This is a genomic window from Pseudomonas sp. PDM13 (assembly GCF_025685765.1).
Taxonomy (GTDB): domain Bacteria; phylum Pseudomonadota; class Gammaproteobacteria; order Pseudomonadales; family Pseudomonadaceae; genus Metapseudomonas; species Metapseudomonas solani.
Genome location: NZ_JAOTQU010000023.1, coordinates 55,946 through 112,159, shown reverse-complemented (window position 1 = coordinate 112,159; position 56,214 = coordinate 55,946). Strand labels below are relative to the sequence as shown.

Annotated in this window: 49 protein-coding genes and 2 pseudogenes (1 of these 51 running past the window's edge); 35 read left to right on the top strand and 16 right to left on the bottom strand. The window is 67.3% G+C overall.

The window, feature by feature from the left end:
* The 8 genes from OEJ36_RS22540 to OEJ36_RS22505 all read left to right on the top strand — a co-directional run.
* A protein-coding gene (locus OEJ36_RS22540; RefSeq protein ID WP_263403437.1) for a DNA polymerase III subunit delta' crosses the window boundary here: on the top strand, positions 1–329 show its final stretch. The gene continues 658 nt to the left of window position 1, outside the view; the window shows 329 of its 987 coding nt (coding positions 659–987); its start codon lies off the left edge, out of view; the stop codon is at positions 327–329.
* 35 nt (positions 330–364) lie between these two features.
* Positions 365–721 (top strand): PilZ domain-containing protein, encoded by a 357-nt coding sequence (locus tag OEJ36_RS22535; protein WP_021217603.1) that lies wholly within the window; start codon positions 365–367, stop codon positions 719–721.
* A 65-nt stretch (positions 722–786) separates the two neighbouring features.
* Positions 787–1,572, top strand: coding sequence for a TatD family hydrolase (locus OEJ36_RS22530; RefSeq protein ID WP_263403436.1), 786 nt, complete (start codon positions 787–789; stop codon positions 1,570–1,572).
* Between the two features lie 557 nt (positions 1,573–2,129).
* Positions 2,130–2,768, top strand: coding sequence for a TetR/AcrR family transcriptional regulator (locus OEJ36_RS22525; protein ID WP_021217601.1), 639 nt, complete (start codon positions 2,130–2,132; stop codon positions 2,766–2,768).
* 86 nt (positions 2,769–2,854) lie between these two features.
* Positions 2,855–3,823 (top strand): GTP 3',8-cyclase MoaA, encoded by a 969-nt coding sequence (locus OEJ36_RS22520; protein ID WP_021217600.1) that lies wholly within the window; start codon positions 2,855–2,857, stop codon positions 3,821–3,823.
* Positions 3,824–3,848: 25 nt separating this feature from the next.
* Positions 3,849–4,742 carry a radical SAM protein gene (locus tag OEJ36_RS22515; protein ID WP_263403435.1) on the top strand — a complete coding sequence of 298 codons (894 nt, stop codon included), beginning with the start codon at positions 3,849–3,851 and terminating at the stop codon, positions 4,740–4,742.
* Between the two features lie 65 nt (positions 4,743–4,807).
* A complete protein-coding gene (locus OEJ36_RS22510) occupies positions 4,808–5,410 on the top strand; it encodes a DUF4823 domain-containing protein (RefSeq protein ID WP_263403434.1) in 603 nt (200 codons plus the stop codon).
* Between the two features lie 10 nt (positions 5,411–5,420).
* Positions 5,421–5,981, top strand: coding sequence for a DUF1285 domain-containing protein (locus OEJ36_RS22505; protein ID WP_263403433.1), 561 nt, complete (start codon positions 5,421–5,423; stop codon positions 5,979–5,981).
* A 58-nt stretch (positions 5,982–6,039) separates the two neighbouring features.
* On the opposite strand, the gene OEJ36_RS22500 is transcribed toward OEJ36_RS22505, so the two are convergent.
* Positions 6,040–7,704 carry an electron transfer flavoprotein-ubiquinone oxidoreductase gene (locus tag OEJ36_RS22500; protein ID WP_021217592.1) on the bottom strand — a complete coding sequence of 555 codons (1,665 nt, stop codon included), beginning with the start codon at positions 7,702–7,704 and terminating at the stop codon, positions 6,040–6,042.
* 324 nt (positions 7,705–8,028) lie between these two features.
* Between OEJ36_RS22500 and OEJ36_RS22495 the strand changes: the two genes are divergently transcribed.
* Together OEJ36_RS22495 and OEJ36_RS22490 are read left to right on the top strand one after the other, a co-directional pair.
* Positions 8,029–8,778, top strand: a complete 750-nt coding sequence (locus OEJ36_RS22495; RefSeq protein WP_031287067.1) for an electron transfer flavoprotein subunit beta/FixA family protein — start codon at positions 8,029–8,031, stop codon at positions 8,776–8,778.
* Positions 8,779–9,708 (top strand): electron transfer flavoprotein subunit alpha/FixB family protein, encoded by a 930-nt coding sequence (locus OEJ36_RS22490; protein WP_021217590.1) that lies wholly within the window; start codon positions 8,779–8,781, stop codon positions 9,706–9,708.
* A gap of 61 nt (positions 9,709–9,769) precedes the next feature.
* Here OEJ36_RS22490 and OEJ36_RS22485 read toward each other — a convergent pair whose 3' ends face one another.
* Positions 9,770–10,693, bottom strand: coding sequence for an alpha/beta fold hydrolase (locus OEJ36_RS22485; RefSeq protein WP_263403432.1), 924 nt, complete (start codon positions 10,691–10,693; stop codon positions 9,770–9,772).
* Positions 10,694–10,807: 114 nt separating this feature from the next.
* Here OEJ36_RS22485 and OEJ36_RS22480 point away from each other — a divergent pair, with 114 nt between their 5' ends.
* The 10 genes from OEJ36_RS22480 (at position 10,808) to OEJ36_RS22435 (ending at position 21,324) form a co-directional block, all read left to right on the top strand.
* A complete protein-coding gene (locus OEJ36_RS22480) occupies positions 10,808–11,629 on the top strand; it encodes a substrate-binding periplasmic protein (protein WP_263403431.1) in 822 nt (273 codons plus the stop codon).
* 12 nt (positions 11,630–11,641) lie between these two features.
* Positions 11,642–11,998, top strand: a complete 357-nt coding sequence (locus OEJ36_RS22475) for a DUF4398 domain-containing protein (RefSeq protein ID WP_374981886.1) — start codon at positions 11,642–11,644, stop codon at positions 11,996–11,998.
* On the top strand, positions 11,995–12,804 hold the full coding sequence (locus OEJ36_RS22470) for an OmpA family protein (protein ID WP_263403430.1): 810 nt from the start codon (positions 11,995–11,997) through the stop codon (positions 12,802–12,804). Before OEJ36_RS22475 ends, OEJ36_RS22470 begins: the two co-directional genes overlap by 4 nt.
* Positions 12,805–13,013: 209 nt before the next feature.
* Positions 13,014–14,453: a PLP-dependent aminotransferase family protein gene (locus tag OEJ36_RS22465; protein ID WP_021217585.1), complete on the top strand. Its 1,440-nt coding sequence runs from the start codon at positions 13,014–13,016 to the stop codon at positions 14,451–14,453.
* 222 nt (positions 14,454–14,675) lie between these two features.
* Positions 14,676–16,454: a vWA domain-containing protein gene (locus tag OEJ36_RS22460; RefSeq protein ID WP_263403429.1), complete on the top strand. Its 1,779-nt coding sequence runs from the start codon at positions 14,676–14,678 to the stop codon at positions 16,452–16,454.
* Between the two features lies 1 nt (position 16,455).
* On the top strand, positions 16,456–17,046 hold the full coding sequence (locus OEJ36_RS22455) for an RNA polymerase sigma factor (RefSeq protein WP_021217583.1): 591 nt from the start codon (positions 16,456–16,458) through the stop codon (positions 17,044–17,046).
* Positions 17,043–17,846 (top strand): hypothetical protein, encoded by an 804-nt coding sequence (locus OEJ36_RS22450; RefSeq protein WP_263403428.1) that lies wholly within the window; start codon positions 17,043–17,045, stop codon positions 17,844–17,846. The genes OEJ36_RS22455 and OEJ36_RS22450 overlap by 4 nt, the downstream gene beginning before the upstream one ends.
* A 56-nt stretch (positions 17,847–17,902) precedes the next feature.
* Positions 17,903–20,341 carry a hypothetical protein gene (locus OEJ36_RS22445; protein ID WP_263403427.1) on the top strand — a complete coding sequence of 813 codons (2,439 nt, stop codon included), beginning with the start codon at positions 17,903–17,905 and terminating at the stop codon, positions 20,339–20,341.
* Positions 20,338–20,676: a hypothetical protein gene (locus OEJ36_RS22440; RefSeq protein ID WP_263403426.1), complete on the top strand. Its 339-nt coding sequence runs from the start codon at positions 20,338–20,340 to the stop codon at positions 20,674–20,676. Before OEJ36_RS22445 ends, OEJ36_RS22440 begins: the two co-directional genes overlap by 4 nt.
* A gap of 87 nt (positions 20,677–20,763) precedes the next feature.
* Positions 20,764–21,324 carry a hypothetical protein gene (locus OEJ36_RS22435; RefSeq protein WP_263403425.1) on the top strand — a complete coding sequence of 187 codons (561 nt, stop codon included), beginning with the start codon at positions 20,764–20,766 and terminating at the stop codon, positions 21,322–21,324.
* Between the two features lie 160 nt (positions 21,325–21,484).
* Here the strand turns inward: OEJ36_RS22435 and OEJ36_RS22430 are convergent, their stop codons facing one another.
* The 8 genes from OEJ36_RS22430 to OEJ36_RS22395 form a co-directional block, all read right to left on the bottom strand.
* Complete coding sequence (locus tag OEJ36_RS22430) at positions 21,485–23,311, bottom strand: long-chain-acyl-CoA synthetase (protein WP_263403424.1); 1,827 nt, start codon at positions 23,309–23,311, stop codon at positions 21,485–21,487.
* A gap of 189 nt (positions 23,312–23,500) precedes the next feature.
* The gene (locus OEJ36_RS22425) at positions 23,501–24,325 is read right to left on the bottom strand and encodes an SDR family oxidoreductase (protein WP_043245881.1); all 825 of its coding nucleotides are present in this window, start codon (positions 24,323–24,325) and stop codon (positions 23,501–23,503) included.
* Between the two features lie 65 nt (positions 24,326–24,390).
* On the bottom strand, positions 24,391–26,379 hold the full coding sequence (gene atuF / locus OEJ36_RS22420; protein ID WP_263403423.1) for a geranyl-CoA carboxylase subunit apha: 1,989 nt from the start codon (positions 26,377–26,379) through the stop codon (positions 24,391–24,393).
* A 34-nt stretch (positions 26,380–26,413) separates the two neighbouring features.
* Positions 26,414–27,211, bottom strand: a complete 798-nt coding sequence (gene atuE / locus OEJ36_RS22415; RefSeq protein WP_263403422.1) for an isohexenylglutaconyl-CoA hydratase — start codon at positions 27,209–27,211, stop codon at positions 26,414–26,416.
* A gap of 66 nt (positions 27,212–27,277) precedes the next feature.
* Positions 27,278–28,438 (bottom strand): citronellyl-CoA dehydrogenase, encoded by a 1,161-nt coding sequence (gene atuD, locus OEJ36_RS22410; protein ID WP_263403421.1) that lies wholly within the window; start codon positions 28,436–28,438, stop codon positions 27,278–27,280.
* 61 nt (positions 28,439–28,499) lie between these two features.
* Entirely contained in the window at positions 28,500–30,116 is a 1,617-nt protein-coding gene (gene atuC, locus OEJ36_RS22405; protein ID WP_263403420.1) for a geranyl-CoA carboxylase subunit beta, read from the bottom strand.
* A 3-nt stretch (positions 30,117–30,119) separates the two neighbouring features.
* Complete coding sequence (locus OEJ36_RS22400) at positions 30,120–30,998, bottom strand: SDR family oxidoreductase (protein WP_263403419.1); 879 nt, start codon at positions 30,996–30,998, stop codon at positions 30,120–30,122.
* 7 nt (positions 30,999–31,005) lie between these two features.
* Complete coding sequence (locus OEJ36_RS22395; RefSeq protein ID WP_263403418.1) at positions 31,006–32,799, bottom strand: acyclic terpene utilization AtuA family protein; 1,794 nt, start codon at positions 32,797–32,799, stop codon at positions 31,006–31,008.
* A gap of 208 nt (positions 32,800–33,007) precedes the next feature.
* Between OEJ36_RS22395 and OEJ36_RS22390 the strand changes: the two genes are divergently transcribed.
* The 3 genes from OEJ36_RS22390 to OEJ36_RS22380 all read left to right on the top strand — a co-directional run bounded on the left by OEJ36_RS22390 (position 33,008) and on the right by OEJ36_RS22380 (position 35,376).
* Entirely contained in the window at positions 33,008–33,631 is a 624-nt protein-coding gene (locus OEJ36_RS22390; RefSeq protein ID WP_184489342.1) for a TetR/AcrR family transcriptional regulator, read from the top strand.
* Positions 33,632–33,685: 54 nt separating this feature from the next.
* Positions 33,686–34,480, top strand: a complete 795-nt coding sequence (locus OEJ36_RS22385; RefSeq protein ID WP_263403417.1) for a transporter substrate-binding domain-containing protein — start codon at positions 33,686–33,688, stop codon at positions 34,478–34,480.
* An 86-nt stretch (positions 34,481–34,566) separates the two neighbouring features.
* The gene (locus OEJ36_RS22380; RefSeq protein ID WP_263403416.1) at positions 34,567–35,376 is read left to right on the top strand and encodes a substrate-binding periplasmic protein; all 810 of its coding nucleotides are present in this window, start codon (positions 34,567–34,569) and stop codon (positions 35,374–35,376) included.
* Here the strand turns inward: OEJ36_RS22380 and OEJ36_RS22375 are convergent.
* The 5 genes from OEJ36_RS22375 to eat all read right to left on the bottom strand — a co-directional run bounded on the left by OEJ36_RS22375 (position 35,327) and on the right by eat (position 40,642).
* Complete coding sequence (locus OEJ36_RS22375; RefSeq protein ID WP_263403415.1) at positions 35,327–36,085, bottom strand: CPBP family intramembrane glutamic endopeptidase; 759 nt, start codon at positions 36,083–36,085, stop codon at positions 35,327–35,329. The two genes, OEJ36_RS22380 and OEJ36_RS22375, sit on opposite strands and share 50 nt — an antisense overlap.
* 50 nt (positions 36,086–36,135) lie before the next feature.
* Positions 36,136–36,303 carry a DUF2897 family protein gene (locus OEJ36_RS22370; RefSeq protein ID WP_021222856.1) on the bottom strand — a complete coding sequence of 56 codons (168 nt, stop codon included), beginning with the start codon at positions 36,301–36,303 and terminating at the stop codon, positions 36,136–36,138.
* 740 nt (positions 36,304–37,043) lie between these two features.
* Positions 37,044–37,799, bottom strand: coding sequence for an ethanolamine ammonia-lyase subunit EutC (gene eutC / locus OEJ36_RS22365; RefSeq protein WP_263403414.1), 756 nt, complete (start codon positions 37,797–37,799; stop codon positions 37,044–37,046).
* Entirely contained in the window at positions 37,799–39,190 is a 1,392-nt protein-coding gene (locus tag OEJ36_RS22360; protein WP_263403413.1) for an ethanolamine ammonia-lyase subunit EutB, read from the bottom strand. The genes eutC and OEJ36_RS22360 overlap by 1 nt, the downstream gene beginning before the upstream one ends.
* Positions 39,191–39,271: 81 nt before the next feature.
* Positions 39,272–40,642 (bottom strand): ethanolamine permease, encoded by a 1,371-nt coding sequence (eat, locus tag OEJ36_RS22355; protein ID WP_263403412.1) that lies wholly within the window; start codon positions 40,640–40,642, stop codon positions 39,272–39,274.
* A 524-nt stretch (positions 40,643–41,166) separates the two neighbouring features.
* On the opposite strand from eat, the gene OEJ36_RS22350 reads away from it, so the two are divergent.
* The 7 genes from OEJ36_RS22350 (at position 41,167) to glsB (ending at position 50,143) form a co-directional block, all read left to right on the top strand.
* Entirely contained in the window at positions 41,167–41,256 is a 90-nt protein-coding gene (locus tag OEJ36_RS22350; protein WP_021220384.1) for a K(+)-transporting ATPase subunit F, read from the top strand.
* A gap of 8 nt (positions 41,257–41,264) precedes the next feature.
* Positions 41,265–42,965: a potassium-transporting ATPase subunit KdpA gene (gene kdpA / locus OEJ36_RS22345; RefSeq protein WP_263403411.1), complete on the top strand. Its 1,701-nt coding sequence runs from the start codon at positions 41,265–41,267 to the stop codon at positions 42,963–42,965.
* 11 nt (positions 42,966–42,976) lie between these two features.
* On the top strand, positions 42,977–45,034 hold the full coding sequence (gene kdpB, locus OEJ36_RS22340; protein ID WP_263403410.1) for a potassium-transporting ATPase subunit KdpB: 2,058 nt from the start codon (positions 42,977–42,979) through the stop codon (positions 45,032–45,034).
* A gap of 49 nt (positions 45,035–45,083) precedes the next feature.
* Positions 45,084–45,635 carry a potassium-transporting ATPase subunit KdpC gene (kdpC, locus tag OEJ36_RS22335; protein WP_263403409.1) on the top strand — a complete coding sequence of 184 codons (552 nt, stop codon included), beginning with the start codon at positions 45,084–45,086 and terminating at the stop codon, positions 45,633–45,635.
* Positions 45,632–48,280: a sensor histidine kinase gene (locus OEJ36_RS22330; RefSeq protein WP_263403408.1), complete on the top strand. Its 2,649-nt coding sequence runs from the start codon at positions 45,632–45,634 to the stop codon at positions 48,278–48,280. Before kdpC ends, OEJ36_RS22330 begins: the two co-directional genes overlap by 4 nt.
* Positions 48,281–48,397: 117 nt before the next feature.
* A complete protein-coding gene (locus OEJ36_RS22325; RefSeq protein WP_263403407.1) occupies positions 48,398–49,090 on the top strand; it encodes a response regulator in 693 nt (230 codons plus the stop codon).
* Positions 49,091–49,234: 144 nt separating this feature from the next.
* A complete protein-coding gene (gene glsB, locus OEJ36_RS22320) occupies positions 49,235–50,143 on the top strand; it encodes a glutaminase B (protein WP_263403406.1) in 909 nt (302 codons plus the stop codon).
* 1 nt (position 50,144) lies between these two features.
* Here the strand turns inward: glsB and OEJ36_RS22315 are convergent, their stop codons facing one another.
* Positions 50,145–51,167 carry a patatin-like phospholipase family protein gene (locus OEJ36_RS22315; RefSeq protein WP_263403405.1) on the bottom strand — a complete coding sequence of 341 codons (1,023 nt, stop codon included), beginning with the start codon at positions 51,165–51,167 and terminating at the stop codon, positions 50,145–50,147.
* Positions 51,168–51,368: 201 nt separating this feature from the next.
* Here OEJ36_RS22315 and OEJ36_RS22310 point away from each other — a divergent pair, with 201 nt between their 5' ends.
* The 5 genes and pseudogenes from OEJ36_RS22310 to OEJ36_RS30715 all read left to right on the top strand — a co-directional run.
* A complete protein-coding gene (locus OEJ36_RS22310; RefSeq protein WP_021220375.1) occupies positions 51,369–51,647 on the top strand; it encodes a hypothetical protein in 279 nt (92 codons plus the stop codon).
* Positions 51,648–51,936: 289 nt separating this feature from the next.
* The gene (locus tag OEJ36_RS22305) at positions 51,937–53,370 is read left to right on the top strand and encodes an MFS transporter (protein ID WP_263403404.1); all 1,434 of its coding nucleotides are present in this window, start codon (positions 51,937–51,939) and stop codon (positions 53,368–53,370) included.
* 78 nt (positions 53,371–53,448) lie between these two features.
* On the top strand, positions 53,449–54,057 hold the full coding sequence (locus OEJ36_RS22300) for a flavin reductase family protein (protein WP_263403403.1): 609 nt from the start codon (positions 53,449–53,451) through the stop codon (positions 54,055–54,057).
* Between the two features lie 191 nt (positions 54,058–54,248).
* Positions 54,249–55,310 (top strand): annotated as a pseudogene (locus OEJ36_RS30720) (HAMP domain-containing protein); the annotation flags it as partial.
* Between the two features lie 393 nt (positions 55,311–55,703).
* Positions 55,704–56,213 (top strand): annotated as a pseudogene (locus OEJ36_RS30715) (methyl-accepting chemotaxis protein); the annotation flags it as partial.
* Position 56,214: the final 1 nt, after the last annotated feature.

The following is a 56,214-nucleotide window of genomic DNA, read 5'->3' as shown; positions in this document are numbered from 1 at the left end:
AGAAACTGATCAAGCAGCAGGTGGGGGCGAGCGCACTGGCCGAAGGCTGGAACGCAGTGCCGCTCATCCTGCTGTTCGACTGGTTCTGCGACTGGGCGCAACTGATGCTGCGCTACCAGCTGACCCATGACGAGCAAGGCCTGGGCCTGGCCGATATGCGCAAGGTGGTCCAGTACCTCGCCGACAAGGCGCCCCAGCACAAGGTGCTGGCGTTCCAGGACTGGTTGCTGCAACAGCGGCAGAAGGTGCTCGGCAAGGCCAACCTCAACCGTGTCTTGCTTCTCGAAGCCTTGCTGGTGCAGTGGGCAAGCCTGCCCGGACCGGGCTAGAATCCACCGCTGAGCCAGCTAGCCAGGAAAGCCGCATGAGCCTGCCACCCAATCTGGGCCCGCGTAACGGGATTCTGTCCTTGACCATCAAGGACAAGTCCGTGCTGTATGCCGCCTATATGCCCTTCATCAAGAACGGCGGCCTGTTCATCCCGACGAACAAGAGCTACAAGCTCGGCGACGAAGTGTTCATGCTCCTCAACCTCATGGACGAGCAGGAAAAAATCCCGGTGGCCGGCAAGGTCGTCTGGATTACCCCCAAGGGGGCACAAGGCAACCGTGCCGCCGGTATCGGCGTACAGTTCAACGATGGCGACACCGGAGCTCGCAACAAGATCGAGACCTACCTCGCCGGCGCCCTCAAGTCGGACCGCCCGACCCACACCATGTAAAAGGGCTCCCGCCCGCCGCGTCGACTCCGGTCGGCGCCTCCCCTGACGTTCAAGTGATCCGAAACATGCTGGTCGATTCCCACTGTCACCTCGATCGCCTCGATCTTGCCGCCCATGGCGGTTCCCTCGATGCGGCGCTGGATGCTGCACGCGCCCGTGGCGTCGGGCATTTCCTCTGCATCGGCGTGAGCGCCGACAACGCCGCTGCGGTCAAGGACCTGGCCAGTCGCTACGCCGATGTGCACTGCTCGGTCGGCGTCCACCCGCTCGACCTCGCTCCCGGTGAAGCGCCTGCACTGGATTGGCTGCTGGGCGAGCTGGACCACCCCCGCGTCGCCGCCATCGGTGAAACCGGCCTCGATTACCACTACGAGCCCGAATCCGCCGAACTGCAGCAGCAGGCCTTCCGCCTTCATCTGGAAGCTGCACACATCACCGGCAAGCCCGTGATCGTGCACACCCGCGAGGCCCGCGCCGATACCCTGGCGCTGCTGCGCGAGGCGGCGCTGCCCCAGGCGGGCGTGCTGCATTGCTTCACCGAGGATTGGGATATGGCCAAGGCGGCGCTGGATATCGGCTTCTACATCTCGCTTTCCGGCATCGTCACCTTCCGCAATGCCGAGGCGCTGCGCGACGTGGCGCGGCAGGTGCCTGCCGACCGTCTGCTGGTGGAAACCGATTCGCCCTACCTCGCGCCCATCCCCCATCGCGGCAAGCCCAACCTGCCGCAGTACGTGCGTGAGGTCGCCGAGTTCCTGGCGCAACTGAGGGGTGTGGAGTTCGAGCGCTTCGCCGAGCAGACCACCGAGAACTTCCAGCGCCTGTTCCCCCTGGCGCGCCTGGCGGGCTAAAACTCGCGGGCAAAAAAAACCCGGGTTCTGGGGGATGAATCCGGGTCAAGACCATTAGGAGTAAAACAAAGGTACGCGATCCTCGGTACCTCGACTGACGGGGCACTTGGGGGGAGATGCCGCACGCCAGTCATTTGAGTATTGGCCAATATCCCCCTGCGTCCAGATGCCGCTGCTCGTTTTTTAAACAGATTTGGAATACGCGGAAGGCGGCTGAGTCCTCAAGCGTCTGCTTGCAGGGTTGGCACCTGGGTGTGACGGCTCCTCCTGTTCCTGACCGGGCTGCGCTCAATGGTCGCACCCCGGATTGCCGGGGAGGCCTTCGTTCTCTTTGCGTAAGCGGGGAGGAGGAGAGGCCTGAAAGCCCACTGCCTGATGGCTCGGCGTTCATCGGCGTAACCGCTGAAACCCTTCTGGTTCGCGGTTTACGGCCGTTCAGGTGGGGTGCTGAAACATGCAGAACCCATCTGGCAATAGGCTCATAGTCGGATGATCCGTGCATTTTGGCGCTAGTTAGGCATAATACCCGGCTTGATTTTTGACCCTACAGTCCCTTTATGCAGAAAGAACCCCGTAAAGTCCGTGAGTTTCGCCGCCGCGAGCAGGAAATCCTCGACACCGCTCTGAAACTGTTCCTCGAGCAGGGTGAAGACAGCGTCACCGTCGAGATGATCGCCGACGCGGTGGGTATCGGCAAAGGCACCATCTACAAGCACTTCAAGTCCAAGGCGGAGATCTACCTGCGCCTGATGCTCGACTACGAGCGCGACCTGAACGAGCTGCTGCATTCCGCGGACGTGGACCGTGACAAGGAAGCGCTGTCGCGCGCCTACTTCGAGTTCCGCATGCGCGACCCGCAGCGCTACCGCCTGTTCGACCGCCTGGAAGAGAAGGTGGTGAAGAACAGCCAGGTGCCCGAGATGGTCGAGCAGCTGCACAAGATCCGTGCTTCCAACTTCGAGCGCCTGACCCAGCTGATCAAGGGCCGCATCGCCGAAGGCAAGCTGGAAGACGTGCCGCCCTATTTCCACTACTGCGCGGCCTGGGCCCTGGTGCATGGCGCTGTCGCGCTCTACCACTCGCCCTTCTGGAGCAACGTCCTGGAAGATCAGGAAGGCTTCTTCCAGTTCCTCATGGACATCGGCGTGCGCATGGGCAACAAGCGCAAGCGCGAGAATGACGCGCCATCGGGCTGAGTGATCCTTCTGGTCCCGGCTGCTAAGCCATGGGACAGGATGGGGCGCAGCGATATACTGCGCCCTGTCCCCCGTCGGAGCGCCCCATGATCGTCGACCGCCAAGGCAGGCGCTTCCGCAACCTGCGCATCAGCCTTACCGCCGCCTGCAACTACGCCTGCACCTACTGTGTGCCGGATGGCAAGCGCCTGGTCGCGGCGCAGGACGAACTCTCCGCCGAGGCCATGGTGCGCGGTGTCTCCTACCTGATGGAAGCCGCCGGCATCGAGCGTTTGCGCATCACCGGTGGCGAGCCGCTGGTGAGCCCCAAGCTCGACCACTTCCTTCGGGGCGTCAGCTGCCTCGGTCTCGACGACATCAGCCTCACCACCAATGGCCAGCTGCTCTCGCGCAAGCTGCCGTTGCTGGTGGATTGCGGCATCCGCCGTATCAACGTTTCCCTGGACACCCTCGACGCGGACGCCTTCCGTGGCATCGCCCGTGGCGGCGACCTGAAGACCGTGCTGCAGGGGCTGGCCGATGCGAAGGCGGCGGGGCTGAAGATCAAGCTCAACATGGTGCCCCTGCGCGGGCAGAACCTCGATCAGGTCCTGCCGCTGCTGGAGTACTGCCTGGAAAACGGTTTCGAGCTGCGTTTCATCGAGCTGATGCGCATGGGGCACCTGGCCCGCGATGGCGTCGGCTTCCAGCAACAGTTCATCGGGCTCGACGAACTGCTCGCCCTGATCGGCGAACGCCACGAATTCGTCCAGGCCGAGGCGCCGGTGGATGCCACGGCGCTGCGCTACCAGATCCCCGGCCTCGGCCACTTCGGCATCATCGCCAACGAAAGCGTGCCGTTCTGCCGCACCTGTTCGCGCCTGCGCCTGTCCTCCACCGGCTGGCTGCATGGCTGCCTGTCGTCAAGCAACCGCCATTACGTCGGCGACCTGCTGGAGAAGCCGCGCCACCAGGCCCTGCCCGGGTTGCAGCGGCTGCTGGTGAAGGCCCTGGCGGACAAGCAGGACATTGCCTTCTCCGGCGGTGTCACCGTTATGAAGATCATCGGCGGCTGAATGCCGCCACCAACGGATTCCCCGAATGACCGCGTCCTTTCCCATCGACTACATCGAGCCGGTGTTCCGCCCGCCGAGCGAAGCCCATTCGCTGATCCTGCCGGTGACCAATGGCTGTTCCTGGAACAGTTGCACCTTCTGCGAGATGTATACGCAGCCGCAGAAGAAGTTCCGCGCCCGCGACGAGGCCCAGGTGCTGGAGGAGATCCGCCGCTGCGGCGAGCAACTGATCGCCCAGCGCGTGTTCCTCGCCGATGGCGATGCCCTGGTGCTGCCGACCCGCAGGCTGCTGACCATCCTCCGCGCCATCGCCGAACACATGCCGGAAGTGGAGCGGGTCTCCAGCTATTGCCTGCCGCGCAACCTGCGCAAGAAGTCGGTGGATGAGCTGAAGGAGCTGGCGGACGCCGGGCTGCGCATGGCTTATGTCGGCGCCGAGTCGGGTGACGACGAGGTTCTGGCGCGGGTGAACAAGGGCGAGACCTTCGAATCCACCCTGAGCGCCCTGGAAAAGCTCGGCGAGGCCGGCATCACCCGCTCGGTGATGATCCTCAATGGCTTGGGTGGGCGAGTACTCAGCGCCCAGCACGCCGATAACTCGGCGCGGTTGATGAACGCCGCACAACCTGAATTCCTCTCCACCCTCGTGGTCAGTTTTCCCACGGGAGAAGCGCGTTTCCGCCAGGGATTCGACGGTTACGAGCCGCTCGGCCAGGCCGAGCTGTTCCTTGAGGTGGAGCGCCTGCTGCGGGGGCTGGAGCTGAAGGACACGGTGTTCCGCAGCGATCACGCCTCCAACTACCTGGTGCTCAAGGGCAACCTGGGCGCCGACAAGGCGCGCATGCTGGCCCAGGTCCGCCAGGCCATCGAGCGCCCCGAGCAGGCGCGGCTGCGCCAGGAATGGCAACGCGGCCTGTGATGGCGCGGAAGCTGCATCGTTGCGCCAAGTGCCGGTTTTTCGTCGCCGGCCGTGGAGGATCGAGAATGCGTAGTTTGATGCTGTTGCTGGCGCTGATGGCCCTCGGGGGCTGCATGAAGGTCAGCGACATGACCCTGGGCGCCCGCGAGCAGATGAGCGATGCCGGGCTGCTGGACCACAGCGAGACCTATCGCTCCATGTCCTGGCGGCTGCAGCCGGATTCGTTCATCTACATCGCCCAGAGCAGTTTCGCCCCGCAGGGCGGGACGCGTACCAAGCCCAACGTCGTGGCCGAGGAGGCCTTCAAGGGCTTCGTCGAATACTTCCCGCTGGTGCGTCGTGCAAATCAGCCGGTGAGCCTCGAGCAGGCCATGAGCGAGGCCCGTTCGCTGGGCGCCAACTACCTGCTCTACAGCCGTTTCGCCGATGCCGATGACCGTATCGGTACGGTGGAGGAGTGGGAGGATCAGGAGGCGGTGGATCGGCTCGGTGTCGATAACGGCGTCATCCAGCTGATGCTGATCGAAACCGGTAACCGCTATCTGGTGGACACGGCACGGATCACCCACCGGGGTGGCCTGTTTACCTTTCATGACCAGAAGCCCGAAGACCTGATCGGGCCGCCGTTGAGACAATACGCGCGCAGCCTCATGGGGCTGGGCCGCTGAGGAGGATGTGATGAACGACCCGGGCAAGGCCGGCGACCTGCTGGCGCAGATCCCCAAGGAGAAGGGGCTGCCACCGGTGCACCTGTGGAACCCCGATTTCTGTGGCGACATCGACATGCGCATCGCCCGCGACGGCACCTGGTTCTACCTGGGCACGCCCATCGGGCGCAAGCCGATGGTCAAGCTGTTCTCCACCATCATCCGTCGCGATGGTGACGACTATTTCCTGGTCACCCCGGTGGAGAAGGTCGGCATCACGGTCGATGACGCGCCTTTCGTGGCGGTGAGCGTCGAGGTGAGCGGGGAGGGCGAGGAGCAACTGCTGCGCTTCGTCACCAATGTGGAGGACGAGGTGGAGGCGGGCGCCGAGCACCCGATCCGCGTCGAGACCGACCCGGTGACCCAGGAGCCGGCGCCCTATGTGCATGTGCGCACCAACCTGGAAGCGCTGATCCATCGCAATGTCTTCTACCAGATGGTGGAGCTGGCCGTGGTACGCGAGATCGACGGCCGCAACTGGCTGGGCGTGTGGTCCGGCGGGCAGTTCTTCCCCATTGGCGAGGAGCCCTGACAGGGTCTTTTCGCAGGCAACAAAAAAGGCCCCGAGGGGCCTTTTTCGTTTGTCGCGTTTACATGTTGGGGTAGTTCGGGCCACCGGTGCCTTCCGGCGCCACCCAGGTGATGTTCTGGGCCGGGTCCTTGATGTCGCAGGTCTTGCAGTGGACGCAGTTCTGCGCGTTGATCTGGAAGCGCTTCTCGCCGTCTTCCTGGGTCACGATCTCGTACACGCCAGCCGGGCAGTAACGCTGCGCGGGCTCGTCATAGAGCGGCAGGTTCTGGGCAACCGGAATGCTCGGGTCGGTGAGCTTCAGGTGGCAGGGTTGTTCCTCTTCATGGTTGGTGTTGGAGAGGAATACCGAGCTCAGCTTGTCGAAGCTGAGTTTGCCGTCGGGTTTCGGGTAGTTGATCTTCGGCGCTTCGCTGGCCTTCTTCAGGCAGGCGTAGTCCGGCACGGTGTCGTGCAGGGTAAAGGGGATCTTGCCGCCGAAGATGTTCTGGTCGAGCCAGTTCAGGCCGCCACCGATGACCGGGCCGAACTTGTGCAGGGCCGGGCCGAAGTTACGGCTGCGGAACAGCTCGTCGTACAGCCAACTGGCCTTGAACGCCTCGACGTAGGTGGTCAGCTCGTCGCCGCCTTCCTTGCCGCCCAGTACCGCTTCGGCCACGGCGTCAGCCGCCAGCATGCCGGACTTCATGGCGGTGTGGCTGCCCTTGATCTTGGCGAAGTTCAGGGTGCCCAGGTCGCAGCCGATCAGGGCGCCGCCCTTGAAGACCATCTTCGGCAGCGAGTTCAGGCCGCCCTTGCAGATGGCGCGGGCGCCGTAGGCGACGCGCTTGCCGCCTTCCAGGTACTGCTTGATCACCGGGTGGTGCTTGTAGCGCTGGAATTCGTCGAAGGGCGACAGGTGCGGGTTGGAGTAGGACAGGTCGATGATCAGGCCGACCACCACCTGGTTGTTCTCCAGGTGATAAAGGAAGGAGCCACCGGTGTTGTCGGTGCCCATGACCGACAGCGGCCAGCCGGCGGTGTGCACCACCAGGCCCTGCTCGTGCTTGGCCGGGTCGATGTCCCAGATTTCCTTGATGCCGATGCCGTAGTGCTGGGCGTCGGCGTCGGAGTCCAGGTTGTACTTCTTGATCAGCTGCTTGCCGATGTGGCCACGGCAGCCTTCGGCGAACAGGGTGTACTTGCCACGCAGTTCCATGCCGGGAGTGTAGTAGCCTTCCTTCGGATGGCCTTCGCGATCCACGCCGAGGTCGCCGGTGATGATGCCGCGGACCACGCCGTTCTCGTCGATCAGGGCTTCCTGGGCGGCGAAGCCCGGGTAGATTTCCACGCCCAGGCCTTCGGCCTGCTGGGCCAGCCAGCGGCACAGGTTGCCCAGGGAGATGATGTAGTTGCCCTCGTTGTGCATGGTTTTCGGCACAAAGAGGTCAGGAACCTTGATGGCGCCTTCGGCATCTTTCAACATATAGATGTCGTCGCGCTTGACCGGAGTGTTCAGCGGGGCGCCAAGCTCTTTCCAGTCAGGGAACAGTTCATTCAGAGCGCGCGGCTCGAACACGGCACCCGAGAGAATGTGGGCACCGACTTCGGAGCCTTTCTCGACCACGCATACGCTGATCTCCTGACCAGCTTCGGCGGCCTTTTGCTTCAGTCGGCACGCAGCGGACAGGCCCGCAGGGCCGGCACCGACGATGACGACGTCGAATTCCATGTATTCGCGTTCCACAGTCATTCTCCTCAAGGCTCTCTTCGATATTTTATAAGGGAGGGCTAGGCTCGATCCCTGGCCAGAGCTGGCGCATTATATCCACACCCTTTGGCGGGTCCAATACAAACGTTTGTTTGAATTTTGTAGAAGCCTGATAGGATAAGGCTCTGCGGCTTATGGCGGGGTATTTTCCCGTATTGACCCGATTATGCGTTACGGTCAAGATACGGGCGGTTTTGCGCTCGCCGTATGGGCTGACCGTCGGTTCCGGCCGACGAGCATCACCCGCCAGAGGCTCGTCCTTGGCGACATTCTTATTCACCGGAGAGTAACGAGGAATCCATGAAGGTTCTTGTAGCTGTCAAACGAGTGGTCGACTACAACGTCAAGGTTCGCGTCAAGGCGGACAACTCCGGCGTCGACCTCGCCAACGTCAAGATGTCGATGAACCCCTTCTGCGAAATCGCCGTGGAAGAAGCCGTCCGTCTGAAGGAAAAGGGCGTGGCGACTGAGATCGTCGTCGTCACCATCGGCCCGGCCACTGCTCAAGAGCAGCTGCGTACCGCCCTGGCTCTTGGTGCCGATCGTGCCATCCTGGTCGAGAGCGCAGAAGAGCTCAGCTCCCTGGCCGTGGCCAAGCTGCTCAAAGCCGTTACCGACAAGGAACAGCCCCAGCTGGTGATCCTTGGCAAACAGGCCATCGACAGCGACAACAACCAGACCGGCCAGATGCTCGGCGCCCTCACCGGCTACGCCCAGGGCACCTTCGCCTCCAAGGTCGAAGTTGCTGGCGACAAGGTCAACGTCACCCGTGAGATCGACGGCGGCCTGCAGACCGTAGCCCTGAACCTGCCGGCTATCGTCACCACCGACCTGCGCCTGAACGAGCCGCGCTATGCGTCGCTGCCGAACATCATGAAGGCCAAGAAAAAGCCGCTGGACGTGGTCACCCCGGACGCCCTGGGCGTTTCCACCGCCTCCACCGTCAAGACCCTGAAAGTCGAAGCGCCTGCTGCCCGCAGCGCCGGCATCAAGGTCAAGTCCGTGGCTGAACTGGTCGAGAAACTGAAGAACGAGGCGAAGGTAATCTAAATGACTATCCTGGTTATCGCTGAACACACCAATGCCGCCCTGGCCGCTGCCACGCTGAATACCGTTGCCGCTGCCCAGAAGATCGGTGGCGACATCCACGTCCTGGTCGCTGGTGCCGGTGTCGGCGCTGCTGCCGAAGCCGCTGCCAAGGTCGCTGGCGTTTCCAAGGTCCTGGTTGCCGACAACGCCGCCTTCGCTCATCAGCTGCCGGAAAACGTCGCGCCGCTGATCGCCGAATTGGGCAAGGGCTACAGCCACATCCTGGCTCCCGCCACCACCAACGGCAAAAACTTCCTGCCGCGCGTTGCCGCCCAGCTGGACGTTGACCAGATCTCCGAGATCATCGCGGTCGAAAGCGCCGATACCTTCAAGCGCCCGATCTACGCCGGTAACGCCATCGCCACCGTGCAGTCCTCGGCTTCGGTCAAGGTCATCACCGTGCGTACCACTGGTTTCGACCCGGTTGCCGCTGAAGGCGGTTCCGCTGCCATCGAAGCCGTCGGTGCCGGTAGCGACGCTGGCAAGTCCGCCTTCGTGGGTGAAGAACTGGCCAAGTCCGACCGTCCGGAACTGACCGCTGCCAAGATCGTCGTTTCCGGCGGCCGTGGCATGCAGAACGGTGACAACTTCAAGCACCTGTACGCCCTGGCCGACAAGCTGGGCGCTGCCGTCGGTGCTTCCCGCGCCGCTGTCGACGCCGGCTTCGTGCCGAACGACATGCAGGTTGGCCAGACCGGCAAGATCGTCGCTCCGCAGCTGTACATCGCGGTCGGTATCTCCGGTGCCATCCAGCACCTGGCGGGCATGAAAGACTCCAAGGTCATCGTCGCGATCAACAAGGACGAAGAAGCCCCGATTTTCCAGGTGGCTGACTACGGCCTGGTGGCTGACCTGTTCGAAGCCGTACCGGAGCTGGAAAAACTGGTCTGATCCAGTTTTCCGCACCCATGAAAAACCCGCTCATCGAGCGGGTTTTTTATTGCCTGCGAAATCACAGGGAATCGAGGAAGGCCTGGTAGTGCGCGGCGGTTTCGGCCGGGCGCTCGATCATCGGCACGTGGCCGCAATCCTTCATCACCACCACGCTGGATTTGCCCAGCAGGGGCTTCATCACCTCGATGCTCGACACATCCAGCACCCGGTCCCGGTCGCCCCACAGCAGCAGGGTCGGGGCGGTGATCTTCGGCAGCTCCGGCTCCAGCGGCACGTAGCGCTGCACCAGGTGCTGGAAGACCTGCTGGTAATGCTCGCGGTTGGCCATCGATTGCTCGGCGAGGTAGCGCTTCAGCGAGCCGGGCATCGGCGGTTTCTCGACGAAGACGAAGTCCATCAGCTGGTCGTAGTCCGCGACCGAGGCCACGATCAACGGGTTGGCATCGCCGCGCTCCAGTCGCTCGTACAGTTCGCTCTTGTGCGGGGCGGTGACACCGGCGTTGTCGAACAGCGCCAGCGAGCGCACCTGTTGCGGGTAGCGCGCGGCGTAGAGGGCGACGATGTGCCCGCCCATGGAATTGCCCACCAGGTGCACCTTGCCGGCGCCCAGGGTGGCGATGAAAGAGGCCAGTCGCTCGGCTTGGGTGCCGACGTCGTAGCTGCCGGCCGGCCTGCTGCTGTCGCCGAAGCCGGGCAGGTCCAGGGCGATCACGCGATAGCGGTCGGTGAAGTGCCGCGCCATGCGCAGCCAGTTGTCCTTGTTGGCACCGAAACCATGGACCATGACCAGGGTTTCGCCGCTGGCCGGGCCGCCTTCGTAATAGGCGATATCCAGGTCGCCGACCGTCGTGCTGTGGGCGGAAAACCCCGCCAGCTGACACTCCACGAAGCGCGCCGTGGCCATCAGGGCGGCGGGGGAGAAGTACAGGGTGGCGGCCAGCGCTGCCAGCAACGTCACAAGTCCGATAAGCAGTTTTTTCATGGCGCGTCCTTATCGCAAAAAATTATTGCAGTTCGCCTAAGCTAGCATGACGCTAGAGGGATGCAGCGCCGTGCGCGCATTGCCCAAACCAAGGTCCGGTCCAGGAAGCCCCTGATGCACATACGCCCATTCATCGCTCCGTTGTTGCTGGTCCTGGCCACGCTGTCGGGGCAGGGTCATGCGGCCGGCAAGTGCGAGCGCCTGGTCGCCACGGGCAACCCCGAGTACCCGCCGTACCTGTGGCGTGATCCGCAGAACCCCAAGCTGCTGGTCGGCGCCAATGCCGATCTGCTCAAGCGCATCGGCGAAGAGCTCGGGCTGAAGATCGACATCCTCTACACCGGCCCCTGGTCCCGCGCCCAGGACGAGGTGCGCACCGGCCGCGTCGACCTGCTCGCCGGCGCCTTCCTCACCCTGCCGCGGCTGGAAACCATGGACTACGTCCACCCGGCCTTCCTCGATACCCCCAGCGTGGTCTGGGTCAAGCGTGGCCACGGCTTCCCCTACACCCAGTGGCAAGACCTGCTCGGCCACACCGGCGGCACCCTGGTGAACAACAGCTTCGGCCAGGCCTTCGACGCCTTCGCCAAGGCCAACCTCACCCTCGAGGAAGTGCCGAGCCTCACCCAGGCCTACCAGAAGCTCGTGCTGGAGCGCACCGAGTACGTGCTCTACGAGCGCTACCCGGGCCTCGCCCTGGCCGATACGCTCGGCATGGCCGATGACCTTGAAGCCCTGGAGCCGCCGATCTCCAGCGAGGGCCTGTACCTCACGCTGTCCCACAACTCGGCCTGCAACGACCCCTGGCTGCGCGGACAACTGGCGAAAAAAATGACAGAATTGACCGCCGCAGGTGCCCCGCAAGTCTTCTTGCAGCGCAATCTCGAGCGTTGGAAGGCTCAGCAATTGCAGCCGGCCAGCGCTCCGAAACCCTAGGAAACCTCCGTGATCGAACAACGCATTCTGGCCATCGGCCTGGCTGTCCTCGCCTTGGCCGGCTGTGCCAATGACCCCGCTCCCGTGGAGCAGCTCCGCCTCACCGAACAGGCCGTGGCCCAGGCCCGGGCCGTGGGTGCCAACAGCGAGCAGCTCCCCGAAATGAAACAGGCGGAAGAAAAGCTCGCCCTGGCGCAGAAGAACATGGGGGAGCAGGACTACAAGCGCGCCCGCGTCCTCGCCGAACAGGCCGAGCTGGATGCCCGCCTGGCCGAATCCAAGGTACTGACCGCCAAGAGCAAGGCCCAGCTCGCTGACATCACTGCCCGCATCAACCGCCTGCGCAAGCAACTGGGGGAACTGCAATGAGCCCTCGTATCACCCTCGCTGGCCTGTTGCTGGGTCTCGGCCTGCTCGCCGGCTGCGCCAACCCGCAGCGTGCCGAAGACAGCCTCGACGCCGCCCGCACCCAGTTCCAGAAGGTCAAGGAAGATCCGGACGTGCTGCGCAGCGCACCGAAGGACGTGATCCGCGCCGGTGAATCCCTGGCCCGCGCCGAGCGCCTGTCCAACTACCTGGGCAACGACCAGGACGTCGAGCACTACGCCTACCTGAGCGAGCGCTACAGCGAGATCGCCAGCCAGCACAGCGAGCTGAACCTCAACCAGGAACGCGCCGCCAAGCTGCAAGTCGACCAGGAGCGCCTGCAACTGGCCCTGCGCGAGGCCAAGCTGCTCAGCGCCCAGCAGCAGGGCGACTGGATGGAAGAGCAGATGGTCGCCCTGGCCGCCACCGAAACCGACCGCGGCCTGGTGATGACCCTGGGCGACGTGCTCTTCGACACTGGCCGTGCCGAACTCAAGGCCTCGGCCAACCGCACCGTGCTCAAGCTGGTGCAGTTCCTCCAGATCAACCCGCGTCGCGTGGTGCGCATCGAGGGTTACACCGACAGCAGCGGTGTTCGCGAAGAGAACCTCGCCCTGTCCCGTGACCGTGCGCAGGCGGTGGCCGACGTCCTGAGCGACCTCGGCGTCGACGCCAAGCGCATGGAAGTGGTCGGCTACGGTGAAGCCTTCCCGGTGGCCGAAAACGCCTCGTCCCATGGCCGGGCGCAGAACCGTCGCGTCGAGATCGTGTTCTCCGACGAGAAGGGCAAGCTCGGCGACCCCCGCTGACCCCAGCTGTTCCAGGAACCCCGGCGGCTTCGGCTCCCGGGGTTTTTTATTGCCCGTACAGCTGCACCCAATAGAGAAGTCACGGCGGACTGAAGCGATACAGTCACTGGCGAAAGCGCACTGTATGGCCCACAATTTCCTGTGCTGTACCGGTGCAATTTGTTACTGCTCCGGTACTGTTTCGGTCCAGTGAACCAGGTGTCGCCGCCATGACCAATCTGTTGCTCTATCAACGCATCGCCCAGCAACTGGCCGAAGACATCCGCCGTGGTGTCTACCAGCCCGGCGAGCGCGTGCCCTCGGTGCGCAAGATGAGCTCGCAGCTCAATGTCAGCCATGCCACGGTGCTGCAGGCCTACGCCAACCTGGAGGATCAGGGGCTGATCCGCGCGCGCCCGCAGTCCGGCTTCTACGTGCACCAGACCCCGGCACTGACCGCCTCCACCCCGGATATCGCCCGGGTCGAGCGGCCGGGCCTGGTCACCCGCGCTAGCATCATCAACCAGGTGCTCACCGAGTCCCGCCGCGAGGGCGTGTTCCCCCTGGGCGCCGCCGTGCCCCATGTGGACTACCTGCCGGTCCGTGCGCTGCACCAGCAACTGGCCAAGGTCACCCGCTTCCACAGCCCGCGCGCCTTCAGCTATATGTTCAGCCCCGGCTTCGAGCCGCTGCGCCGCCAGGTGGCGATCCGCATGCGCGACGCCGGCGTGGTGGTCAACCCCACCGACGTGGTCATCACCCATGGCTGCGTGGATGCGCTGCAGATGAGCCTGCGCGTGCTGACCCGCCCCGGCGACCTGATCGCCGCCGAGTCGCCCACCTATTACGGCCTGCTGCAACTGGCGGACCTGCTCGGCCTCAAGGTCATCGAGATCCCCAGCGACCCCACCACCGGCATCAGCCTGGAGGCTCTGCAACTGGCCGCCAACCAGTGGCCGATCAAGGCCCTGGTGCTCACCTCGCGCCTCAGCAACCCCCTGGGCGGCACCATTCCCGAGGAGCGCCAGAAGCAGCTGCTGCGCCTGGCGTCGGACTTCGACATCCAGATCATCGAGGACGATATCTACGGCGAACTGATGTTCGAGCAGGGCCCCTCCAAGGCGCTCAAGGCCCACGACCGCGAAGGGCGTGTGGTGTACTGCTCCAGCTTCTCCAAGACGCTGTCCCCGGGTGTGCGCATCGGCTGGATCATCGCCGGCAAGTACCAGGAGGAAATCCAGCGCCTGCAAACCTTCAGCACCCACTCCGCGTGCAGCGTCACCCAGATGGGCGTCGCCGCCTACCTGGAGAACGGCGGCTACGACCGGCACCTGCGCTACATCCGCCAGGAGTACCGCAAGAACCTCACCGCCTTCCAGCTGGGGGTGCAGCAGTACTTCCCCGAAGGCACGCAGATGAGCCGGCCCAACGGCGGCTTCATCCTGTGGATCAGCCTGCCGGCCAAGGTCAACACCAAGGACCTGCACGTCCGCGCGCTGCAGCAGGGCATCAGCATCGCGCCGGGGCTGATCTTCAGTAACACCGAGCAGTTCAACCACTGCGTGCGGCTCAACTGCGGCATCCCGTGGAACCGCGAGGCGGAGCGCGCCATCATGACCTTGGGCATGCTCGCCAAGCAGTTGTGCCAGGAAGCCGGCAGCTACTTCTGATGCCGGCCGGCCCCGGGCTGAAGCCCGGGCTGCATCGATCGGTGATGCCCCGATTGTGGGCGCGGTTTCAACCGCGATGGCCTGGCACGGCGATCATCGCGAGTGAATTCGCCCCCAGGGTCCACGCCCCGCCCCAAAATAATTTCACTCCGCCTTAACCCGACCCGATCGGCGCCTCCGTCTACTGGTGCGTATGGACATTCCGTCCCCAGGAGACACGCCATGACCACCCCCGCCGCACTGCTCCGCCAACCCCTCGCCGCCGGTTTCGCCGCAGGCCTGCTGCTTGCCCTGGCTGCCTGCCAGGGGCATGAATCCGGCACCACGCCCGGTGCGAGCGAGACCAAGGCCAAGGTCGAAACCGCAGCCGAAGTCACCGGCTCGCTGAGCGCCAACAGCGATGACGCGCGCCTGCAGGAGCTGGCCAAGCCCGCCGCCGAGCCGAATGCCGCCTATGCCCCCGCGCCGATGGCCAAGCGCTCGGCCCCCATCGCGGTGGCGGGGTCGATGGTCATGCCCGTGGCCCCCGCGCCCATGAGCGACGCCCTGGCCGCCGGCTACCGCGACGAGGGTCGCGAGCAGTACGCGCACCTGGCCGACAACCCCATCCATGCCGTGGCCAGCGACCCGGTCTCCACCTTCAGCATCGATGTCGACACCGGCGGCTACGCCAACGTCCGTCGCTTCCTCAACGACGGGCAACTGCCGCCCAAGGACGCGGTGCGCCTGGAAGAGCTGATCAACTACTTCCCCTACGCCTACCCGCTGCCCCAGGGCGATGTGCCCTTCGGCATCGGCACCGAGCTGGCGCGTTCGCCCTGGAACCCCGAGGCGCGCCTGCTGCGCATCGCCATCAAGGCCTCCGACACCCAGGTCGAGCAGCTGCCGCCGGCCAATCTGGTGTTCCTGGTGGACGTCTCCGGCTCCATGGACCGCCGCGACGGCCTGCCCATGGTCCAGGGCACCCTCAAGCTGCTGGTGGACCAGCTGCGCGCCGAAGACCGCGTCTCCCTGGTCACCTATGCCGGGGAAGCCCGCGTGGTGCTCGAATCCACCCCCGGCAGCGACAAGGCGAAGATCCGCGCCGCCATCGACCAGCTCGCCGCCGGCGGCTCCACCGCGGGCGAATCCGGCATCCAGATGGCCTATGACGAAGCGCAGAAGGGCCTGCTGAAGAACGGCATCAACCGCATCCTGCTGGCCACCGACGGCGACTTCAACGTCGGCATCAGCGACTTCGAAAGCCTCAAGCAGCTGGCCGCCGAGAAGCGCAAGGGCGGGGTCTCGCTGACCACCCTGGGCTTCGGCACCGACAACTACAACGAACAGCTGATGGAGCAACTGGCCGATGCCGGCGACGGCAACTACGCCTACATCGACAGCCTGCGCGAGGCGCGCAAGGTGCTGGTGGACCAGCTCAGCTCGACCCTCAAGGTGGTGGCCAAGGACGTCAAGCTGCAGGTCGAGTTCAACCCCGCCCAGGTCAGCGAATACCGCCTGCTGGGCTACGAGAACCGCGTCCTCAAGCGCGAAGACTTCAGCAACGACAAGGTCGATGCCGGCGAGATCGGCGCGGGCCACACCGTTACTGCGCTCTACGAGATCGTCCCGGTCGGCGGCAAGGGTTGGCTGGAGCCGCTGCGCTACCAGCAGGCGCAGAAGGCCGATGGCAAATCCTCCGAGCTGGCCTGGCTGCGCATCCGCTACAAGGCGCCGGGCAGCGAGCAGAGCAAGCTGCTGGAACGCCCCATCGCCGCCGGTGACGTGCCGGCCCTGAAGGACGCCAGCGAAGACCTGCGCTTCGCCACGGCGGTGGCCGCCTTCGCCCAGCAGCTCAAGGGCGGGCAATACACCGGCAGCTTCTCCTTCGCCGACAGCGCCAAGCTGGCCCGGGGCGCCAAGGGTGAAGACCGCTTCGGTCTGCGCGGGGAGTTCGTGCAACTGGTCGAACTCGCACAAAGCCTGCAAAATCCAACTCCTTCACAGGCACGGATCGAGTGACTTGAGCGAACCCATCACGGATGACGACGCCGCCCTGCTGCGGCGCTACCGACACGGCGATGCCGAGGCCTTTGGCGTGCTCTACGCACGCCATCGCCTCGGCCTCTACCGTTTTCTCTGCGGGCTGTGCGGCGACGCCAGCCTGGCCGAGGAGATCTTCCAGGAAACCTGGCTGAACCTGATCCGCAGCGCCACCGAGCAGCGCGAGCAGGTGGCCTTCAAGACCTGGCTCTACCAGATCGCCCGCAACCGCCTGATCGACCATTGGCGCAAGCACGGGCGGCTGAACGGGCGTGTCGAGGAATTCGACGAGCAGGCCCATGGCGATGCCCTGCCTGGCAGCAGCGAGGACCCGGCGGAGCAGCTCAGCCTCAGCCGCGACCGCCAGCGCCTGCAGGCCGCCCTGGAAGAGCTGCCCGGCGAGCAGCGCGAGGTGTTCCTGCTGCGCGCCCATGGCGACCTCGAAGTGCACGAGATCGCCGAGATGACCCGCACGCCCGCCGAGACGGTGAAGAGCCGCCTGCGCTACGCGATGCAGAAGCTACGTCGGTTGCTGGCCGATCCGGCCGCCACCGAGGAGGTATCCACATGAACCAGGACCCACGCAAGCCGGATGGGCTGGAGCAGCAGATGCTCGCCCACTTCCGTGCCCATGAAGGGGGTGAACCGTCCGCCGAGCTGGATGCGCGCATCCTCGCCGCGGCGCGTGCCGCCGTGCGTCCCGCCACGCCGAACCTGGCTGAGCGCCTGCATGCCTGGCTGTTCGGCCCCGGTGGTCGCCAGCGCTGGTCGGTGGCCTTCGCCGGCCTGGCCTGCCTGGGCATCGGTGTCAGCCTTACCTGGCGCAACCTCGACCGCCCTGACCTCGACTACGGCAACAGCGCCCCGGCCCCGGCGGCGATGATGATGCCGGCGCCCATCGTGCCCGTCGCGCCCGCTGCTGCACCGATAGCCCGCTCCAGCGTCGCGGCCGGCGACACCGCCGTGGCCGGGAGCATGGAGAGTGCCCCGGAGCCATCCATCCAGGCCTACGCCGCTCCGGCGCCGGCCGAGGCATCGCAGATGGCCCGCGAGGCGAAGAAGATGGCGGCCTCGCGCCTGGCCGAAGAGGCCGAGCGCCAGGCTCCGGTGGATGCCCTGTCCGACCAGGCCGAAGTGCGCGAGCAGGCCGTCGAAACCATGAAGGCCGAAGCCTCCGCCCTGGCCGCCAAGCCGCGCATGGCACCGGGCAAGGCCAAGGAAGCCACCCTGGTGGAGCAACTCGAAGAGCTGTTGCAACTGCGCGAGAAGGGCGATACCCAGGCCGCCGACGCGTTGCTGGCGCGCCTGCGTGAAGCCAACCCGCAACTGGATATCGAGGCCGAGCTGGATCGGCTCGGGAAACGCCGCTGATTTGGCCCCGGCGGTGGTGAACCGCCGGGGCTGTGAGCGGCGCAAGGAGCGCGCGATTGTCCATCCCATCCACCGAGCCTGACGACAAGAGCTTCGGCCGCCTGCTGCTGGAGCTGTTGGTGCAGCTGGCGCTGACCATCCTGCCCATCGTCATCTGCGCCTGGCTGCCCCTGCCGTTGTCGGCCGCCCTGGTGGCGCTGTTCGCCCTGGTCGTGGGCCTCGCCGCGCGCCTGGGCCGCATGACCCTGGCGCGGCGCCTCAACCCGCAGCTGTCCTGCGCCATGATCGGCCTGGGCATTGGCGTCGGTCGCGCGCTACCCGGCTACTGGGGCATCTTCGCCGGCATAGTCGCCGTGTTCTGCGGCCTCGCCGCGCTGGCCGCCTGGGAGCGCCGCCTGGGTATCGCCGAGCCCAAGCCGGGTGCCAACGCCTGGGGCAGCGATGGCCCGCTGCTGACGCCCGAGGGCCAGCCGGTGCACAGCTTCAACTGGAGCGAAATCGCCATGGGCGGGCCCGCCTTCTGCGACCACCTGCTGCCCGACGGCGTGGTGCTGGAGGGGCTGGGCACCTCGCTGTGCTTCTCCAGTGACGGCCGTTACCTTGCCGCGCCCATCCCCTCGCGGGGCGAATGGGGCCTGGTGATCTTCGACCGCCAGCTGCGCCGCTTGTACCAGTGCGCCAACGGCCAGCAGTTCTGGGAGCTGGATGCCTTCGATGGCGAGGTGCTGCGCGGCCGCTACAGCCCGCTGGTGGCCAACCAGGCCCGTGAGGTGCGCCTCGATGAGTTGCTGGCCAGCGCCCAGGGCGAAGACTTCGTCGCGCTCGGCGACCTCTGGCTCAGCCCGGCCTGGGTCGAGCGCTTGCCCGTCACCCGCGACTTTCCCGCTCCCGCCGGCGTGCACCGCCTGCGTGGCCTGCCGTATCTGCCGGCCAGCTTGCGCGAGCTGGATAACCCGCTCGCCCCCCTGGCCAACCCCGCCTGCGAGCTGTGGCTCGACGACCAGCCCAGCGGCCTGTTGCTGGCGGACGGCGAAGCGGTGATCTGGCGCGACGATGGCCGTGCCCTGGTGTGCCGTGCGCGCCCGACCGCCGAGCTGGAGCGGGGGTGGAGCAACGACTGCTGGTTGTGGGAGGAGGAGGCCGGCTGGCGTCAGCTGGAGGAGCCCTGGCAGGCCCTGGAGGGCGAGCCGCGCCTCAACCTGGGCATGCCCCTGCGCCTCGACGAACAACAGCTATGGCGCACGGCGTATCTCGACTACGCCGCCACCGACCGCCTGGGTTTCGGTTATGGCCTCTACAGCATCCACAGCGACAGTGAAATCCTCGCTGGGCTCGATGAACGGGGCCGTGCCCTCGCGGGTGAGCACTCCCTGACCCGCCTGAGCCTGGGCTCGCCGCTGCAAGGGGGAGGGCGCCACGGCAGCAGCCTGCGCCTGCAGGATGCGATCAATGGCGTAGAGCCCCACCTGGACTGGCTGCGCGATGGAGCCGACGGCCGCCAGGGCGCCTTCGCCTGCCGCATTGGCGATTGGCAACTGGAAGGCGAGTGGTGCCTCGATCACCGTATCTCCGACTGCGGCCGCTACCTGGCCCTGGTGGCCTTCGCCGAAGCGCCGGCGCTGCCCCATCGCTTGGTGGTGGCGGATATCCGAGAGCGCCGGCTGCTGGTGCTGGACCCACCCTTGCTGATTGCCCGGCTGCATGACTTCCGTGAGGGCGTCGTCAGCCTCGCGCACATTCTCGGGCGCCTGCCCGAAGGGCGCGAATCCAGCCCGCTGCAGCGCTTCACCGTGGCGGCCCCGGTGGCGGGCCATGCCGCTGCCTTCGTCGCCGATGACAGTGAGCGCTTCTGCTATGGCGTGGCACGTGTAGCGCTTGCTCCCGATGCCCTGCAGCTCTTGCCGGCCTGGCGCCTGGCCGAGCGCCCGCCCGTTTCCAACGCCGTGGGAGACTTCGTCTTGCCGGCACCGGCTGGCCAGGATGCCGCCTGGCTGTTCGGCTGTGAAAGCACCTACGCCGACAACTACCTGCGGCCCCAGGAGCCTCGCCAGGGTGGCTGCCTGCTCACGGCGTCCAACTGCGCTGTCGCCAACCTCGGCCCGGCGATGATCTGGTCCGCCGATGGCCGCTACCTGGCGCTCACCACACTCAACGACTGCTACGACCCCCTGGCCGGCGCCGACCAGCTCTGGCACCTGCTGTTGCTGGACACCCACGAGCGCACGCTGCGCCAGCCCTTCAACGCCATCGGCAAGATGCCCTGCTTCGAAGGCTTCGACGCCCATGGCCTGCTGCTGCGGGTGCACGCCTATGACTACGAGGTGGAGGACGATGCCGGCGAACTGCAGCGCTTCGACCTCGCCGACCTGCTGGCGCTGCCACCCCAAGCACTGCGCCACGAAGGTCACCTCTGGCTGCCCGATGCGGAGCAGGAACGCTTCGGCCTCTGGCTGCAACAGGACACAAGACACCTCGACCCTTGGAGAACCCCATGACCGATAGCCCCTCCGCCATCCTCTCGCTGTTCACCTCCATCGGCCTGGTGCCCCTGGTGGTGGTCTGGCTGCTGGGGTGCGCCCTGGCTGCCCGCTACTGGCGCGCCCAGCCCCGCGCCGCCGGCCTGTGCCTGGCCAGCATGCTGATCCTGCTGGTGTGGCAGGGCATCAACATGGCCCTGTACGCGTTGATCCCGACCCTGGCCTTCGATATCTGGCCCGACGCGGAGCCCATGTACTTCTACGCCGCCATCAACCTGCTCGGCAGCCTGATCCACACCCTGGCCTTCGGCCTGCTGATCTGGGCGGTCTTTACCGGTCGGGAAGGGGTGTAAAGCTTTGGCAAGTTCCCGGGCTCGGGGTTGCCAGGGCGGGTGTGAGGGGCGAGCATGGCCCTTCATGCCTTGCCTTGCACACTGCCCATGACCCGTTTCCCATTCGCTTTATTGCTGTTCCTCGGCCTGCTCGCCGGCTGTGAGCAGGAAGCGCCGCCCTCGCAGAAGCCCCCCGCCAGCCCGCCACCGGTGACCCAGGCCGAGAAGCCGGCGCCTGCCGCCCCGGCCAAGGAGGCACCAGCGGCCAAGCCGGCCAGCGAGGCCCCCAAGGTGGCGAGCGAAACGCCCAAGCCCACCGCCAAGCCCGAACAGAAGCCCGCAGCCAAACCGAAGGCGGACGCCAAGCCTGTCGCCAAGGCGGCCCAGCCGGCCACCAGCCCCGCCGGCAATGCACGCAAGCCGGAAAAGACCGAACTGCCCAAGGCCAAGCTCGACCTGCGCCTGCCCAAGCACCTGGTGGACAAGCTGGAGCCCGAGATCGTGGAAGAGCGCAAGGCCGAAGAGCCCTTGCTGCCGCCGATGTTCACCGAGAAGGCGCCCACCGAAGGCCCCTTCCAGCTCAACGGCAAGCTGCTCACCAACGAGAAGGAAGACGACTACTGGCGCTCGGTGGAAGGGGCGGAACTGCAGTTCGAGTTCAAGCAGTAACGGCGCAACGGCGCTAGTCGCGGGTGGACCCCGCTTTATCGGTCCACCTTTGGTGCTTTCCGGCGGCACCTTAGGTGGATGAAAAGAGCGTCATCCACCCTACATCCGGCCCAACTCCGCGTTGCCAGCCCTGGCCAGCGAACCCGCGGCAAAGGGCGGATCAGAAGCGGTATTCCCCGCTCTGGATCGCCTGGTGCAGCAAGTTGTCCAGCGGGCGGAAGGCGGTTTCGCCGGGCAGGCGCACGAACAGCGGCTCGCTGATCTGGCCCGGGTCGAAGCCGCTCTTCTTCAGGTCGGTCTTCTTGTACTTGAAGGTGCCGGTGGTCTCGATCTCCGCCAGCAGGCGGATGAACAGCGGGGCCGCATAAGGCGGCAGCTCGCGGTCCAGATGCTCGGCCACCGCCCGGGCGTCCAGCTCGGCACCGCTGCCCAGGCGCAGCGCAGCCATGCCGCAGCGACCGTTGGTGCCGGGAATCTCCACCCCATAGACCACCGCATCCTCCACGCCGCCGAAGGCGCCCAGCACGCTTTCCACCTCGGTGGTGGAGACGTTCTCGCCCTTCCAGCGGAAAGTGTCGCCGAGGCGGTCGACGAACTGCGCGTGCTTGCAGCCGATGTCGCGCATCAGGTCGCCGGTGTTGAACCAGGCATCGCCCTTCTTGAACACGTCCCGCAGGATCACCGACTCGCTCTTGGCCGGGTCGGTGTAGCCGTCGAACGGCCACTTGGGGCTGATCTCGCTGATCAGCAGGCCCGGCTCGCCGGTGGCGACCTTCTCCAGGTAGCCCTTGTGGTCACGTACCGGGCGGTCGCTTTCCAGGTCGTAGCGCACGATGGCGTAGGTGGCCGGCGAGAAGCCCACGGTGTTGTCGAAGTTGAACACGTTGGTGAAGCCGATGTTGCCCTCGCTGGAGGCATAGAACTCGGTGATGCGCTCGATGCCGAAGCGCTCCTTGAATTCGGCCCAGATGGCCGGGCGCAGGCCGTTGCCGATCATGCAGGTAAGGCTGTTGTTGCGTTCTTCCTCGCTCGGAGCCTGGTTCAGCAGGTAGCGGCACAGTTCGCCGATGTAGCCGAAGCAGGTGGCCTGGTACTGGGCCACGTCCTTCCAGAAGCTGCTGGCGGAGAACTTGCGGCGCAGGGCGATGGCGGCGCCGCCGGCCAGCACCGAGGCCCAGCTCACGGTGACCGCGTTGTTGTGGTAGCAGGGCAGGGTCAGGTAGAAGACGTCGGTGTCCTTCAGCCCCAGGCCGGAGTGGCCGAAGCCCCCATAGGCCTTGATCCACTTGCCGTGGCTGAGGATCGACGCCTTGGGCAGCCCCGTGGTGCCCGAGGTGTAGATGTAGAAGCACGGGTCCTTGAGGCGCACCTTGGCGGTTTCCGCCGGGTTGTCGGCGCTGTGCTCGCCGGCCAGGCGCATCAGGTTGGCCCAGCCCCGTGGGGCCTGACCCGGGTCGCGGCGGGTATCGGCGTCGGCTATCCAGTAGCGGTGCCCGGCGCTGTTGCCCAGCTCCTCCTCGACTTCCTCGAAGGCATCCCGCAGCTCCTCGCCCACCACGTAGTGGCTGGCCTTGACCAGGGTCAGGCTGTGGGCCAGCACCTTGCCGCGCTGGGTGGTGTTGACCAGCGCGGCGATGGCGCCGAGCTTGGCCAGGGCCGCCAGCACCGCCAGCACTTCGATGCGGTTCTCCAGCATCACCGCCACCACCTTGCCGTGGGCCACGCCCTCGGACTTGAGCGCGTGGGCCAGGCGGTTGGCCCAGGCGTTGAACTCGGTGTAGGTCAGGCGGCGGGTCTCGTCGATCACCGCCGGGCGCTGGGGGAATTTCTGCGCGGCGCGTTCCAGCGCCCAGCCCAGGGACAGCGTTTTCTCACGGTTGCGGATGCCGGTGTAGTACAGGCCCAGCAGCATGCGCGGTACACGTGGCAGGTTGCCCGGCAGGCGGGCGAGAAAGCGGAACGGGGAAATCAGATCGGCCTGGGTCATGGCTCTCGCACTTTGTCGTTGTTGTGGGCAGGCAATGGCGCTTTCACGACTGTAGAAGCCGTTCGGGCAAAACGGTATGACCGTGGCGCGGGGAAGGGCAGGCAGATGGGCAAATAGAGGGCGCCCGTACCGGCGCGGAAACACTGCGAGGGTACGGGCGTAGCCCGGGCTTCAGCCCGGGAGGGGCGATCAGTCGAGGAACAGGTCCGGTACCAGGCTGCCGCCCTCGGGGTCGAAGCGGTAGTGCTCGAACTCGGTCTGGCCCTGCTCGCGGAGGATTTCCTCGTCGATCAGCAGGCGGCCGGTGATGCTGCGGCCGGTGCTGGAGAGGATGGCGTAGGCGGCGTCGGCCATGATCGCCGGGGTGCGCGAGCGCTTGAAGGCGTCGCGGCTGCCCAGCTCGAACTCGATGGCGGCGGTGGCGATCATGGTCTGCGGCCACAGCGAGTTGACGCTGATGCCGTACTTCTTGAACTCCTCGCTCATGCCCAGGGTGAGCATGCTCATGCCGTACTTGGTGACGGTGTAGGGGCCGTGCTGGGCGAACCATTTGGGCGCCAGGTTGAGCGGCGGCGACAGGTTGAGGATGTGCCCCGCCGCGCTCTTCTTCAGGAAGGGCAGGGCGGCCTGGCTGCAAACCATCACCGCGCGGGTGTTGATCTGGTACAGCAGGTCGAAGCGCTTGGGCTCCAGGTGCTCGACCCCCACCAGCTTGATCGCCCCGGCGTTGTTCACCAGCGCATCGATGCCACCGAAGTGCTCGGCGGCCTGGGCCATGGCGTCCCGCACGGCCGCCTCGTTGCGCACGTCCAGCTGCAGGGCGAGGGCCTTGCCACCGGCGGCCTCGACTTCCTCGGCAACGCTGAAGATGGTGCCCGGCAGCTTGGCATGGGGCTCGGCACTCTTCGCCGCGATGACGATATTGGCGCCATCGGCCGCCGCGCGCAGTGCGATCTCACGGCCGATGCCCCGGCTGGCGCCGGTGATGAACAGGGTTTTGGCAGATAGGCTCATTGCAGTGCTCCTGATTGTTGTTGTCACTGGGGCCGCGTTGCGGCCCTTGGCGAATGAATTCGCCCCTACAGCGCTTCCTCTTCAACCTCCACCAACACCTGGCGATTCTTCACCTGGTCGCCAGCGGTGACCTGCACCCGGCGGATCACGCCGTCGATGCCGGCCTTGAGTGGGTGTTCCATCTTCATCGCTTCCAGCACCACCAGCAGCTGGCCCTTGGCGACGCGTTCGCCTTCGCCCACCAGCACGTCGACGATGGCGCCGTCCATGGGGGCCTTTACCGTGCCCGAGCTGGCGGCGTTCAGGCCGCCGGCGGGTTCGTGGGTGACGTCGAGCAGTTCCAGGTTGCCGTGCTCGCCATAGAGCCACAGGCGCCCGGCGGAGTGATGGTAGGCCACGCGGCGGCGCACGCCGTCCACCTCCAGGGTGGCCCAGCCGCCATCGGCACGCAGCAGGGCGATGGCCACCTCGCTGTCACCGACGCGTGCCTGCAGGCGCGGGCGCACACCGGCTTCCAGCACGCTCAGTTCCACCGCCAGCTTCTGCTCACCGTGGCGCAGCACGAAGCGCCAGGGCGCGCTGCCGGCGCTGCGCCAGCCGGCGAGGCCGGCCTGGTGGGCACGGGATTCGGCCGAGGCCTGGTAGAGCAGGGCGGCCGCGGTGGCTAGCTCCGTGGCGCTGGGCGCATGGGCGCGCAGGCTCGGGTCGTCGCTGAAGTGTTCGCCGATGAAGGCGGTGGTGGCATGGCCGGCGGCGAACTCGGGGTGCGCCAGCAGGTTGGCGAGAAAACGCTGGTTGCCGTTGACGCCCAGCAGCACGCAATCCTCCACGGCGCGCACCAGCTTGCGCCGGGCCTCGTCGCGGGTGGCGCCCCAGGCGATGACCTTGGCCAGCATCGGGTCGTAGAAGGGCGTTACCGGCTGGCCTTCCACCAGGCCGTGGTCGATGCGGATGCCGGGCAGCTCGGACGGCTCCCAGCGCAGCACCTCGCCGGTTTGCGGAAGGAAGTTGCTGGCCGGGTCCTCGGCGTACAGGCGCACCTCCATGGCGTGCCCGTCGAGGCGGATCTCGTCCTGCGCCAGCGGCAGCGGCTGCCCCTCGGCCACGCGGATCTGCCAGGCCACCAGGTCCTGCCCGGTGATCAGCTCGGTCACCGGGTGTTCCACCTGCAGGCGGGTGTTCATCTCCAGGAAGTAGAAGTCGCCGCTGGCATCGAGGAGGAATTCCACGGTGCCGGCACCGACGTAGTTCACCGTGCGCGCGGCCTTCACCGCGGCCTCGCCCATGGCGCGGCGCAGCTCCGGGGTCATCACCGGGCAGGGCGCTTCCTCCACCACCTTCTGGTGGCGGCGCTGCACCGAGCAGTCACGCTCGCCGAGGTAGACGATGTTGCCGTGCTGGTCGCCGAAGACCTGGATCTCCACATGGCGCGGGCGGATCACCGCACGTTCGAGAATCAGCTCGCCGGAGCCGAAGGCGTTCTGCGCTTCGGAGCGCGCGGTGCGGATCTGCGCGGCCAGCTCGGTGGCTTCGTGCACCAGGCGCATGCCACGGCCGCCACCACCGGCGCTGGCCTTGATCATCAGCGGGTAGCCGATGCGCTCGGCCTCGCGGGCCAGGGTCGCGTCGTCCTGCTCGGCGCCCTCGTAGCCGGGGATGCAGGGTACCTGGGCGTCGAGCATGGCGATCTTCGACAGGCGCTTGCTGCCCATCAGGTGAATGGCCTCCACCGTGGGGCCGATGAAGACGATGCCGGCGGCCTCGCAGGCCCTTGCGAACTCGGCGTTCTCGGAGAGGAAGCCGTAGCCGGGGTGCACCGCGTCGGCACCGGTGCGCCGTGCCGCGGCGATGATCGCCTCGATGCTGAGGTAGGACTGGGCGACCTGGGCCGGGCCGATGCACACGGCCTCGTCGGCCAGTTGCACGTGGCGCGCCTCGCTGTCGGCCTCGCTGTAGACCGCGACGGTGCGGTAGCCGAGTTGCTGCGCGGTGCGCATCACCCGGCAGGCGATTTCACCGCGGTTGGCGATCAGGATCTTGTTGAAGCTGGGCATCGTTGGCTGCTCCTGCCGTACTCGGGATGTGCGCTCATTGCGCCCAGTTGGGTTTGCGTTTCTGCACGAAGGCCATGGTGCCCTCGGCGCCTTCCGCGCCGGTCACCGCCTCGGCGAACCAGCCGGCGGCATCGTCCAGCAGGGCACCCAGCTCGCGCTCGCCGGTGGCCAGCAGCAAGGCCTTGGTGCGGGCGTTGGCGCCGGGGGCGCAGCGACGCACCTGTTCCAGGGTGGCGGCCAGGCGCGCGTCCACGGCCGCGTCGTCGGCCTCGGCGAAGTGCACCAGGCCCAGGCGCAGGGCCTCGGCACCGTCGAAGCGTGCGGCGGTGAGGGCCAGGCGGCGGGCCTGGGTCAGGCCGATGCGTTTCACCACGAAGGGGGCGATCTGCGCCGGCAGGATGCCCAGGCCGGTTTCCGGCAGGCCGAACTGCGCGCCCTGGTGGGCGATGGCGATATCGGAGATGCACGCCAGGCCGAAGCCGCCGCCCAGCACCGCGCCTTCCAGCACTGCGACCACCACCTGGGGCGTCGCCTGGGCTTCTTCCAGCAGGCTGCCGAAGGCACGGTTCAGTTCGCGGTAGGCATCGGCCCCGGCGGCACGCGCCGAGGCCATGTCCTTGATGTCGCCGCCGGCGCAGAAGTGCCCGTCGGCACCGCGCAGCACCAGGGCGCGCACGCTGCGGTCATCGCGCACGGCGGCCAGCACCGCGCGCAGCTCGCCGACCATGGCCAGGCTCATGGCGTTGCGGCTGTCCGGGCGGTTGAGGGTGATGTGCAGCACGCCGGCGGCGGGCTCCAGCAGCAGGGTTTCGCAGTTCGGCAGGTCGCTCATGCCGGCTTCCTCATCATGCTTGGGTCAGGGCGCTGGGCGCGGGTGCGCCCAGCGGACGGTCCGCTATCAGCCTTTCTTTTTGCCGGGCAGGATGCCCATCAGCTTGCAGATGATGCCGAGCATGATCTCGTCGGCGCCGCCGCCGATGCTCACCAGGCGCACGTCGCGGTAGGCGCGGGAGACCGGGTTGTCCCACATGAAGCCCATGCCGCCCCAGTACTGCAGGCAGGCGTCGCTGACTTCGCGGCCCAGGCGGCCGGCCTTGAGCTTGGCCATGGAGGCCAGCTTGGTCACGTCCTTGCCGCTGACGTAGAGCTCGGTGGCCTGGTAGACCAGGGCACGCAGGGCTTCGATCTCGGTGCTCAGCTCGGCCATGCGGAAGTGGATGACCTGGTTGTCGATCAGCGGGGTGCCGAAGGTCTTGCGCTCCTTGCAGTACTCGATCGTGGCGTCGACGCAGTGCTCCAGGCCCTTGATCATGTTGGCCGCGCCGAACAGGCGTTCTTCCTGGAACTGCAGCATCTGCATCATGAAGCCGGCGCCTTCGTGGCCGATGCGGTAGCGCTGGGGCACGCGCACGTTGTCGAAGAACACCTGGGCGGTCTCCGAGCTGCGCATGCCGAGCTTGTCCAGGTGCGGGCTGACGCTGATGCCCGGGGTCTTCATCGGTACCACGATCAGCGATTTGTTGACGTGGGGCTTGTCGTCCGAGGTGTTGGCCAGCAGGCAGATGAAGTCGGCCGAGGGCGAGTTGGTGATCCACATCTTGCTGCCGTTGATCACGTAGTCGTCGCCGTCCTTGCGGGCGGTGGTCTTGAGCCCGGCGACGTCGGAGCCGGCGCCGACCTCGGAGACGCCGATGCAGCCGACCATGTCGCCGCTGATGGCGGGGCGGAGGAATTCGTTGCGCAGGTCATCGGAGCCGAAGCGGGCCAGGGCCGGGGTGCACATGTCGGTCTGCACGCCGATGGACATGGGGATGCCACCGCAGAGGATGGTGCCGAACTCTTCGGCGGCGACGATGGAGTAGCTGTAGTCCAGGCCCATGCCGCCGAATTTCTCCGGCTTGGAGATGCCCAGCAGGCCCAGGTCGCCGGCCTTCTTGAAGATGTCATGGATGGGGAAGCGGCCTTCGCGCTCCCACTGCTCGACATGGGGGTTGATCTCCCTGTCGACGAAATTGCGTACGGTGCGGCGGAGTTCTTCGTGTTCCTGGGTGAAGATCATTGTTGTTGTTCTCCTGGTGGGGTGCGCCCGGCGCACCGTCGATCGGGTTCGGGAGCGGCGCTTAGAAGCGGGCCACGCCAAAGGTGTTGGATTTCAGGGAGCGCGCCTCGGCCTCGGCGCAGATGTCCAGCAGGTAGCCGAGCAGCTTGCGGGTGTCGCGCGGGTCGATGAGGCCGTCGTCCCACAGGCTGGCGGTGCCGTACAGCGCGGTGGACTGGCTGTCGAGCTTCTGCGCGGTGACCTGTTCGAGCATGTCGAGCATCTTCGGGTCGGCTTCCTTGCCCTCCTTGGCGTGCTTTTCCTCGGTGACGATGCGCAGCACCTTGCCGGCCTGGGCGCCGCCCATTACCGCGGTGCGGCTGTTGGGCCAGGCGAAGATGAAGCGCGGGTCCAGGCCGCGGCCGCACATGGCGTAGTTGCCGGCGCCGTAGGAGCCGCCGACGACGATGGTGAGCTTGGGCACGCGGGCGTTGGCCACTGCCTGGATCATCTTCGAGCCGTGCTTGATCACGCCGAGCTGTTCCGACTCGGTGCCCACCATGAAGCCGGTGGTGTTGTGGAAGAACAGGATCGGCGTGTTGCTCTGGTCGCACAGCTGGATGAACTGCGCCGCCTTGGCCGCGCCGCGCGGGGTGATCGGGCCGTTGTTGCCGATCAGGCCGCAACGCTGGCCTTCGATCTGCAGGTGGCCGCAGACGGTCTGGCTGTCGAACTCGTTCTTGAAGTCGAGGAACTCCGAGCCGTCGGCCAGGCGCGCGATGATCTCGCGCACGTCGTAGGGCTTCTTGGCGTCCGCCGGGACGATGCCCAGCAGCTCGTGGGTCGGGTACAGCGGCTCGCGCCAGGTCTTGGCTGGGCGTGCCGGCAACTGGGCGTTCCATGGCAGCATGGCGAGGATCTCGCGGGCGATGCGCACGCCGTCGGCGTCGTTCTCGGCCAGGTATTCGGCGGTGCCGGCGACCTGGGCGTGCATTTCGGCGCCGCCCAGTTCCTCGTCCGTCGCCACCTCGCCGGTGGCGGCCTTGAGCAGCGGCGGGCCGGCGAGGAACATCTTGGCCTTGCCGCGCACCACCACCACATAGTCCGACAGCCCGGGCTGGTAGGCCCCGCCGGCGGTGCTGGAGCCGTGCACCACGGTGATCTGCGGCAGGCCCATGGCCGACATGCGCGCCTGGTTGGCGAAGCCGCGCGCGCCTTCGACGAAGATGTCGGCGGCGTAGTTGAGGTTGGCGCCGCCGCTTTCGGTCAGCGCCACCACCGGCAGCTTGTTCTCGAAGGCCACCTGCTGCAGGCGCAGGGTCTTCTTCAGGCCGGTGGGGGAGATGGTGCCGCCCTTGATCGCGCTGTTGCTGGCGGTGACCAGGCAGCGCACGCCGGCGATGTAGCCGATGCCGGAGATGATGCCGCCGCCGGCCTGGGTGCCGTCCTTGTCGTCGTGCAGCTTGTAGCCGGCCAGGGACGACAGCTCGAGGAAGGGCGCGCCGGCGTCGAGCAGCAGGTTGAGGCGTTCACGGGGCAGCAGTTGGCCGCGCTTGTCGAACTTGGGTTTGGCTTCGGCCGCCTTGTCGAGCACCTTCTGCTCGATCTCGCGGAAGCTGGCGACGGCGGCGAGCATGGCGTCGCGGTTGCGGGCGAAGTCTTCGCCGTGCACGTCGAGTTCGGAGTGGATCACCGGCATCGCTTACTCCTCCTGGTCCTTCAGCACATCGGGCAGGTAGGCCCGGTGGAAGCCGTTGTACGACTTGCTCAGGCCGGGCTTGGCCTTGAACAGCGGGAAGGCGCGGCTGCCCTGGCTGGCGGCGCCGTCGATGCGGATGGTGTTGCCGCTGATGAAGGCCGAGCCGGGGGAGAGCAGGAAGACGATGGCGGCGGCGACTTCCGACTCGGTGCCGATGCGCTTGAGCGGGACGTGTTCGCGCAGGGTGGGGATCACCGCCTTGAAGGCGCCCTCGTAGGTGTCCATGCCGCTGGAGGCGATCCAGCCCGGCGCCACGGCGTTGACCCTTACCCCGGCGTGGCCCCACTCGATGGCGGCGGTCTTGGTGAAGTTCTCCATGCCGGCGCGGGCGGCGCCGGAGTGGCCCATGCCGGGCATGCCGCCCCACATGTCGGCGAGCATGTTGACGATGCTGCCACCGCTCTTGCTCATGGCCTGGTTGAACACTTCGCGGGCCACCAGGAAGCCGCCCACCAGGTTGGTGCGCACCACGGTCTCGAAGCCCTTCTGGTTGATCGAGGCGAGCGGGGCGGGGTACTGGCCACCGGCGTTGTTGACCAGGTGGTGGATGCTGCCGTGCTCGGCGAGCACCGTGGCGACCATGGCCTTGACCGATTCCTCGTCGCGGATGTCGCAGACCTGCCAGCTGGCGCTGCCGCCGTCTTCGGCGATCTCGCCGGCGGTCTTCTCCAGCTTTTCCTGCTTGCGCCCGACCAGCACCACGTGGGCGCCGAGGGCTGCCAGCTCGTGGGCGGTGCAACGGCCGATGCCGCTGCCGCCACCGGTGACGAGGATGGTCTGGCCGCTGAACAGGCCGGGCTTGAATACGGAGTCGTAGGCCATCGTGTTCTTATCCTTTCAGGCTGTCGGCCAGGGCGCGGGGCACCGGCACGGGGAATTCGAGAAGTTGCTGGGCGAAGGCCTTGCCTTGCGGGTCGATGCGCAGGCTGGCGACGCCGCCGCCGCCCAGGGCGTTCTCCAGGAGGAAGTTGAGGCTGTGGGTGCCGGGCAGGTACCAGCGCTGCACCTGGCCGGTTTGCGGGTCGAGCACATGGCTCATCCAGTCCACCACCGCTTCGCGGGTCAGCGCTTCGGCGATCCAGGGCAGGTAGTCGGGCTGGCGTGCCATGACGCCGATGTTGCTGTGGTTGCCCTTGTCGCCGGAGCGGGCCACCGCCAGCTTCACCAGCGGCACGCTGGCATCCGCCTGGCCCTGGGGCGCGGGCGGGATGGCGGCCTCGGCCAGCGCGGCGGCGTCGAAGGCTTGCAGCGACGGCAGCTCGACACCCTGGCGTGCCTCGCCGAGGGCGACTTCCAGGGCGCAGGCCGATTTATCCACCAGGAAGGAGAACAGGCGGATCACCGGGTACACCGTGGGCCGGCCGCCGACGATGCCGGTCAGGCCCGGGGCCATGCCGGTGGCGGCCTGGGCGATCTCGCGGGAGAACAGGATCAGGGCTTCCTTCTTGGCATGGCGCACGCCCAGCTTGACCACGATCTCGCGGTTGTCCTTGCGCTGGCCATGGGGCCCGTAGGTGGCCTCGCTGCCCAGCAGTTCGATGTTCACCTCGCGGTAGGGGCCCCAGCCACGGGCGGCGAAGATTTCCTCGGTCTTGGCGATGATCGCGCGGCTCACGCGCTCGGCCTTCTTCACCGCGTCGATGCCGGCGATCAGGCAGCTGGCGGTGCAGCGGAAGCCGTCGGGGTAGGTGGCGCTGACCTTGTACTGGTCGGTGGGCGCCAGGCCCCGGGCGCCAGCGACGCTGACGCGGTGCTCGCCGGCCTGGGCCAGTTCGACGCCGGTGAAGTCGCAGATCACATCGGGCAACAGGTAGGCGCGCGGGTCGCCGATCTCGTAGAGCATCTGCTCGCCGACGGTGAAGGGGCTGACCAGGCCGCCGGTGCCGGGGGCCTTGGTGACGATGAAGCGGCCATCGGCCTCGACTTCGACGATGGGGAAGCCGATGTGCTCGTAGTCGGGCACCTGTTCCCAGTCGGTGAAGTTGCCGCCGGTGCATTGGGCGCCGCACTCGATGATGTGGCCGGCGAGGGCGGCCTGGGCGAGCTTGTCGTAGTCGTTCCAGGCCCACTTGAACTCATGCACCAAGGCGGCGCTGACCACGGCGCTGTCCACCACGCGGCCGGTGATGACGATGTCGGCGTCCTGTTCCAGGGCCGCGACTATGCCCGGCGCCCCCAGGTAGGCGTTGACCGAGACGCACATGGGCGGCAGCGGCGCGCCGCTGAACATCTCGCTGATGCCGGCCTTGCCCAGGGCGGAGAGCTGGGGTTGCAGGTTGTCGCCGTGGAGCACGGCGATCTTCAACTGCACGCCGGCCTTCTCGCAGGCCGCCGCCAGGGCCGCCGCGCAGGCCTGGGGGTTGACCCCGCCGGCGTTGCTGATGACGCGGATCTTCTTCTCCGCCAGGGTCGGCAGCAGGGGCGCCAGCACCTCGACGAAGTCGGTGGCGTAGCCCTCGTCGGGCTTCTTCATGCGTGCCCCGGCGAGGATCGACATGGTGATCTCGGCCAGGTAGTCGAACACCAGGTAATCGAGCGGTGCGCCATGCACCAGTTGGGCGGCGGCGGTGGAGGTGTCGCCCCAGAAAGCGGAGGCGCAGCCGATGCGTACGGTTTTAGTCATTGTCTTGTCCGCAACACACGAGGAATGTGTTGCGGACATTACCAAGCAAGCGCTTGGTTGAAAAGTGCCGCATCGACGATTTTCACCCAAGCGCTTGCTTGGGCGTCTGGCGCAGCATAGATTTCACGAATCAAGACAAATACTTGCGGCCCATTCTTAAGTTGGATGGGCAGGCGCAGTGCAGCCGAGGTAGTGGGAACAGATGAGCCTGGACGATCAAAAAGCCCAAGAGGTGATGCGCGAGCTGGTGGCCAGCGGCCAGATCACCGACCCGGAAAGCGCCCGTGGCAAGCTGCTGCAGACCGCCGCGCACCTGTTCCGCAGCAAGGGCTACGAGCGCACCACGGTGCGCGACCTGGCCAGCGCCGTGGGCATCCAGTCCGGCAGCATCTTTCATCACTTCAAGAGCAAGGACGAGATCCTGCGTTCGGTGATGGAGGAGACCATCCTCTACAACACCGCGCTCATGCATGCCTCGCTGGCGGAAGCGACGACCCTGCGCGAGCGGGTGCTGGCGCTGATCCGCTGCGAGCTGCAGTCGATCATGGGCGGCACCGGCGAGGCCATGGCGGTGCTGGTCTACGAATGGCGTTCGCTGTCGGAGGAGGGCCAGCGCTACATCCTCGAACTGCGTGACACCTACGAGCTGCTCTGGCTGGAGGTGCTCGGCGAGGCCAAGGTCCAGGGCTACTTCAATGCCGACCCCTTCATCCTGCGGCGTTTCCTCACCGGCGCGCTGTCCTGGACCACCACCTGGTTCCGCCCCGAAGGGCCGATGACCCTCGACCAGCTCTGCGAGGAAGCGCTATCGCTGGTGATCAAGGAAGTCTGAGGGCCCTTGAGCTAGTCTTGCCCTCGTGCCGGTTTCCTCTTGTACGGGGCGTCGATGTCTGCCGTTCGGCTTGTTTTCTCGGGTGTTCTGCTGCTCGCGCTGTGCCTGTCATGCAGCAGCGCGTCAGCGGCGCGACCCCGTGAAATCCTCGTCGGCGGCTATCACTTCCCGCCCTACCTGATCAAACCCGAGGAAGAGAGCAGGGGGCTGGTGCCCGACCTGGTGGCGCTGTTCAACCAGGCCCAGCAGCGTTTCCACTTCAGCATCGTGCCCACCTCGGCCGCACGCCGTTACCGCGACCTGGAACAGGGCCGCTTCGACCTGATGCTGTTCGAGGACCCCGACTGGGGCTGGCGCGACGTTCGCTACATCGGCATCGACCTGCGCACCTCGGACGCCGAGGTCTACGTGGCCCGCAACGCCCCCGGGCGCGGGCAGGGCTATTTCGAGCAGCTGACCAGCAAGCGCCTGGCGCTCTACAACGGCTATCACTACGGTTTTGCCGGCTACAACGCCAACCCCGAGTTCCTCTCGCGGAGCTTCAACGCGACCCTCACCTACTCCCATGACAGCAATCTGCTAATGGTTTTGCACGACCGTGCCGATATAGCGTTGATAACCCGCTCCTACCTGGACCTGTTGATGGCCAGGGAGCCGGGCCTGCGCGACAACCTGCTGGTTTCCCGACGGGTCGATCAGGAATACCATCTGCACGCAATGCTGCGCCCGGATGCTCCGATCACCCGGGAAGAGCTGGCCGGTTTGCTGCAGAAGCTTCAGGAAAACGAGGAGTTCCAACGGTTGCTGGCCAAGTACCGGCTTCCGTTCAAGAAGAACGACCGACGATGAACGAGCGGCGCGAAATCGGGGACATCATGGTTTTTGCAATAGCCTGCCAGGCAGGTTTTCGCTACGGATTGGCGAGACGGGGATTAATGGATTCTTTAAGTCGTTCACTGTTGGCCGCCTTGCTCCTGGCCGCCTGTAACTGCGCGTTTGCCGCAGAATTGGTGCGGGTTGGCGGGGCGCACTTTCCCCCCTACGTGATCAAGCCCGAGTCCGAGGCCGCCACCGGCCTGCTGCCGGAGCTGCTGGCCGCGTTGAACCGCGCCCAGGGCGAGTACGAGTTCGTCATGCTGCCGACGGCGATTCCCCGGCGCTTCCGCGACTTCCAGACCGGCCGCATCGACATGGCGGTGTTCGAAAACCCCGACTGGGGCTGGCAGGACATTCCCGGCGCGCGCATCGACATGGGCCTGGAGGATGCCGAGGTGTTCGTCGCCCAGTCCCAGCCGACCCGCAGCCAGGACTACTTTCGCACCCTGGCCGGCAAGCGCCTGGCGCTCTACAGCGGCTATCACTACGGTTTCGCCGGCTTCGATGCCGATCCGGAATACCTGATGCGCGAATTCAATGCGCTGATGACCTATTCCCACGACAGCAACCTGCTGATGGTGCTGCGCGGGCGGGCGGATATCGCGCTGGTGACCCGTTCCTACCTGGGCATGTACCTGGAGCGGAACCCCGAGCAGAAGACCCAGTTCCTGGTTTCCACCCAGGTCGATCAGAACTACCGCCACTACGCCCTGTTGCGGCCCGGCGCGGCCATTACCCCCGAACGCTTCACGGTGCTGCTGGACCTGCTGCGGGCCAGTGGCGACCTGCAGCGCATCTTCGGGCGCTACCAGATCCGGGTCACCCCAGCTTCACTGGATAGCTCAGTAATGCTAGATGGCAGAGATTGACCGCCAGGTGCAGCGCCATCGCCACCCCTAGCCGCCCGCTGAAATGGAAGGCCAGCCCGTAGCCGAGGCCGGCCACCGTCGCCACCGCCGCGAACAGCGGGCTGAACGGCAGGTGCACCGCGCCGAACAGCAGCGCGGTGATCGTGATCCCGGCCCAGGTACCCAGGCGTGAGACCAGCGCGCCCTGCAACAGGCCGCGGAACACCAGCTCCTCCGCCAGCACCACCGCCAGCAGGTTCGCCGGCAGCCAGCGCCACACCAGCTCCGGCCATTTCGGCATCCAGTCCACCAGGTCCAGCCCCAGGGCCAGAGCCGGCACCGCCAGCAGGGTGGCGGCGGCCGTCACGGCCGTGGCCCGCCAGCGCGGGGCGATGGTGTGCGTCGTGCGACCCAGCCACCAGGCCAGCAGCGCCATGCCCACCAGCGTCTTGTCCCAGGACAGGCGCAGGGCATAGGGCGGCGCATCGGGGCTCAGGCGCAGCGGTTCGGCCAGGGGGAGGGGCGAGAAGCCGGGCACCAGGTGCGCGGCGAAGGCGATGCTGGCCAGCAGGGTGACGGGGAACCACAGGCACGCGGGAAGTTTCGGCGCGGCGAGGACCCAGAAGGCATACACCAGCCCGAAGGCCAGGCCGGTATAGGACACCTGCCCGAAGCCGTGGCCCAGGGCGAGGGTGAACAGGGGCAGCAATATCTGCAGATGGAGCGGCATGGCACCTCCTTGTATCGGTGCCGCACTTTACCCGCGTGGGCGGGCGGGTGTCAGCGCTCCTTGGCTTCCTTGGCGTCCATCTCGGCGTTGCGTTCATGGATGCGCTTGAGCTGCTCCTCGGTCAGGGGCAGTTTCTTCGCCGTATCGCGCAGCATCATCAGGCCGCCGACTATGGAGCCGAGGGCAAGGATCAGGATCAGCCAGGCGTACCAGGGCATGGGAATCTCCTTTCGAGGTGGGGCCGCTACTGTAATTCGAACGCGCTGCGGTTGCCGCGTTCCCTTGGCGTTTGCCCGTGGCGACCGATGATTGCCTGCACGACCGATCGCGAATGAATTCGCTCCCACGAAGAGCGGGCGAATGAATTGGCTCTGTCGGCGTTAGCTGTTGTGGTTTTAATGCAAGCGCTCAAGCACGGTGCTTTCCGGGAATTTATGGATTTCTTCCACCTCCACAGCATGGGTTTCGCTTCGCTCTACACCATCCTACGAAAGCCTGTGCGCACCACGTGGCGATGCGCTGGGCGAAGAAAGTTAGAGCAGCCGCCAACGCCCCTCCAGGAGGCCGAACGCAGTCGTTGCGCAGGGGGACGAGCGGCATGGATGCCGCGAGAGGCGCGCCAGGCCATGGATGGCCCATCGCGCCGGCCCCCAGAGCAACGATGGAGTGAGGGAACCCGACGCAGTCGGGCCGGATGATGGGGCAAGCGTTTTTGGTTCCTTTTTTGGCGATTGAAAAAAGGGACTTGCCCGGGGGGGGCGAAACCAGAAACATCACCAGAGCTCGGCAATCAGCTGGACTCAAATCCTCTAGCAACACTTAACGCAGACAGAACCAATGAATTCGCCTCTACAAGGTTCCGTAGCCCGGACTTCAGTCCGGGGCCATCGACCACGCGGTTCCCCGGGGTGAAGCGCGGGCTACCCATCCTACGAAACGTTGGAGCCTGCCGGCCGCCTCAATCCAGCTGCGCCACCGGCTGCAGGTTGCTGTCGTCCTTCAGGCTCACCCCGGACAGCTGCAGGCGCAGCGCCTCGCGGGCCAGGTAGTCGAGCTTGATCGCCGCCAGGGCGTAGGGCAGTCCTTCGGGGCGCACGTTGGAGATGCAGTTGCGCTCGCTGTCCATGCGCCCGACGCGGGGCTGGTAGGTGAGGTACAGGCCCAGGCTGTCGGGGGAGGTGAGCCCTGGGCGTTCGCCGATCAGCATCACCACCAGCTGCGCCCGTAGGGCCTCGCCGATGCCGTCGCCGATGGCCACCCGGCCCTGTTCGGCGAGCACCACCGGGGTGTTCGCCCAGTCGGTGGCGAAGCGTTCGCGGAACAGTTCCAGCAGCGGCAGGGCGTGGCGTTGCACGGCGATGGAGGAGAGCCCGTCGGCGATCACCACCGCCAGCTCCGGGGCGGGTGCCTCGGCGTGCAGGCGGGCCTGGCAGTCGTCGTGCAGGCGGCGGCCGCGGTCCGGGCGCAGCAGGTAGGCCTGGCGGTCCTCGGCGTCGCTGCGCACCTGCAGGGTGCGGAAGCCGGCGGCCTTGAGCTGTTCGTCCAGGGCGGCGAAGTCCAGCGGGTGGTGCACCGCGTCGCGGGCCTGGGCGTGGGCCAGGCCGAAGCGCAGCACTTCGGCGGTGGGCAGGCTGGAGCCGACCCGGCCGAGGGCGATGCGGGCGGAAGTGTGGGCGCGGAGTTCGTCCCAGGGGTTGTGCTGCACCAGTTTCATCAGGCGGCTCCCAGTCGTGGCAGGTCCTTGAGCAGGGCGTGGCCCTTGCCGATCTCGCGCAGGCGCCCGGAGGGCTCGGTGATGGCCATGCGCAGCAACCAGTCCTCGTACTCCGGCGCGCGCTTCAGGCCCAGCACGGAGCGCAGGTAGAGGGCGTCGTGGAAGGAGGTGCTCTGGTAGTTGAGCATGATGTCGTCGGCACCGGGGATGCCCATGATGAAGGTGATGCCCGCCGCGCCCAGCAGGGTGAGCAGGGTGTCCATGTCGTCCTGGTCGGCTTCGGCGTGGTTGGTGTAGCAGACGTCGCAGCCCATGGGCACGCCGAGGAGCTTGGCGCAGAAGTGGTCCTCCAGCCCGGCGCGGATGATCTGCTTGCCGTCGTAGAGGTATTCCGGGCCGATGAAACCGACCACGGTGTTGGTCAGCAGCGGGCGGAACTCCCGGGCCACGGCATAGGCGCGCACTTCGCAGGTCTGCTGGTCGACGCCGTGGTGGCCTCCGGCGGAGAGGGCGCTGCCCTGGCCGGTCTCGAAGTACATGACGTTGTCGCCGAGGCTGCCGCGCCCCAGCGACAGCGCCGCCTCGTGGGCTTCCTTGAGGATGGCCAGGGACACGCCGAAGCTGGAATTGGTCTTCTCGGTGCCGGCGATGGACTGGAACACCAGGTCGATGGGCGCGCCGGCCTCGATGGCCTGGATCTGCGTGGTGACGTGGGTGAGCACGCAGCTTTGCATGGGAATGGCGAAGTGCTCGCGCACCTCGTCCATCATCTGCCACAGGCGCATCAGCGTGGGCAGCGAGTCACTGGCTGGGTTGATGCCCACCACCGCATCGCCCGAGCCGTAGAGCAGGCCGTCGAGCATGCTGGCGGCGATGCCGCGCACGTCGTCCGTGGGGTGGTTGGGCTGCAGGCGCACCGAGAGATGGCCCGGCAGGCCGATGGTGTTGCGGAAGCGGGTGACCACACGGCATTTCTTCGCCACCAGGATCAGGTCCTGGTTACGCATCAGCTTGCTCACCGCGGCGACCATCTCCGGGGTCAGGCCCCAGTGCACGGCTTCCAGGGTGGCGGAGTCGGTACTGTCCAGCAGCAGCCAGTCGCGCAGGTCGCCCACGGTCAGGTGGCTGATGGGGGCGAAGGCGGCGGTGTCGTGGCGATCGATGATCAGCCGGGTGACCTCGTCTTCCTCGTAGGGGATCAGCGCCTCGTCGAGGAAGCGCTTGAGCGGCACTTCGGCCAGGGCCAGCTTGGCGGCCATGCGCTCTTCATAGGTGGCGGCGGCGACCCCGGCCAGGTAGTCGCCCGAGCGGGCGGGGCTGGCCTTGGCCAGCAGGGTCTTGAGGTCGGCGAAGCGGTAGACCTGGGCGCCAACGGTGGTCTGGTAAGGCATCACGGCCTCCGGCAGGGAACAGGCGGCAGAAAAGACGAGGCCCGGCGGACCGGGCCTCGTGGCTTGAGCATAGAGCCTTTGTCAGGCGGCATCACCTGTCAGCAGCGCATCGGCCGGGGCGCTGGCGCGATGGTGGGCGGTGAACTGGAACCAGACGAAGCCCACCGCCATGAAGCCGAGGAAGATCAGGCCGATGGTGGTGTTGAACCAGGCCATGGCGATCAGGCACACCACCGCCAGCACCAGGGCGATGCCCGGGACGATGGGGTAACCCGGCGCGCGGAAGCTGCGCTCCAGGTTCGGCTCGCTTTTGCGCAGCTTGAACAGGCTGAGCATGCTCATGATGTACATGACGATGGCGCCGAACACGCTCATGGTGATCATCGCGGCGGTCAGGGTCATGCCCTGCAGGTTGATCAGGCCGTCGCTGTAGATGGCGGCGATGCCCACCACGCCGCCGGCGATGATGGCGCGGTGCGGGGTCTGGAAGCGCGACAGCTTGGCCAGGCCACGGGGCAGGTAGCCGGCACGGGCCAGGGCGAAGAACTGCCGCGAGTAGCCGAGGATGATGCCGTGGAAGCTGGCCACCAGGCCGAACAGGCCGATCCACACCAGCATGTGCAGCCAGCCGGAGTTCTCGCCGACCACGGTTTTCATGGCCTGGGGCAGCGGGTCGTTGATGTTCGACAGCTGGGTCCAGTCGCCCACGCCACCGGCGAAGACCATCACCCCGAGGGCCAGGGTCACCAGGGTGAGGATGCCGGCGATGTAGGCCTTGGGAATGGTGCGTTTCGGGTCCTTGGCTTCCTCGGCCGCCATGGCCGCGCCCTCGATGGCGAGGAAGAACCAGATGGCGAAGGGGATGGCGGCGAAGATGCCGGAGATGGCCGCGCCACCGAACTCGTTGGAGCCGGCCCAGCCATTGAGCACGAAGTTGCTGAAGCTGAAGCCCGGCGCCACCACGCCCATGAACACCAGCAGCTCGGCCACGGCCAGCACCGTGACCACCAGCTCGAAGGTGGCGGCGATGCTGACGCCGAGGATGTTCAGGGTCATGAACACGAAATACGCCCCCACCGCCGCGTGCTTGGGATCGAGCCCCGGGAACTGCACGTTGAGGTAGGCGCCGATGGCCATGGCGATGGCCGGCGGGGCGAAGACGAATTCGATCAGGGTGGCCAGCCCGGCCACCAGCCCGCCTTTCTCACCGAAGGCACGGCGGCTGTAGGCGAAGGGGCCACCCGCATGGGGGATGGCGGTGGTCAGTTCGGTGAAGCTGAAGATGAAGCAGGTGTACATGGCCGCGACGATCAGCGCGGTCACCAGGAACCCGAGGGTCCCCGCCACGCCCCAGCCGTAGCTCCAGCCGAAGTACTCGCCGGAAATCACCAGGCCCACCGCGATGCCCCACAGGTGCAGGGTGCCGAGGGTCGGCTTGAGTTGCAGGGTCATAAAGCCTCCGAGAATGGAATGAACGCAGACCGGGCTGTATTTGCAGTGGCCATGCCAGTTCGCCCCATCAGGTCGCAAAGGCCCGCGAGACGTCGTTTGCGGGATGCTTCGGCACCTGATCGCCGCCGTTCGTGACTCGCAATGGTGCGCAGGAGGGATGTAACCAATCGTTTCGGTGCACTGGTCTAGGCCAGTGTGACGGTTGTGTGACCGCTATATGGCGGCCACCCGGTAACCCTGTAGGGGCGAATTCATTCGCCGGAGGGGTACGAAGCGATCCTTTGGCTAGGGGCAGCATGGGTTTCGCTTCGCTCTACCCATCCTACGGACTCGCCATCATTCGTAGGATGGGTAGAGCTCCGCGAAACCCATCAATGCAGACATGACAGGCTCAGGGAGACCAGGGAGAACGCGTTCTTTACGCTTTCTTTATGCCCCGCCCCCGGTCCCCGTCTCGTCCCTTTACGCCCCTCCTGCCGAGAATTCCTCCAAAGCGGCGCAGTCCGCATACCGGAGCAACAGTCATGAGCATTCTCGACGGGTTGTCCCTGGCAATGGCCACGGGGCTTTTCATCTACTTGCTGGTCGCGCTGCTGCGCGCCGAACGCAGCTAGGGGGCGTCATGCACGTACAGGACTACGGGCTGATTCTGGCCTTCTTCGTGCTGGTGCTGGTGCCGGCGCCGTTCATTGGCCGCTTCATCTACCGCGCCATGGAGGGTGAGCGCACCTTCCTCACGCCGCTCTTCGCTCCGGTGGAGCGCCTCTGCTACCGCCTCTCGGGCGTCGATGAACACAGCGAGCAGGACTGGAAGACCTACGCCGTCGCATTGCTGCTGTTCAACGCCGCCGGCCTGGCGCTGCTGTTCGCCATCCTCATGCTGCAGGGCGTGTTGCCGCTCAACCCGCAGAAGCTGCCGGGCCTGGAGTGGACCCTGGCCTTCAACACCGCGGTGAGCTTCGTCGCCAACACCAACTGGCAGGCGTACAGCGGCGAGGCGAGCCTGAGCTACTTCAGCCAGATGGTCGGCCTCGGCGTGCAGAACTTCGTCAGCGCCGCCGTCGGCCTCTGCGTGCTGGTGGCCCTGGCCCGTGGCATCAGCCGTCGCAGCACCGACAAGCTCGGCAACTTCTGGGTCGACCTGACCCGCGGCACCCTCTACGCGCTGCTGCCGCTGTGCCTGCTGCTGGCGCTGTTCCTGGTCTGGCAGGGCGTGCCGCAGACCTTCCTCGACTACGTCGGCGCCCACACCCTGGCCGGCAGCGACCAGGTCGTCCCGCTCGGCCCGGCGGCCAGCCAGATCGCCATCAAGCAGCTCGGCACCAACGGTGGCGGCTTCTTCGGCGTCAACTCGGCGCACCCCTTCGAGAACCCCAGCGCCTGGAGCAACCTGCTGGAAGTGGCCTCGATCATCCTCATCCCCGCCGCCCTGGTGTTCACCTTCGGCCACTACGTCAAGGACCTGCGCCAGAGCCGCGCGCTGCTGGCCACCATGCTGGTGCTGTTCGTCATCGGCCTGGGCGTGACCCTGTACAGCGAGTACCAGCCCAACCCGGCCCTGGCCGCGCTGCCCATCGAGCAGGCCGGCTCCCTGGAGGGCAAGGAAAGCCGCTTCGGCATCGCCGCCTCGGCGCTCTGGGCGGTGACCACCACGGCCGCGTCCAACGGCTCGGTCAACGCCATGCACGACAGCTTCAGCGCCATCGGCGGGATGATCCCGATGTTCAACATGATGCTCGGCGAGGTGATCTTCGGCGGCGTCGGCGCGGGCCTCTACGGCATGCTGCTGTTCGTGCTGATCGCCGTGTTCCTCGCCGGCCTGATGATCGGCCGCACCCCCGAATACCTCGGCAAGAAGCTCGAGGCCCGCGAGGTGCGCCTGCTGGTGGCCACCCTGCTGGTGATGCCCGTGGGCGTGCTGGTGTTCTGCGCCCTGGCGGTGAGCCTGCCGGGCCCGGCGGCCTCCATCACCAACCCCGGCGCCCACGGCTTCAGCCAGGCGCTGTACGCCTACACCTCGGGCACCGCCAACAACGGCTCGGCCTTCGCCGGCTTCGGCGCCAACACGCCGTTCCACAACATCATGATCGGCCTGGCCATGCTCCTCGGCCGCTTCGGCTACATCCTCCCGGTGCTGGCCATCGCCGGCAGCCTGGCGGCGAAGAAGCGCGCACCGCTGGGCGGCAACAGCTTCCCCACCCATGGCCCGCTGTTCGTCACCCTGCTGACCCTGACCATCCTCCTGGTCGGTGGCCTGACCTTCCTCCCGGCATTGGCCCTGGGGCCGATCGCCGAACACCTCGCGCTGATCCAGGGCCTCTAAGGGAGAACCATATGAATGCCCCCATCAAGGCGCTGAACAAGGGCGCCAAGCCGCAACAACCCCGTACCGCCATCGCCGCGCTGTGGAAGCCGGCACTGCTGCAGGCCTTCGCCAAGCTCGACCCGCGCCAGCTCAAGCGCTCGCCGGTGATGCTGGTGGTGGAGCTGACCGCCGTGGTCACCACCCTGCTGTGCTTCATCCCCAACCCGGCGGTGTCGGTCGGGCTGGCGGTGCAGATCGCCCTCTGGCTGTGGTTCACCGTGCTCTTCGCCAACTTCGCCGAAGCCCTGGCCGAAGGCCGTGGCAAGGCCCGCGCCGACAGCCTCAAGGCCGGCAGCCAGGGCCTCAGCGCCCGCCGCCGGGCCGCCTCCGGGCAGTTCGAGACGGTGGCCGCCAGCAGCCTGCGTCGCGGTGACCTGGTGTGCGTCGAAGCCGGCGAGCTGATTCCCGGTGACGGCGAGGTGGTCGAAGGCATCGCCGCAGTCAACGAGGCCGCCATCACCGGTGAATCCGCGCCGGTGATCCGCGAGTCCGGCGGCGACCGCTCGGCCGTCACCGGCAACACCCGGGTGGTGTCCGACTGGCTGCTGGTGAAGATCACCGCCAACCCGGGCGAATCGACCCTGGACCGGATGATCGCCCTGGTGGAAGGCGCCAAGCGCCAGAAGACCCCCAACGAGGTGGCGCTGGACATCCTGCTGATCGGCCTGACGCTGATCTTCCTGCTGGTGGTCGCCACCCTGCAGCCCTTCGCCCGCTTCGCCGGTGGCGACCTGCCGCTGGTGTACCTGGTGGCGCTGCTGGTGACCCTGATCCCCACCACCATCGGCGGCCTGCTCTCGGCCATCGGCATCGCCGGCATGGACCGCCTGGTGCGCCTCAACGTCATCGCCAAGTCCGGCCGCGCCGTGGAAGCGGCGGGGGACGTGCACGTGCTGCTGCTGGACAAGACCGGCACCATCACCTTCGGCAACCGTCGTTGCAGCGCGCTGGTCAAGGCGCCGGGCGTCAGCGGCAAGGAGCTCTCCGACGCCGCGCTGCTGGCCTCGCTCGCCGACGACACGCCGGAAGGCAAGTCCATCGTCGACTACCTGCGCGCCCTCAGCGCCATGGTCGAGCCGGCCCGTGACGAAGTGACCGCCATCGCCTTCAGTGCCGAGACCCGCCTCTCCGGGGTGGATTGGAACGGCCGCCGCTACCGCAAGGGCGCGGTGGACGCGGTGCTGGCCTGGGTCGGCATGACCCGCGCCGAGATGCCCGAGCAACTGTCCCGCGAGGTCGACAGGATCGCCCAGAGCGGCGGCACCCCGCTGCTGGTGGCGGCCGACGGCCGGCTGCTGGGCGGCATCCACCTCAAGGACGTGGTCAAGCCCGGCATCCGCGAGCGCTTCGCCGAACTGCGGCAGATGGGCATCCGCACCGTGATGGTCACCGGCGACAACCCGTTGACCGCCGCCGCCATCGCCGCCGAGGCGGGGGTGGACGACGTGATCGCCGAAGCCACGCCGGAGAAGAAGCTGGCGCGCATCCGCCAGGAGCAGGGCGAAGGCAAGATGGTCGCCATGTGCGGCGACGGCGCCAACGACGCCCCGGCGCTGGCCCAGGCCGATGTCGGCCTGGCGATGAACGATGGCACCCAGGCCGCCCGCGAGGCCGCCAACCTGGTGGACCTGGATTCCGACCCCACCAAGCTGCTGGACGTGGTGCAGGTGGGCAAGGAGCTGCTGGTGACCCGGGGCGCGCTGACCACCTTCTCGGTGGCCAACGACATCGCCAAGTACTTCGCCATCCTCCCGGCGCTGTTCGCCGGTATCTACCCGCAGTTGGGCGTGCTCAACCTGATGCAGTTGCACAGCCCGCAGAGCGCCATCCTCTCGGCCATCGTGTTCAACGCGCTGATCATCATCGCGCTGATCCCCCTGGCCCTGCGCGGGGTGCGCGTGCAGGCCGCCGACGCCGCCAGCCTGCTGCGCCGCAACCTGCTGATCTACGGCCTGGGCGGCATCGTCGCGCCCTTCGTCGGCATCAAGCTGATCGACGTCCTACTCACCACCCTGCACCTGGTGTGATACCTGTGCCCCTCTCCACGGAGAGGGGATTTAATCCGAGGAACTGAATATGCTTATGCAACTCCGTCCCGCCCTGAGCCTGCTGGCCCTGATGACCCTGATAACCGGCGTCGCCTACCCGCTGTCCGTCACCGCTGTCGCCCAGCTGGCCTTCCCCGAGCAGGCCAACGGCAGCCTGGTGCGCGACGCCAAGGGCGAGGTGCGCGGCAGCCGCCTGCTGGCGCAGAACATCGAAGGCCCGCAGTGGTTCCAGCCGCGCCCATCCGCCGGCGGCTACGCCACTGTGGCCAGCGGTGCCAGCAACCTGGCGCCCAGCAACCCGGCCCTGGCCGAACGCATCGCCAAGGACGCCGCCACCCTCGGCGCGCTGGGGCAGGGCCCGGTGCCCATGGCCCTGGTCACCACCTCCGGCAGCGGCCTCGACCCGCACCTGCCGCTGGCCGCCGCGCGCTACCAGATCCCGCGTATCGCCGAGGCGCGGGGCATTCCCGCCGCCACCCTGGAGCGCCTGGTGGAGCAGCAGGCCGAGCGCCCGCTGATCGGCCCGGCGGTGGTCAACGTACTGGCCCTCAACCTGCAATTGAACGAGATGCCTGAATGAGCGATGCCGGCCGCGCCGATGCGTTGTTGGCCGAGTTGCCGCGCGAAGGGCGCGGCCGGCTGAAAGTCTTCCTCGGCGCTGCGCCGGGCGTGGGCAAGACCTTCGCCATGCTGCAGGCGGCCCAGGCGCAGTTGCGCCAGGGCGTCGACCTGCGCGTCGGCGTTGTGGAAACCCATGGCCGTGCCGAGACCGAGGCGATGCTCGCCGGGCTGCCGCAGCAACCCCTGCGGCGCCTGGAATACCGTGGCGTGGCGCTGACCGAAATGGACCTCGACGGCATCCTCGCCGCACCGCCGAAGCTGGTGCTGGTGGACGAGCTGGCCCACAGCAACGCGCCGGACAGCCGCCACGCCAAGCGCTGGCAGGACGTGCAGGAACTGCTCGCCGCCGGCATCGACGTCTACACCACGGTCAACGTCCAGCACCTGGAAGCGCTCAACGACCAGGTGCTCGACATCACCGGCGTGCAGGTGCGCGAAACCCTGCCGGACTGGGTGCTGCAGGAGTCCGACGAGATCCTCCTCATCGACCTGCCGCCCCGCGAGCTGCTGGAGCGCCTGCGCGAAGGCAAGGTCTACGTGCCCGAGCAGGCCCGCGCGGCCATCGACGCCTTCTTCTCCCAGACCAACCTCACCGCCCTGCGCGAGCTGGCCATGCAGACCGCCGCCGCACGGGTGGATGCCGACCTCAACCGCCGCTACCGCCAGCAGGGCCAGGAGGCGCCGACGGTGCGCGGCCGTCTGCTGGTGGGGGTGGACGGCAGCGAGCAGGACGAGCGCCTGGTGCGCCATGCCTGCCGGGTGGCCGAGCGCCGCCACCTGCCCTGGAGCCTGGTGCACGTGGACACAGGCGGTGTGCGCAGCGAAGAAGCACGCGCGCGCCTGCAGGCGGCCCAGCAACTGGCCGAGCGCCTGGGGGGCGAGGTGGTCACTCTGCGTGCCGAGAGCGTGGCCGGCACCCTGATCGAACACGCCTACGAACGCCGCGCCAGCCTGCTGCTGGTGGGCCGCAGCCGCCAGCGCCTGCGCCGCCGCTGGCTGGGGCGCGGGGTCGCCGAGCGCCTGCTGCGCCAGGCCGAGGGGCTGGAAGTCAGCGTGCTCGACACCGACGTCGACGCCCGCCCGGCCAGTGCCCGGGCGCGCTATCCGCTGCCCCTGGGCGACTACGGCCTGGCCCTGGTCGCCGCCCTGGCCGCCAGCGCCCTGGCCTGGGGCGCCTACCAGGTGCTGGCGCTGCCGAACATCTCCATGGTGTTCCTCGCCGCCGTGCTGCTGGTGGCGGTGCGCAGCAGCCTGGGGCCGGCGCTGCTCTGCGCCGGGGTGTCGTTCCTGGCCTATGACTTCCTCTTCATCCCGCCGAACTTCTCCCTGACCATCGCCCGCCAGGAGGACGTGCTGACCCTGCTGTTCTTCCTGCTGATGGCCGGGCTCACCGGCAACCTGGCCTCGCGCCAGCGCCGCCAGCTGCAATCCCTGCGCGCGACCCAGGCCGAGACCACGGCGCTGCTCGACCTGTCGCGCAAGCTCACCGCCGCCACCGACCGCCAGGCGGTGCTCAGCGTCGCCGCCCAGCAGTTCACTCCCTGGACCGACGTCGAGGTGTGCCTGATGGCCCGCAGCCGCGACGGCGTGTGGAAGGTCGAGGCCGGCGTGCAGCGCCTGCTGGCCGACCAGGAACGCGCGGCGGCCGAGTGGTCCTGGCAGCACGATCAGGTCGCCGGCCTCGGCACCGGCACCCTGCCCAGCGGGCGCTGGTGGTGGTTGCCGCTGTCCGGCGAGGAGGGCCCGCTGGCACTGCTCGGCGTCAGCCCCCGTGACGGCGCGCCGCTGCCCGCCGAGCGCCGCCGGCTGCTGTCCGCCCTCGGCCAGCCGCTGTCCCAGGCCCTGGCCCGTGCGCAGCTGGCCGAGGACCTGGAGGCGGCACGCCTGCATGGCGAAACCGAGCAGTTGCGCAGCGCGCTGCTGGCCTCCGTCTCCCACGACCTGCGCACGCCGCTGACCGCCATGCGCGGTTCCATCGACAGCCTGCTGGCCCTCGGCGAGGCGATTCCCCTGGACGACCGCCGCGAGCTGCTGGAAGGCACCCGTGACGAGGCCGAGCGCCTCGACCGCTACATCCAGAACCTGCTGGACATGACCCGCCTCGGCCACGGTGGCCTCAAGCTGGCCCGCGACTGGGTGGCGCCGGTGGACATCGTCGCCAGCGCCCTGCAGCGCCTGCGCCCGGTGCTGGCGCCGCTGAAGGTGGAAACCGAGCTGCCCACCGAGCTGCCGCTGCTCTACGTGCACGCCGCACTGATCGAGCAGGCGCTGGTCAATGTGCTGGAGAACGCCGCGCGCTTCTCCCCCAGCCAGGGCCGCCTGCGGGTGGCGGTGACGGCCGACGCCGAGGAGCTGCGCTTCGCCGTCAGCGACCAGGGGCCGGGGATTCCCGCTGCCGAGCGGGAGAGGATCTTCGACATGTTCTACACCGCCGCCCGTGGCGACCGGGGCGGGCAGGGCACCGGCCTGGGCCTGGCCATCTGCCAGGGCATGGTCGGCGCCCACGGCGGCCGGGTGACGGTGGGCGAGGGGCTGGACGGCAAGGGCACCACCCTGACCCTGCACCTGCCGCTGCACCCGCAGCCGGTGCTGGAGGAGGAATGATGCCCTGTCCCGTCTGCTGTATCGATGCCGTGAACGGACAGCGGAGCTGTCCTTCGCGAATGAATTCGCTCCCACGAGGAAGCGGTCCGCATTGGCCATGGAAGCGATGAGTCCCCGATGACCACCAACCAACCGACCCTCCTGGTCATCGACGACGAGGCGCAGATCCGCAAGTTCCTGCGCATCAGCCTCGCGGCCCAGGGCTACAAGGTGCTGGAAGCGGCCAACGGTGCCGAGGGCCTGGCCCAGGCGGCGCTGGCGCGGCCGGACCTGGTGGTGCTCGACCTGGGCCTGCCGGACATGGACGGCAAGACGGTGCTGGCCGAACTGCGCGAGTGGTCGACGGTGCCGGTGCTGGTGCTCTCGGTGCGCGCCAGCGAAGGCGAGAAGGTGCTGGCCCTGGACGGCGGCGCCAATGACTACGTGACCAAGCCCTTCAGCGTGCAGGAGTTCCTCGCCCGGGTGCGCGTGCTGCTGCGCCAGGCCGGTGGCGGCGAGCAGCAGGAAGCGGTGGTCGAAAGCGGCCCGCTGAGCGTCGACTTCGCCTACCGCCGGGTGACCCTGGACGGCGCCGAGGTGGCGCTCACCCGCAAGGAATACGCGGTGCTCGCCCAGCTGGCTCGGCACCTGGGGCGGGTGGTGACCCAGCAGCAGTTGCTCAAGGACATCTGGGGCCCGACCCATGTCGAGGACACCCACTACCTGCGCGTGGTGGTTGGCCACCTGCGGCAGAAGCTCGGCGACGACCCGGCCGCCCCGCGCTTCCTCGTCACCGAGGCCGGCGTCGGCTACCGCCTGCGCGAGGGCTAGCCGCCGCGATGCCCGGCCGGCACATCGGCCTGTTGTATTTCACCTTCCTGTCCCTTCTTTTCCGCCGCCTGTGTTGCGCAACGCGAATCCGTCGTCTAGCGCTTAATCCAGGCGCCTGGCGCCATTCGTTGCCGGAAGGAAGACATGCAACAACTGCTCGACGAAATCCTCGATGAGGTCCGCCCGCTGATCGGGCAGGGCAAGGTCGCCAGCTACATCCCGGCGCTGGCCGGGGTGCCGGCGAACCAGCTGGGCATCGCGGTGTACAGCAACGGCGGCGAGCTCTATTGCGCGGGCGATGGGCGCACGCCGTTCTCCATCCAGAGTATTTCCAAGGTCTTCAGCCTGGTGCAGGCGATCCAGCATTCCGGCGAGGACATCTGGCAGCGCCTGGGCCACGAGCCCTCCGGCCAGCCGTTCAACTCCCTGGTGCAGCTGGAGTTCGAGCGGGGCGTGCCGCGCAACCCCTTCATCAACGCCGGGGCGCTGGTGATCTGCGACATCAACCAATCGCGCTTCGCCGCTCCGGCGTTGTCCATGCGCGACTTCGCCCGGCGCTTGAGTGGCAACCACTACCTGGTGGCGGACGAGGTGGTGGCGCGCTCGGAGTACCAGCACCGCGCGCGCAACGCGGCGGCGGCCTACCTGATGCAGTCCTTCGGCAACTTCCACAACGATGTCGAGGCGGTGCTGCGCAGCTACTTCCACCACTGCGCGCTGCGCATGAACTGCGTGGACCTGGCCCTGGCCTTCAGCTTCCTGGCCAACGATGGCGTCAGCCCCCACAGCGGCGAAACGGTGCTCAGCGCGCGGCAGACCAAGCAGGTCAATGCGCTGATGGCCACCAGCGGGCTGTACGACGAGGCGGGCAACTTCGCCTACCGCGTCGGCCTGCCGGGCAAGAGCGGGGTAGGCGGCGGCATAGTCGCGGTGGTGCCGGGGCGCTTCACCGTCTGCGTGTGGTCGCCGGAGCTCAATGAGTCCGGCAACTCGGTGGCGGGGATGGCGGCGCTGGAGAAACTCTCCGAGCGCATCGACTGGTCGATCTTCTGACTCAGTCCTGCTCGTACTTCTCCAGGGTGTCGCGGGCGATCTGGCGGCCCAGCTGGATCAGCTCCGGCGCCTTGTAGAACTCGAAGAAGCGGCACACGCGCTTGGGCACGTTGATCAGGACGTCCGGCGGGTAGCCGGCGATCTTGTACTGCGCCAGGGACGTCTGCATCACCTCGAAGCTCTGGTTGACCAGGTCCAGCAGCGAGGCCGGCCCGACGCTGGCGACCACCTGCGAGCCACTGGCCGAACTCGGCGCGCCTTCCTTCTGCGGTGCCGCCGCGGGCTGCTGGGCGCCGGGCTCCGCCGAGTCCTCCACCCAGGGGTTGGCGATGGGCGCGGTGGCGCCTTCGAGCAGCAGTTCCTCTTCGACGCCGCGCTTGCGGAAGGGCAGGCGCTCGCCGAGGGAGCTCATCATCTGGTCGATGCGGCCCTTGATGGCTGGCGGTCGTTCGATCACCGGCAGCTGGTACTGCTTCTGGTTGGTGGAGTTGAGGTTGACGGCGATGATCAGGTCGCAATGGCTGGAGACCACCGGCACGATGGGCAGCGGGTTGAGCAGGCCGCCGTCCACCAGCATGCGCGAGCCCTGCATCACCGGGGTGAACAGGCTGGGGATGGCCGCCGAGGCGCGCATGGCCTGGTGCAGGCAGCCTTCCTGGAACCAGATTTCCTGCTGGTTGGTGAGGTCGGTGGCGACGGCGGTGTAGGGGATGGCCAGGTCTTCGATATCGATGTCGCCGACGATCTCGCGGATGCGCCCGAACACCTTCTCGCCCCGGATGGCGCCCAGGCGGAAGCTGACGTCGAGCAGGCGCAGCACATCGAGGTAGTCCAGGCTCTCGGTCCACTCGCGGTATTCGTCCAGCTTGCCGGCGGCATAGATGCCCCCGACCACCGCGCCCATGGAGCAGCCGGCGATGCAGGCGATCTCGTAGCCCCGCGCCTCGATTTCCTGGATCACGCCGATATGGGCATAACCCCGGGCCCCGCCGGAGCCGAGGACCAGTGCAACACGCTTGCTCATGACTTCACCTTTTCCTACACAAGGGGCAGACGATACCTGTGAGAAAGAGCGAGGCCAAGTGAGCGCGGGCGCCGCTGTAGCCGGAATGCAACGGCATGCTGCAAAGCTGCTGAGCAGGGCACGGCGCGGAATTTTTCCGGTTCCGTACCGTCTTAACCAGCATTAGACTCATGGCCATTTCACATCCCGAGGAGAACCCCCATGAAAGCCTGGATCAGCCTGCCCCTGATCGTCCTCATGCTTGCAGGTTGCGCCGCCAAGACGGCTTACCGCGACAGCTGCGCCAACCAGCTGGACGCGGCCTGGAAGGAACTCGACCTGGCCAAGGCCGAGGGCTTCTCCGGCACCGTCAGCTACTCCAAGGCGCTGAGCCTGCTGACCGCCGCCAAGACCCAGCAGCAGTTCGAGGGCTTCCAGGGCTGCACCGAGAAAGCCGACAAGGCGCGCTTCTACATCCGCGAGTCCCGCGCCGGGCGCTGATTCGCCAGGCCGTGCAGAAGCCGGGGCATGCCCCGGCTTTTTTATGGGCGCTCGCAGGGCAGGTCTGTCACAGGGGCCGTTCATGAATCGTCATGCCCAGGAATCTGCGTAATCCAACTGCCACCCGTAGCCCGGGCTTCAGCCCGGGAGCCCCGGCGGATGCCCTCGCGAGCGGCACCTGCATAGCCAATCCCTATCCCCTTTATCAAAGAAATATCTTGTTTAATTTGCCGCTGCGCTCCTAATATCCAAGCTGTTTCTTGCATAAATAAATCCGGAGAGATGCCTGATGGACACCACTGCCTCCCTCGATTCCCTGCCCACCGCCAGCTGGGGCGAGCTGCTCAGCGGGCGCAACGGCCTGATGGCGGTGGCGCTCACTGGCGGCGTCGCCCTGCATGCCATCAACGTGCACATCGTCACCACGGTGCTGCCGTCGGTGGTGCGCGAAATCGGCGGGCTCGACTGGTACGCCTGGAACACCACGCTGTTCGTGGTGGCCTCCATCGTCGGTGCGGCACTGGCCTCGCGCCTGCTCGCCGGTGGCGGCCCGCGCGGTGCCTGCCTGGCGGCGCTGGCGTTGTTCGCCCTGGGTTCGGTGGGCTGCGCGGCGGCGCAATCGATGCCCTGGATGCTCGGCGCCCGGGCGGTGCAGGGGCTGGGCGGCGGCCTGCTGGCGGCCCTGAGCTATGCGTTGATCCGCGTGGTGTTCGCGCCCCCGCTGTGGCCCCGCGCCGTGGCGCTGGTGTCGGGCATGTGGGGCGTGGCGACGCTGTGCGGCCCGGCCGTGGGTGGCCTGTTTGCCGAAGCCGGGCACTGGCGCTGGGCCTTCTGGTCGCTGCTGCCGGTGGCGCTGGCCCAGGCGCTGCTGGTGCTGGTGCAACTGCGCCCGCGTGCCGATGCCGCCGAGGCTGGTGCGGTGCCGGGAATTCCCTTCGTGCAGATCGGCCTGCTGGCCGCCTCGGTGCTGGCGGTGGCGGCGGGCAGCCTGTCGCCGCTGCTGCCGTTGCAGGCACTGGGCGTGGCCCTGGGGCTGGCGCTCGGTGCGGCGGCACTGGTCTGGGATCGCCGTGCCGGCGTTCGCCTGCTGCCGTCCGGCGGCGCTTCCCTGGCCACTGCGCTGGGCGCCGTATATGCCTGCGTGGCGCTGCTGCTGGCGGGCACCACCACTGAAATTTTCGTGCCCTATTTCCTCCAGGTGCTGCATGGCCAGTCACCGCTGGTGGCGGGTTACCTGACGGCGGCCATGGCCGGCGGCTGGAGCCTGGGGTCGTTGCTGTCCTCCGGGCGCAGCGGTGGCGATGCGGCGCGCCTGTTGCGCGGTGGGCCGGTGCTTTGCGTGGTCGGCCTGCTGGCCCTGGCGGGGCTGATTCCGCTGGCCGGCGAACTGGACTACGGGCTGCGCACCCTGTTGGTGGGCCTGGCGCTGGCCGCGGTGGGCGCGGGCGTGGGCATCGGCTGGCCGCACCTGCTGACCCGGGTGCTGGAACTGGCCCCGCGCGGCGAGGAGAACGCCGCCTCCACCGCCATCACCACCGTGCAGCTGTATGGCATGGCCATCGGTGCGGCGCTGGCCGGCCTGGTGGCCAACGCCGCCGGGCTCAGCGTGCCGGGTGGCGTGGCCGGTGCACAGTCGGCGGCGATCTGGCTGTTCGCCGGGTTCGCCCTGGCACCGCTGCTGGCCGCCCTGTTGGCGCGTCGCGTGATCGGGGGCGCCCATTAGACGATCGCCGACTTTCCACGCGGGGGAGGGCGCGGGGCATAATCCGCCCATCGACCCTCCCGCCTCCCGGAGCCCCTGATGCAGCTCGACTTCACCACCCTCAGCCCCCTCGACGCCTACCGCTGGCTGGCCTCCACCGTGACGCCACGCCCCATCGCCTGGGTGTCCAGCCAGGCGGCGGACGGCACTCAGAACCTGGCGCCGTTCAGCTTCTTCCAGGTGATCAGCGATGCGCCGCCAACGCTGATGGTGAACGTCAACAACCGTGCCGATGGCAGCCTCAAGGACACCCTGCGCAACGTCCAGGAAACCGGGCAACTGGTGATCCAGCTGGTGTCCCAGGCCTTCGCCGAGGCGATGAACGCCAGCTCCGCGCAGCTGCCGAGCGAGGTCAGCGAGTTCGAGGCCTGCTGCATCGCCACCGAGCCGTCGCTGCGCGTGGCACCGCCCCGGGTCAAGGGCGTGCCGGTGGCCTTCGAGTGCGAGCTGGTGGAGGTGCAGCCCTACCCGCGGGAGAACCCCAACTGCCACCTGATCTTCGCCCGCGTGCTGCTGGCCCATATCGACGAGGCGGTGCTCAACGAGCAGGGCCGGGCCGACCCGCACAAGCTCGACCTGGTGGGGCGCCTGGGCGGCAGCGCCTACGTGCGCACCCAGGACACCTTCAACCTGGTGCGCCCGACCTGACCCGGGGTGGGATTCTGGCGCCGGCTCCCCGGCGCCTGCTCTGAAAGCGACCTCCGCATAGCTAAAACCTCCATTCGGCCGACCCCTGGCAGGGTTATGGCTTGTCGCCAGTACCGTCTCGCTCCTAAGTTCGCGCTGTTGTTCCGGCGACGCGTGGCGCGCCGCCGGTCACCCGGTGAGGAGGAGTTCCCATGGCATCGGTTCTGCAACGTGGTATCGCCAGCCTCGGCACGGCGAAGAAGCTGACCCTGGGCTTCGGCGTGGTGCTGCTGCTCACCGCCGTGGTGGCCGCCACCGGCTTCTCCGCGCTGCGCAGTGTGGCCGCCGGAGCCAGCCTGCTGGAGCGTACCGATGCGCTGGAAGGTGAGGTGCTGGGCATCCGCCTGATCGAGAAGGATTACGCCCTGACCGGCGACGCCAAGCAGGCCGAGGCGTTGCGCCAGGCGACCCAGGCCCTGCAGGAGCATGGCCAGGTTCTGGCGGCGGACCTCGGCGATGCCAGCCGGCAGGCCCTGGGCCAGGTGGAGCAGGCGGTGACCGCCTACCGTACGGCCTTCGACCGCTACGTGGAACTGACCGACAACATGCGCCTGTCCCTGGAGGCGGCCAACTGGCTGGTGGTCAGCGCCTCCAACAGCCTCGACGTGCTGCAGTCGGGCCTCAACGAGGACGGCGTCGACCTGCTGAAGAGTTCCCAGGGCGCGGAAGGCGCCGAGATGGTCGCCCAGGGCGGCGAGATCAGCCGCGTCTACCAGTCCCTGCTGCTGGCCCTGAACCAGGCCCGTGTGCGCCTGGAGCAGAGCCGTAGCAGCGGCGAGATCGACGAGAGCGCCATCCAGGAGGCGCTGGATGCACAGAAGCTCGCCGGCGAGCTGCGCGAGAGCATGAAGGACCCGGGCTACGCCGCGGTGCTCACCGAGGTGATCGGCAATATCGATTCGTTCAACGAGCGCCTCAAGGAATACACCGGCCACCTGCGCCAGCAGAAGGTGGAGTACCAGGCGCTGGTGGGCGCCGCCGAGGTGATCGTCCAGGCCGTCGACCAGGCTTCCGCGCTGCAGAAGGAGGCGATGCTCGCCCAGCAGAAGGCCAGCTCGCTGCTGATCCTCATGGCCAGCGCCATGGCCCTGGTCATCGGCCTGGCGGCCACGGTGCTGATCGCCCTGCTGATCGTGCGCCCGCTGCAACGGGTGATCGCGGTGGCGCGGCAGATTTCCGCCGGCGACCTCAGCGTCGAGATCGAGGTGGACCGCAGCGACGAAGTGGGCCAGTTGCTGGAGGCCATGCGCGGCATGTCGGCCAATCTGCGTGACATGGTCGGCCGGCTGCAGGGCGGGGTGATGCAGATTTCTTCCTCGGCCCAGGCGCTGTCCTCGGTCACCGAGCAGACCCGGGTCGGCGTCAACGGCCAGAAGCTGGAGACCGACCAGGTGGCCACCGCCATGAGCGAGATGACCGCCACCGTGCACGAAGTCGCGCGCAACGCCGAGGCGGCCGCGGCCTCCACCCAGAGCGCCGACAGCAAGGTCAGCAATGGCAGCGAAGTGGTGCGCCAGACCCTGGGGCGCATCAACCAGCTGGCCGCGGCCATGGAGGCGGCGACCCAGAGCATCGAGCACCTGAGCCACGAGACCCAGAGCATCGGTTCGGTGCTGGACGTGATCAAGAGCGTGGCCGAGCAGACCAACCTGCTGGCGCTGAACGCCGCCATCGAGGCGGCGCGGGCCGGCGACCAGGGCCGTGGTTTCGCCGTGGTGGCCGACGAGGTGCGCGCGCTGGCCAAGCGCACCCAGCAATCCACCGCCGAGATCGAGCGGCTGATCGCCACCCTGCGCGACGGCGTGCGCCAGTCCGTGGAGCGCATGCAGGAGAGCGGGGCGCTGGTGGAGATGACGGTGCAGGACGCCAACCACACCGAGCTGGCGCTGAGCGGCATCGCCGAGGCGGTGTCGGTGATCCACCAGATGAACCAGCAGATCGCCGCCGCCGCCGAGCAGCAGAGCGCCGTGGCCGAAGAGATCAACCGCAGCGTCACCAGCATCCGCGACATCGCCGACCAGTCCGCCATGGCCATGGAGGAAACCGCCAGCTCCAGCACCCAACTGGCCTCTCTGGGCCGCGACCTGCAGGCGATGGCGGGGCATTTCCGCTTATAAC

What these genes read in the sequence shown, in the direction of transcription:
- OEJ36_RS22535 (WP_021217603.1), top strand. Translation starts at nt 365, where the DNA reads ATGAGCCTGCCACCCAATCTGGGCCCGCGTAACGGGATTCTGTCCTTG.
- OEJ36_RS22530 (WP_263403436.1), top strand. Translation starts at nt 787, where the DNA reads ATGCTGGTCGATTCCCACTGTCACCTCGATCGCCTCGATCTTGCCGCC.
- OEJ36_RS22525 (WP_021217601.1), top strand. Translation starts at nt 2,130, where the DNA reads ATGCAGAAAGAACCCCGTAAAGTCCGTGAGTTTCGCCGCCGCGAGCAG.
- OEJ36_RS22520 (WP_021217600.1), top strand. Translation starts at nt 2,855, where the DNA reads ATGATCGTCGACCGCCAAGGCAGGCGCTTCCGCAACCTGCGCATCAGC.
- OEJ36_RS22515 (WP_263403435.1), top strand. Translation starts at nt 3,849, where the DNA reads ATGACCGCGTCCTTTCCCATCGACTACATCGAGCCGGTGTTCCGCCCG.
- OEJ36_RS22510 (WP_263403434.1), top strand. Translation starts at nt 4,808, where the DNA reads ATGCGTAGTTTGATGCTGTTGCTGGCGCTGATGGCCCTCGGGGGCTGC.
- OEJ36_RS22505 (WP_263403433.1), top strand. Translation starts at nt 5,421, where the DNA reads ATGAACGACCCGGGCAAGGCCGGCGACCTGCTGGCGCAGATCCCCAAG.
- OEJ36_RS22495 (WP_031287067.1), top strand. Translation starts at nt 8,029, where the DNA reads ATGAAGGTTCTTGTAGCTGTCAAACGAGTGGTCGACTACAACGTCAAG.
- OEJ36_RS22490 (WP_021217590.1), top strand. Translation starts at nt 8,779, where the DNA reads ATGACTATCCTGGTTATCGCTGAACACACCAATGCCGCCCTGGCCGCT.
- OEJ36_RS22485 (WP_263403432.1), bottom strand. Translation starts at nt 10,693, where the DNA reads ATGAAAAAACTGCTTATCGGACTTGTGACGTTGCTGGCAGCGCTGGCC.
- OEJ36_RS22480 (WP_263403431.1), top strand. Translation starts at nt 10,808, where the DNA reads ATGCACATACGCCCATTCATCGCTCCGTTGTTGCTGGTCCTGGCCACG.
- OEJ36_RS22470 (WP_263403430.1), top strand. Translation starts at nt 11,995, where the DNA reads ATGAGCCCTCGTATCACCCTCGCTGGCCTGTTGCTGGGTCTCGGCCTG.
- OEJ36_RS22465 (WP_021217585.1), top strand. Translation starts at nt 13,014, where the DNA reads ATGACCAATCTGTTGCTCTATCAACGCATCGCCCAGCAACTGGCCGAA.
- OEJ36_RS22460 (WP_263403429.1), top strand. Translation starts at nt 14,676, where the DNA reads ATGACCACCCCCGCCGCACTGCTCCGCCAACCCCTCGCCGCCGGTTTC.
- OEJ36_RS22450 (WP_263403428.1), top strand. Translation starts at nt 17,043, where the DNA reads ATGAACCAGGACCCACGCAAGCCGGATGGGCTGGAGCAGCAGATGCTC.
- OEJ36_RS22440 (WP_263403426.1), top strand. Translation starts at nt 20,338, where the DNA reads ATGACCGATAGCCCCTCCGCCATCCTCTCGCTGTTCACCTCCATCGGC.
- OEJ36_RS22435 (WP_263403425.1), top strand. Translation starts at nt 20,764, where the DNA reads ATGACCCGTTTCCCATTCGCTTTATTGCTGTTCCTCGGCCTGCTCGCC.
- OEJ36_RS22430 (WP_263403424.1), bottom strand. Translation starts at nt 23,311, where the DNA reads ATGACCCAGGCCGATCTGATTTCCCCGTTCCGCTTTCTCGCCCGCCTG.
- OEJ36_RS22425 (WP_043245881.1), bottom strand. Translation starts at nt 24,325, where the DNA reads ATGAGCCTATCTGCCAAAACCCTGTTCATCACCGGCGCCAGCCGGGGC.
- atuF (WP_263403423.1), bottom strand. Translation starts at nt 26,379, where the DNA reads ATGCCCAGCTTCAACAAGATCCTGATCGCCAACCGCGGTGAAATCGCC.
- atuE (WP_263403422.1), bottom strand. Translation starts at nt 27,211, where the DNA reads ATGAGCGACCTGCCGAACTGCGAAACCCTGCTGCTGGAGCCCGCCGCC.
- atuD (WP_263403421.1), bottom strand. Translation starts at nt 28,438, where the DNA reads ATGATCTTCACCCAGGAACACGAAGAACTCCGCCGCACCGTACGCAAT.
- atuC (WP_263403420.1), bottom strand. Translation starts at nt 30,116, where the DNA reads ATGCCGGTGATCCACTCCGAACTCGACGTGCACGGCGAAGACTTCGCC.
- OEJ36_RS22400 (WP_263403419.1), bottom strand. Translation starts at nt 30,998, where the DNA reads ATGGCCTACGACTCCGTATTCAAGCCCGGCCTGTTCAGCGGCCAGACC.
- OEJ36_RS22395 (WP_263403418.1), bottom strand. Translation starts at nt 32,799, where the DNA reads ATGACTAAAACCGTACGCATCGGCTGCGCCTCCGCTTTCTGGGGCGAC.
- OEJ36_RS22385 (WP_263403417.1), top strand. Translation starts at nt 33,686, where the DNA reads ATGTCTGCCGTTCGGCTTGTTTTCTCGGGTGTTCTGCTGCTCGCGCTG.
- OEJ36_RS22380 (WP_263403416.1), top strand. Translation starts at nt 34,567, where the DNA reads ATGGATTCTTTAAGTCGTTCACTGTTGGCCGCCTTGCTCCTGGCCGCC.
- OEJ36_RS22375 (WP_263403415.1), bottom strand. Translation starts at nt 36,085, where the DNA reads ATGCCGCTCCATCTGCAGATATTGCTGCCCCTGTTCACCCTCGCCCTG.
- OEJ36_RS22370 (WP_021222856.1), bottom strand. Translation starts at nt 36,303, where the DNA reads ATGCCCTGGTACGCCTGGCTGATCCTGATCCTTGCCCTCGGCTCCATA.
- eutC (WP_263403414.1), bottom strand. Translation starts at nt 37,799, where the DNA reads ATGAAACTGGTGCAGCACAACCCCTGGGACGAACTCCGCGCCCACACT.
- OEJ36_RS22360 (WP_263403413.1), bottom strand. Translation starts at nt 39,190, where the DNA reads ATGCCTTACCAGACCACCGTTGGCGCCCAGGTCTACCGCTTCGCCGAC.
- eat (WP_263403412.1), bottom strand. Translation starts at nt 40,642, where the DNA reads ATGACCCTGCAACTCAAGCCGACCCTCGGCACCCTGCACCTGTGGGGC.
- OEJ36_RS22350 (WP_021220384.1), top strand. Translation starts at nt 41,167, where the DNA reads ATGAGCATTCTCGACGGGTTGTCCCTGGCAATGGCCACGGGGCTTTTC.
- kdpA (WP_263403411.1), top strand. Translation starts at nt 41,265, where the DNA reads ATGCACGTACAGGACTACGGGCTGATTCTGGCCTTCTTCGTGCTGGTG.
- kdpB (WP_263403410.1), top strand. Translation starts at nt 42,977, where the DNA reads ATGAATGCCCCCATCAAGGCGCTGAACAAGGGCGCCAAGCCGCAACAA.
- kdpC (WP_263403409.1), top strand. Translation starts at nt 45,084, where the DNA reads ATGCTTATGCAACTCCGTCCCGCCCTGAGCCTGCTGGCCCTGATGACC.
- OEJ36_RS22330 (WP_263403408.1), top strand. Translation starts at nt 45,632, where the DNA reads ATGAGCGATGCCGGCCGCGCCGATGCGTTGTTGGCCGAGTTGCCGCGC.
- OEJ36_RS22325 (WP_263403407.1), top strand. Translation starts at nt 48,398, where the DNA reads ATGACCACCAACCAACCGACCCTCCTGGTCATCGACGACGAGGCGCAG.
- glsB (WP_263403406.1), top strand. Translation starts at nt 49,235, where the DNA reads ATGCAACAACTGCTCGACGAAATCCTCGATGAGGTCCGCCCGCTGATC.
- OEJ36_RS22315 (WP_263403405.1), bottom strand. Translation starts at nt 51,167, where the DNA reads ATGAGCAAGCGTGTTGCACTGGTCCTCGGCTCCGGCGGGGCCCGGGGT.
- OEJ36_RS22310 (WP_021220375.1), top strand. Translation starts at nt 51,369, where the DNA reads ATGAAAGCCTGGATCAGCCTGCCCCTGATCGTCCTCATGCTTGCAGGT.
- OEJ36_RS22305 (WP_263403404.1), top strand. Translation starts at nt 51,937, where the DNA reads ATGGACACCACTGCCTCCCTCGATTCCCTGCCCACCGCCAGCTGGGGC.
- OEJ36_RS22300 (WP_263403403.1), top strand. Translation starts at nt 53,449, where the DNA reads ATGCAGCTCGACTTCACCACCCTCAGCCCCCTCGACGCCTACCGCTGG.